42 protein-coding genes, 1 tRNA gene and 1 pseudogene are annotated in these 45,922 nt (G+C 38.0%); 18 read left to right on the top strand and 26 right to left on the bottom strand.

Features of this window, described 5'->3' with window-relative positions; all coding sequences use genetic code 11:
* The 3 genes from ACINWC141_RS12245 to ACINWC141_RS12240 all read right to left on the bottom strand — a co-directional run.
* A partial coding sequence (locus ACINWC141_RS12245; RefSeq protein ID WP_009391566.1) for an IS3 family transposase occupies positions 1-118 on the bottom strand: 118 nt, incomplete at its 3' end.
* Positions 119-171: 53 nt separating this feature from the next.
* Positions 172-339, bottom strand: coding sequence for a hypothetical protein (locus tag ACINWC141_RS20110; RefSeq protein WP_009391630.1), 168 nt, complete (start codon positions 337-339; stop codon positions 172-174).
* A gap of 280 nt (positions 340-619) precedes the next feature.
* Entirely contained in the window at positions 620-1,168 is a 549-nt protein-coding gene (locus tag ACINWC141_RS12240) for a TetR/AcrR family transcriptional regulator (RefSeq protein ID WP_009391588.1), read from the bottom strand.
* 1,125 nt (positions 1,169-2,293) lie between these two features.
* On the opposite strand from ACINWC141_RS12240, the gene ACINWC141_RS12235 reads away from it, so the two are divergent.
* Entirely contained in the window at positions 2,294-3,196 is a 903-nt protein-coding gene (locus ACINWC141_RS12235; RefSeq protein WP_009391601.1) for a helix-turn-helix domain-containing protein, read from the top strand.
* 110 nt (positions 3,197-3,306) lie between these two features.
* Positions 3,307-4,308 carry an aldo/keto reductase gene (locus ACINWC141_RS12230; RefSeq protein ID WP_009391556.1) on the top strand — a complete coding sequence of 334 codons (1,002 nt, stop codon included), beginning with the start codon at positions 3,307-3,309 and terminating at the stop codon, positions 4,306-4,308.
* A 45-nt stretch (positions 4,309-4,353) separates the two neighbouring features.
* Here ACINWC141_RS12230 and ACINWC141_RS12225 read toward each other — a convergent pair whose 3' ends face one another.
* Complete coding sequence (locus ACINWC141_RS12225; protein ID WP_009391549.1) at positions 4,354-4,746, bottom strand: hypothetical protein; 393 nt, start codon at positions 4,744-4,746, stop codon at positions 4,354-4,356.
* A 20-nt stretch (positions 4,747-4,766) separates the two neighbouring features.
* A complete protein-coding gene (locus ACINWC141_RS12220) occupies positions 4,767-5,510 on the bottom strand; it encodes a hypothetical protein (RefSeq protein ID WP_009391559.1) in 744 nt (247 codons plus the stop codon).
* A gap of 232 nt (positions 5,511-5,742) precedes the next feature.
* On the opposite strand from ACINWC141_RS12220, the gene ACINWC141_RS12215 reads away from it, so the two are divergent.
* A complete protein-coding gene (locus tag ACINWC141_RS12215) occupies positions 5,743-6,366 on the top strand; it encodes an EamA family transporter (RefSeq protein WP_009391590.1) in 624 nt (207 codons plus the stop codon).
* A 148-nt stretch (positions 6,367-6,514) separates the two neighbouring features.
* Here the strand turns inward: ACINWC141_RS12215 and ACINWC141_RS12210 are convergent, their stop codons facing one another.
* Positions 6,515-7,132: a TetR/AcrR family transcriptional regulator gene (locus tag ACINWC141_RS12210; RefSeq protein WP_009391597.1), complete on the bottom strand. Its 618-nt coding sequence runs from the start codon at positions 7,130-7,132 to the stop codon at positions 6,515-6,517.
* A 132-nt stretch (positions 7,133-7,264) separates the two neighbouring features.
* On the opposite strand from ACINWC141_RS12210, the gene ACINWC141_RS12205 reads away from it, so the two are divergent.
* Positions 7,265-8,392 carry an efflux RND transporter periplasmic adaptor subunit gene (locus ACINWC141_RS12205; RefSeq protein ID WP_009391599.1) on the top strand — a complete coding sequence of 376 codons (1,128 nt, stop codon included), beginning with the start codon at positions 7,265-7,267 and terminating at the stop codon, positions 8,390-8,392.
* Positions 8,389-11,433 (top strand): efflux RND transporter permease subunit, encoded by a 3,045-nt coding sequence (locus tag ACINWC141_RS12200; protein WP_009391587.1) that lies wholly within the window; start codon positions 8,389-8,391, stop codon positions 11,431-11,433. The genes ACINWC141_RS12205 and ACINWC141_RS12200 overlap by 4 nt, the downstream gene beginning before the upstream one ends.
* Before the next feature lie 454 nt (positions 11,434-11,887).
* On the opposite strand, the gene ACINWC141_RS12195 is transcribed toward ACINWC141_RS12200, so the two are convergent.
* From ACINWC141_RS12195 to sxtR, 3 genes are all read right to left on the bottom strand, one after another.
* Positions 11,888-12,682: a TauD/TfdA family dioxygenase gene (locus ACINWC141_RS12195; protein WP_009391613.1), complete on the bottom strand. Its 795-nt coding sequence runs from the start codon at positions 12,680-12,682 to the stop codon at positions 11,888-11,890.
* Between the two features lie 33 nt (positions 12,683-12,715).
* The gene (locus tag ACINWC141_RS12190; RefSeq protein WP_009391551.1) at positions 12,716-13,678 is read right to left on the bottom strand and encodes an isocyanide synthase family protein; all 963 of its coding nucleotides are present in this window, start codon (positions 13,676-13,678) and stop codon (positions 12,716-12,718) included.
* Positions 13,679-14,691: 1,013 nt separating this feature from the next.
* Positions 14,692-15,591 (bottom strand): multidrug efflux pump transcriptional activator SxtR, encoded by a 900-nt coding sequence (sxtR, locus tag ACINWC141_RS12185; protein WP_009391553.1) that lies wholly within the window; start codon positions 15,589-15,591, stop codon positions 14,692-14,694.
* 140 nt (positions 15,592-15,731) lie between these two features.
* Between sxtR and sxtP the strand changes: the two genes are divergently transcribed.
* The 4 genes from sxtP (at position 15,732) to ACINWC141_RS12165 (ending at position 18,206) form a co-directional block, all read left to right on the top strand.
* Positions 15,732-16,976, top strand: a complete 1,245-nt coding sequence (sxtP, locus tag ACINWC141_RS12180) for a multidrug efflux MFS transporter SxtP (protein ID WP_009391544.1) — start codon at positions 15,732-15,734, stop codon at positions 16,974-16,976.
* Between the two features lie 23 nt (positions 16,977-16,999).
* On the top strand, positions 17,000-17,326 hold the full coding sequence (locus tag ACINWC141_RS12175; protein WP_009391554.1) for a gamma-glutamylcyclotransferase family protein: 327 nt from the start codon (positions 17,000-17,002) through the stop codon (positions 17,324-17,326).
* A 111-nt stretch (positions 17,327-17,437) separates the two neighbouring features.
* A tRNA-Thr gene (locus tag ACINWC141_RS12170) sits at positions 17,438-17,513 on the top strand.
* A gap of 309 nt (positions 17,514-17,822) precedes the next feature.
* The gene (locus ACINWC141_RS12165) at positions 17,823-18,206 is read left to right on the top strand and encodes a hypothetical protein (RefSeq protein ID WP_009391636.1); all 384 of its coding nucleotides are present in this window, start codon (positions 17,823-17,825) and stop codon (positions 18,204-18,206) included.
* A 544-nt stretch (positions 18,207-18,750) separates the two neighbouring features.
* Here the strand turns inward: ACINWC141_RS12165 and ACINWC141_RS12160 are convergent.
* From ACINWC141_RS12160 to ACINWC141_RS12145, 4 genes are all read right to left on the bottom strand, one after another.
* On the bottom strand, positions 18,751-19,173 hold the full coding sequence (locus tag ACINWC141_RS12160; protein ID WP_009391634.1) for a GFA family protein: 423 nt from the start codon (positions 19,171-19,173) through the stop codon (positions 18,751-18,753).
* A 10-nt stretch (positions 19,174-19,183) separates the two neighbouring features.
* On the bottom strand, positions 19,184-20,011 hold the full coding sequence (locus ACINWC141_RS12155; protein WP_009391558.1) for an SAM-dependent methyltransferase: 828 nt from the start codon (positions 20,009-20,011) through the stop codon (positions 19,184-19,186).
* Between the two features lie 4 nt (positions 20,012-20,015).
* The gene (locus ACINWC141_RS12150) at positions 20,016-21,314 is read right to left on the bottom strand and encodes an FAD-dependent oxidoreductase (RefSeq protein ID WP_052018275.1); all 1,299 of its coding nucleotides are present in this window, start codon (positions 21,312-21,314) and stop codon (positions 20,016-20,018) included.
* Between the two features lie 440 nt (positions 21,315-21,754).
* On the bottom strand, positions 21,755-22,627 hold the full coding sequence (locus tag ACINWC141_RS12145) for a pirin family protein (protein WP_009391545.1): 873 nt from the start codon (positions 22,625-22,627) through the stop codon (positions 21,755-21,757).
* Between the two features lie 277 nt (positions 22,628-22,904).
* Between ACINWC141_RS12145 and ycaC the strand changes: the two genes are divergently transcribed.
* Both ycaC and ACINWC141_RS12135 read left to right on the top strand, forming a co-directional pair.
* Positions 22,905-23,531, top strand: a complete 627-nt coding sequence (gene ycaC, locus ACINWC141_RS12140; protein ID WP_002052204.1) for an isochorismate family cysteine hydrolase YcaC — start codon at positions 22,905-22,907, stop codon at positions 23,529-23,531.
* 20 nt (positions 23,532-23,551) lie between these two features.
* Complete coding sequence (locus tag ACINWC141_RS12135) at positions 23,552-24,526, top strand: LysR substrate-binding domain-containing protein (RefSeq protein WP_034678511.1); 975 nt, start codon at positions 23,552-23,554, stop codon at positions 24,524-24,526.
* A gap of 103 nt (positions 24,527-24,629) precedes the next feature.
* On the opposite strand, the gene ACINWC141_RS12130 is transcribed toward ACINWC141_RS12135, so the two are convergent.
* Positions 24,630-26,078 (bottom strand): NAD-dependent succinate-semialdehyde dehydrogenase, encoded by a 1,449-nt coding sequence (locus ACINWC141_RS12130; protein WP_009391626.1) that lies wholly within the window; start codon positions 26,076-26,078, stop codon positions 24,630-24,632.
* Positions 26,075-27,367: a 4-aminobutyrate--2-oxoglutarate transaminase gene (gabT, locus tag ACINWC141_RS12125; protein ID WP_009391550.1), complete on the bottom strand. Its 1,293-nt coding sequence runs from the start codon at positions 27,365-27,367 to the stop codon at positions 26,075-26,077. Before gabT ends, ACINWC141_RS12130 begins: the two co-directional genes overlap by 4 nt.
* Before the next feature lie 155 nt (positions 27,368-27,522).
* On the opposite strand from gabT, the gene pdxR reads away from it, so the two are divergent.
* On the top strand, positions 27,523-29,022 hold the full coding sequence (pdxR, locus tag ACINWC141_RS12120) for a MocR-like pyridoxine biosynthesis transcription factor PdxR (protein WP_009391561.1): 1,500 nt from the start codon (positions 27,523-27,525) through the stop codon (positions 29,020-29,022).
* 64 nt (positions 29,023-29,086) lie between these two features.
* Here the strand turns inward: pdxR and ACINWC141_RS12115 are convergent, their stop codons facing one another.
* Both ACINWC141_RS12115 and ACINWC141_RS12110 read right to left on the bottom strand, forming a co-directional pair.
* Entirely contained in the window at positions 29,087-30,529 is a 1,443-nt protein-coding gene (locus ACINWC141_RS12115; protein ID WP_009391557.1) for an amino acid permease, read from the bottom strand.
* A gap of 327 nt (positions 30,530-30,856) precedes the next feature.
* Positions 30,857-31,405, bottom strand: coding sequence for a helix-turn-helix domain-containing protein (locus ACINWC141_RS12110; protein ID WP_009391629.1), 549 nt, complete (start codon positions 31,403-31,405; stop codon positions 30,857-30,859).
* 68 nt (positions 31,406-31,473) lie between these two features.
* On the opposite strand from ACINWC141_RS12110, the gene ACINWC141_RS12105 reads away from it, so the two are divergent.
* Complete coding sequence (locus ACINWC141_RS12105; protein WP_034678508.1) at positions 31,474-32,169, top strand: AzlC family ABC transporter permease; 696 nt, start codon at positions 31,474-31,476, stop codon at positions 32,167-32,169.
* Positions 32,166-32,489 (top strand): AzlD domain-containing protein, encoded by a 324-nt coding sequence (locus tag ACINWC141_RS12100; protein WP_009391541.1) that lies wholly within the window; start codon positions 32,166-32,168, stop codon positions 32,487-32,489. Before ACINWC141_RS12105 ends, ACINWC141_RS12100 begins: the two co-directional genes overlap by 4 nt.
* Positions 32,490-32,529: 40 nt before the next feature.
* Here the strand turns inward: ACINWC141_RS12100 and ssb are convergent, their stop codons facing one another.
* Positions 32,530-33,117: a single-stranded DNA-binding protein gene (gene ssb / locus ACINWC141_RS12095; protein ID WP_034678506.1), complete on the bottom strand. Its 588-nt coding sequence runs from the start codon at positions 33,115-33,117 to the stop codon at positions 32,530-32,532.
* Positions 33,118-33,501: 384 nt separating this feature from the next.
* On the bottom strand, positions 33,502-34,092 hold the full coding sequence (locus ACINWC141_RS12090) for a TetR/AcrR family transcriptional regulator (RefSeq protein WP_009391568.1): 591 nt from the start codon (positions 34,090-34,092) through the stop codon (positions 33,502-33,504).
* Positions 34,093-34,184: 92 nt separating this feature from the next.
* Between ACINWC141_RS12090 and ACINWC141_RS12085 the strand changes: the two genes are divergently transcribed.
* Both ACINWC141_RS12085 and ACINWC141_RS12080 read left to right on the top strand, forming a co-directional pair.
* Entirely contained in the window at positions 34,185-35,024 is an 840-nt protein-coding gene (locus ACINWC141_RS12085) for an alpha/beta hydrolase family protein (RefSeq protein ID WP_009391605.1), read from the top strand.
* Positions 35,025-35,048: 24 nt separating this feature from the next.
* Positions 35,049-35,588, top strand: a complete 540-nt coding sequence (locus tag ACINWC141_RS12080; RefSeq protein WP_009391563.1) for a hypothetical protein — start codon at positions 35,049-35,051, stop codon at positions 35,586-35,588.
* Between the two features lie 151 nt (positions 35,589-35,739).
* On the opposite strand, the gene ACINWC141_RS19670 is transcribed toward ACINWC141_RS12080, so the two are convergent.
* Together ACINWC141_RS19670 and ACINWC141_RS12065 are read right to left on the bottom strand one after the other, a co-directional pair.
* Positions 35,740-36,562, bottom strand: a protein-coding gene (locus ACINWC141_RS19670) for an IS5 family transposase (RefSeq protein ID WP_119048166.1) whose coding sequence is annotated in 2 segments (ribosomal slippage) — positions 35,740-36,180 and positions 36,182-36,562 — 822 coding nt in all. Because the reading frame shifts where the segments join, the coding sequence is not laid out codon by codon here.
* A 98-nt stretch (positions 36,563-36,660) separates the two neighbouring features.
* A complete protein-coding gene (locus ACINWC141_RS12065; protein ID WP_034678504.1) occupies positions 36,661-37,143 on the bottom strand; it encodes a hypothetical protein in 483 nt (160 codons plus the stop codon).
* 74 nt (positions 37,144-37,217) lie between these two features.
* On the opposite strand from ACINWC141_RS12065, the gene ACINWC141_RS12060 reads away from it, so the two are divergent.
* Positions 37,218-37,436 carry a helix-turn-helix domain-containing protein gene (locus ACINWC141_RS12060; RefSeq protein WP_002059957.1) on the top strand — a complete coding sequence of 73 codons (219 nt, stop codon included), beginning with the start codon at positions 37,218-37,220 and terminating at the stop codon, positions 37,434-37,436.
* Positions 37,437-37,481: 45 nt separating this feature from the next.
* Here the strand turns inward: ACINWC141_RS12060 and ACINWC141_RS12055 are convergent, their stop codons facing one another.
* From ACINWC141_RS12055 to ACINWC141_RS12035, 5 genes are all read right to left on the bottom strand, one after another.
* Entirely contained in the window at positions 37,482-38,222 is a 741-nt protein-coding gene (locus tag ACINWC141_RS12055) for a M48 family metallopeptidase (RefSeq protein WP_009391564.1), read from the bottom strand.
* A 1-nt stretch (position 38,223) separates the two neighbouring features.
* Positions 38,224-41,508, bottom strand: a complete 3,285-nt coding sequence (locus tag ACINWC141_RS12050; RefSeq protein ID WP_009391594.1) for a type I restriction endonuclease subunit R — start codon at positions 41,506-41,508, stop codon at positions 38,224-38,226.
* 65 nt (positions 41,509-41,573) lie between these two features.
* Positions 41,574-42,923 carry an anti-phage deoxyguanosine triphosphatase gene (locus ACINWC141_RS12045; protein ID WP_009391543.1) on the bottom strand — a complete coding sequence of 450 codons (1,350 nt, stop codon included), beginning with the start codon at positions 42,921-42,923 and terminating at the stop codon, positions 41,574-41,576.
* Between the two features lie 92 nt (positions 42,924-43,015).
* Positions 43,016-43,969, bottom strand: coding sequence for an endonuclease NucS domain-containing protein (locus ACINWC141_RS12040; protein ID WP_009391627.1), 954 nt, complete (start codon positions 43,967-43,969; stop codon positions 43,016-43,018).
* The gene (locus ACINWC141_RS12035; RefSeq protein ID WP_009391615.1) at positions 43,969-45,267 is read right to left on the bottom strand and encodes a restriction endonuclease subunit S; all 1,299 of its coding nucleotides are present in this window, start codon (positions 45,265-45,267) and stop codon (positions 43,969-43,971) included. The genes ACINWC141_RS12040 and ACINWC141_RS12035 overlap by 1 nt, the downstream gene beginning before the upstream one ends.
* A 100-nt stretch (positions 45,268-45,367) precedes the next feature.
* Here ACINWC141_RS12035 and ACINWC141_RS20105 point away from each other — a divergent pair.
* Positions 45,368-45,922, top strand: a pseudogene (locus ACINWC141_RS20105) (IS3-like element ISAba22 family transposase); the annotation flags it as partial.

Here is a 45,922-nt window from a genome sequence, read left to right as displayed (position 1 = left end):
TTTGCATTGAAATGCTAAGTTGTCTGGCTGTTTCCGAGACATTGCCTTGATTGGCTTCAATTAATTTGATGGCTTCAGCTTTAAATTCTGTGGTGTAAGTCTTGTGTTTCTTGCTCATGGTAAACTCCTGATGAGTGTGTTTAGTTTACCAAGTTAAAACCTCCTGTTTTTTCAGCACACATCATATTTTTCATGTATTGCATCGATTAAACGTTGAGCTGAATCATTTACAGCTAATGGACTATTTCTTAAAGTTAAAGTAGTTTCACCAGTAGTATTAACTTCTTTTTCTAACTTATGGACAATGTATTCATTAATTTCACATATTGCTTGAACCATAAAAAATTAATCCTAAAAAAATTAAAGATAGTTTATACATTAAATTATCTTTAAGTCTTTATAAATATTTTATATTTTTAATTTTACTATTACTATAGTAGATTAGAGCCGCACGACATAAACTGTCGCCGCAAGAAGTTATAATATTTTTCTAACTAAATTTTAAATATTTCTGATATACAATATTTTTAGTTACTATATTTTTAATCTTAAATTCATTTTTATTTAATTTAATCCTAATATAATTATAAAAGCCCAACTCCCGTCAGGCCTTCCCCGATCAAACCCGACTTAAAAAATAGTCGAGCAACGCATCCCTTTCGTCGGTGTTATTGGTCCCCACAAGCTGAACCATCGCGCCATCAATCACAAATAAAAACATGTGCGCATCTTCAACTGTAGCAGTCTCTTTTACAGTTAAAAGGAGTTTATGAATTTCTTTAATGAACCAGTTCCGATAGTCAATCACGAGTTTATATGCTGCTGGATAGATCTTTTCAATTTCAAAAATGGCTTTAAATGGCAACCGATAAAAGCCCTCTAAATTTGCATGCAAGAGGTAAATTTTCTTGAGTTTATCGAATGCCATGAGTTCGCGGTACGAATGAATAATTGAAAACACCTCATGTTTTAATGCATCTAGTTGAAAAGTTAAGCTCATCTGAATGAGCCTTTCTTTGGAGTGAAAATAGTTATAAAAAGTGGCTTTGGGAATTTTAGCTTCCTCAATAATTCGATCTATACCGATATGAAACCCATGTTGTTTAAATAAACCTTTTGCCGTGTGGAGCACGCTTAATGCTCTAAATGAAGCTTCTAAATTTGGCATTTTTATACCGATTAAAATAATTTTTTGTTGTATGTAAAAGAGATAGAAATGCCGTCGCTCTTAAATTGAGCGCTAAAAACAGGCATGCAAAAGCCGCACAAAAATGGTGTGCTCGCCTATCTCAGGTTTTATTGTTGCTATGATTTTTAGTCGTAATGACCTATGTCTTAAAACCTAGAGTCGGTTAAACCGTTTTAAAGACCAGTGCGATATAGAGGTAAAGATTTTGGCGAAGGTTGCCAATGAAAGAGATGAAATAGTGCGCATAACGGCGAACTCCTTTTGATTTAGAAGAGTCTTACTAATTACTGCTAAATAATGGTGGCAAGACTAGAAGGGTTAGCAGACTGGTACAAAAGGAAACCAGCACACCCGAAGGTGTCCCTCCTAGCCTCACCATAAAGGCGTGACTTAAGAGAACGCACAAAAACCAAAACAGCATTGTTGTGCGCCTTTTGTAGACGGTCTGCTAAAACCGGCTGGCAATGTAGGCCAGCAGGCAAAGGATAATCCGCGTGTTTTTGAGTGTCAATGTAAGGTTGAATAGAAATTGGTTAAATAATTTTTGTTTTCATTCAATTAGATATTTAAGCTAAAAAGACCTTCAACTTAAATTTAAAAATATCATGGTAATAATAAAAATGGTGGCAGAACGAAAAGAGATTAGCAGACTGGACACACAGAACCAGCACACTCGAAAGTGTCCCCTTATCGCTCTACCATAGAATGGTGGTAAAACGAAAAGAGGTTAGCAGACTGATTTACCCAAAAATCAGCACACCCGAAAGTGTCCCCTTATCGCTCTACCGTAAATGGTGGCAAAACGAAAAGAGGTTAGCAGGCTGGGTACAGCACCAGCACACCCAAAGGTGTCCCCTTTTCGTTCTACCCTAAAGTAGTTTGCAGGCAAAGAATAATTCTCAAGATTTTAAGTGTCAATGCTCATATATTATTAATTTATAAAATATTTTTATTTCTAACGGCTCATTTTTTCATTGTTAATTTATCATTCATTTTCAAACCTGTTTAAATGAACAGATTGATCGCGCTATAAATAAAAGCTACAGTAAATAAAGTTTGAATTTTATAACTTTAAATAAATTGATAACGCATGCAGGCAAAAACATGGAAACCATACATGATTTTTATCGCCGCTTTTCTTTAACCAGAGATAGCGATTACTCGGTTCCATCAACTTCGTTTGGACATTTCAACGTGTTCCAACGCGATGCCTGCTCGTTTTTAACGCCTTATAGCCGCCGTGATTATTATAAAATTTCATTGGTTTTAGGCACAGGCGAACTTCACTACGCCAACCGCTGGATACGAGTCGACCGCCCTGCTTTACTGTTTTCAAACCCAATGGTGCCCTATGCATGGGAAATTAATTCGCCTGAACAGGCAGGTTGGTTTTGTCTATTTACCGAAGAGTTTGTAAACCAAGAATCAAGACAAAGCTTTTTAAAAGACTCACCGCTGTTTAAAGTTGACGGCGACCCGCTATATTTTTTAAACGACCAACAGGTTGAGGAAATTTCATTTATTTTCAAAAAGATGATGAGTGAAATAAATTCAGACTATATTCATAAATACAACGTTTTAAGAAACTATTTGCACCTGATTGTGCATGAAGCCATGAAAATGCAACCGACCCAACAGTTTGAAAAACATAGTAATGCTGCGGTTCGGATTTGCCATTTGTTCTTTGAATTATTAGAGCGCCAGTTCCCAATCGACTCGCCCCATTTTCAGCTTAAACTCAAAACTGCAAATGACTATGCCTATGGCTTGTCGGTGCATGTAAACCATTTAAACCGAGCTGTAAAAGAAGCTACAGGCAAAACCACGTCTGAACATATTAGCTCGCGCATTACGCAAGAAGCTAAAGCGCTGCTACAACACACCAGTTGGAATATTTCCGAAATTGCCTATAGCTTAGGCTTTGAATATTCAGCGTATTTCACCAATTTCTTTAAGAAAAATACTGGCTTTTCGCCTAAAAAATTCCGCGAAGACTGTGTAGCCTAAAACAGATTGTTTGAATTTTATAATTATTGGTTTGAATGTTATACGTCAGTTTGAGCCAAAGCATTTTATAGTTTTTCTACTCAAGTGATTTTGCAAAAAGAGTGTGAAAAATGAAATATAGAACTTTAGGACAAACAGGCGAAAAAGTATCAGCACTTGGTTTAGGTTGCATGGGAATGAGCTTTGCCTATGGTGCCTCAGACGACACACAAAGCATTGCCACTCTAGAAAAGGCATTAGACCTCGGCATTAACTTTTGGGACACCGCCGACATGTACGGCAACGGCGCAAACGAAGTTTTACTCTCAAAAGTTTTAGAAAAACATCGCGACAAAGTGTTCTTGGCGACCAAATTTGGCTTTCGTTATAAAGAAGACAACCTTAACCCACAAAACTCGTTAGAGTCTTATATCGATGGTTCTCCAGAATGGATTAAAGTTGCGGTCGAAAATAGTTTAAGACGCTTAAATACAGACGTGATTGATTTGTATTATGCACACCGTATTGACCCAAACATTCCAGTTGAAGACACGATTGGCGCAATGGCTGACTTGGTAAAACAAGGTAAAGTTCGTTATTTAGGACTCAGTGAAGCTTCGGCTGAAACTATTCGTAAAGCGCATGCAATTCACCCGATTGCAGCGGTTCAACATGAATATTCATTGCTTACTCGTGAACTGGAAGATACGCACTTTCAAACTATTCGTGAGTTAGGTATTAGCCTTGTGCCGTATTCACCGTTATCGCGTGGTTTAATCACCAATACGCTTGATGTGAGCAGCCTAGACGAAAGTGATTTCCGTCGCCAGTTACCACGCTATCAAGGCGACAACTGGAAAAATAACCAAAGCTTAGCGCAAGCATTTAGTGACTTTGCTCAAAGCAAAAACGCGACAGCAGCTCAACTGGCTTTGGCTTGGATTTTGGCGCAAGGTGACGACATTATTCCAATTCCGGGTACGCGTAAAATCGAACGTCTTGTAGAAAATGCGGGTGCTGTAGACCTTCATTTAACAGCAGCAGATTTGGCAGAAATCGACGCGATTATTGCCAGATATCCAAACATGGGCGCACGCTATAACGCTCAGCAACTTGCCGCGGTGAACCACTAATATCTAAGCCATAAAAAAGTCCGACTCAGTGTCGGACTTTTTTATTTAGTTTTTGCTATAACTGCCTTGCTGGCGCCCACCTTCCCAAATCGCGTCTAAGGACTTGTCAGAAATCGATAGGCTTTCAGGAAATATACTTAAATCCTTTTTAAATTTAGCCTCGGGTTTTAAACCAATACAGTCACCGTTTTTCCACCATGTACCTTCGGCATATTGATCTAAAGCGCCATAAGCCAACATCCATTTAAACTTACCATCTGGCTGAAGTAAAAGCTCGGAACCGACTTCCATCACACCATGTAAATAATAGTGCCCGCTCCAAGCTTGGTCAGCCTGCTGAAATTTCACCTCTTTGCATGTGCTGGTTGGCTCTGCATAAATTTGAGCAGAAATCGCAATCGTAGAAACGAGTAGCAACCGTGCAAATCTATTTATCATTATTGTGTTCCTATCGTTTTTTATTTTCCGGACTCAACTTTTAAATACGTTCCATCTGCATAAACATTATGTCCAAAGCCACACCCCGAGTTACCCTCGTTTTGTTTAACTTGAATATAGTTTCCTAATTTCGCGTTAGATTTAAAATCGAGCTGAATGCGGCAGTCTTCATTTTTATAGATTGTTTGCTTTTTATTAGTCGGCATTTTGGTGTCGAACTCGCCCATGTTTGGGCCGTAAATTAAGCTTCTAAGGCCCATATATAAACCCGCATAGCTAATTGCATATTGGCCCTGCTTACGACTTACCGTGATGTGGTCCCACTCACCAAAGCCAGAATAACGGACATATTCACCTGACAAATCATTTGAGGCTTTAGGTGCAGGTAATTGCTTAAGATTAAACTGGCTCGATTTTGATTTTTCATCAAGCATAAACCACGATCTTGCCCAAAGTGGCTGACCCAATTTTGCATAGGCTAAGCCCACATTATTGTTAGCAACTTCAATATCACGGTCGGTAAATTTAACTGTGGTTTCATCTGCATTGGCTTTACAAAATGCAGTCCAAGAGGCTTGGTTCTGGAAATTTTCTAGCGCCTTTTTATATTGTTTTTGGTCGTAGTTTTTCTTACCTAAGCTTGCGTATTGCTTCACTTTATTACAGCCTTGCTGTAACTCTTGTTCAAAAGAAAACTCTGCATGTGTGACAGCCAAAGCCGAAAGTGTGAGAACCGCGCAACCTGAAACAATAGATTTAATCATTTTTAAAATTCTTTAATAATTAACTAATTATATAATATGAGTTAGCTCTATAAATCACAATTCTCTGAAACAAAAGTCTATTACAATGCTTTTAGTCTTTAATAAAAATTCATTAAATTAATTTAGAATAAATCGATATAAATATTAAGCGTTAACTCATTATTTAAGTTGAATATTCACCAAAAAAATAATGTAGACTGCATGCGGTGAAAAATTGCGAAGAACTATAACAGTGAATAATTTAATTATTGGAACTTTATTTGCACTCTGTGCGGCTGCACTCAATGCCTCTATTGGTGTAATTAGCAAATTACTTATGCACAGTGGTTTAAACCCTCAAGATATTGCCTTTTTAAAAACAATCATCGCCTTTTTCTTTTTAAGTGTTTTTTTATTTAAAGTCCCTGTTAGCCAAAAAGTTGCTTTTATTAGCAGTACTCCAAGCAAACTCAGCGTTTTTACTCAAATTGCGATATGTGCTTTTTTAGGAATTTTTTCACTGTTCTTTTTCGAAACTATTGCCTACAACCATGGGGCCGCGGCCAATGTGGTGGTGGTACTCATGGCCTCAGCTGCTATTTCAGCTTTATTTTTTGGCCGATTAGTTTTAAAAGAAAGCATCTATATCCATTCTATTTTGGGAACATTATTAGCCATTTTGGGATTTTATTGCACCACCAAAGCTTTAACATATTTACCAGCAGCAAAAGTACAAGTGACTGAACTTTCAGAACCCATTTTTGCAGCACTGATGGCTTGGGTTTTCATTCATGAACAGCCGACCTTATCGTTCTTATATGGCGCAATTTTTATTATTTCAGGCATCTTTTTAATGAACAAAGCGCCTAGGCCATGACTCGAAAAAATTTATATCTTATTGAAAATATAGAATCTATTTAATTAACATCCAATAGTATAGCGAGCTCTATTTAAGGCTCACTTTTTTAAGAAATATAATTAATAAAACTGTAGAGAGCTTTATTTAATTTAAATCCGATTTGTCTTTAAGCGGGACAAAGCATTTTAGATATAGAAAGCAATGATGCTTCAATCTGCTGTAAATTCAAACCCGCTCTAGCACGAATTCCAATACTATGCACCGCAGAAGTCATTAAGAAAGCTAATGCATCAATATCAATATCACGAGGCAATTCATGATTCTGCCTAGCCACCTCTAAGCAGCGATAAAGTTGTTCATCCATTTCCATTAAGACTTCTTTTAATACAGCCTGAATTTCATTATCAGCTAACGCCTCAGCCATAGCAGTGGATATGACAGCACATCCGCTTAAATTAATATCCTCGTGATATCCGTCCACTTCAATAGCTGTTTTCAAATATCTTAAAATTACATCTGCAAAGGATCTATCCGTATCTTTATGTTCCAATGCTTTACCAAATTCTGTTTGGGCATATTTCTGGAAATAACGCATAGCTTTTATATAAATTGTCCGCTTATCACCTAAACCTGCATAAAGACTGGGACGGTTTAAACCTGTAGCCAAAGCCAAAGTGTCGAGAGAAGTTCCCGAAAATCCACTTTTCCAAAATGCATGTAATGCGCGCTCTAAGACTTGTTCAGGGTCATAAGAACGGGGTCTTCCCCGAGATTTGCTTTCCATTTGATATCTCCTTAAAAAATTATTGACTATTTTATACAAAACAGTACAAAATTCAAATATTTTGCGAAACAGTACAAAAATACTTCTTTGAAAACTTTAGTTATTTAAAATCTCCTTTTAAGGATCCATGCAATGCCTCCAATAGAGTTTAAAAATCAATTGAAATCATTAGAACAAATTATCTATATGATTTTTATAATTTTAATTTTTATAAGTTTTCTCCCTCTAACCGGTTGTAGTAATAAATCCGAGGAAACAGAAAAGGTTATTGCTGTTCAACTCACCACAGCGCATCCTGCTAGTGAACTCGCTAATTTATCTTTTTCCGGAAATATTGTGCCTAGAGTTGAAAGCCAACTCTCTTTTCGAGTAGCAGGTCGAATCATCAAACGTTTAGTAGATACAGGAGCACTCATTACAAAAAATCAAGTCTTAGCCCAGTTAGACGATACCCCTTTTAGACTTAGCATTCAGGAAGCATCTGCTGAGCTGCATCAAGCACAAAGTACTCTCGCAAGAGTACAAAGAGATCTTCAACGTAATCGTAGTCTGGTTGAAATAGGTGCTATTTCACGAGCTGATCTCGACAATCTTGAAAACCTCTATCAGAACACTCGAGCACAGGTAAATGCAGCACAGAGCCGGCTTGACAGGGCAAAAAATGATTTAAGTTATACGATTTTACGCTCCCCAGCAGCAGGAACAATTGCAGAAGTTCAGGCAGAAAGTGGACAAGTTGTCTCGGCTGGCACCCCTATATTTAAACTGGCGCAAAACGGTGAAAATGAAGTACAGATTGATGTTCCAGAAAATCAGATTAATCAACTTAAAATAGGCCAACAGGCCAGCATCAAATTACTTAGCTTATCCGAGCATACTTTTACAGGACGTGTACGTGAAATCGCAACCGTTGCAGACCCTAACAGCCGAACTTATCGTGTGCGAATTTCCATAACCAATTTGCCCGATGTGGCTAAATTAGGTATGTCGGCAACAGTCCATTTTTTAAACAGCAATGTAAATCAGGAAATTATTTTACCTATTAGTGCCCTGTTTCAAAAAGGACAACAAACTGCTGTTTGGGTACTCCCTCCAGGTGCCAAAAATCTACAACTTCGACCGGTCGTACTGAGCAAAATTAATACTGAAAACATTACTGTAGCCAAAGGAATTCAGGCTGGTGAACGAATTGTTACGGCCGGAGTACACCGTTTGGATAGCAAGATATCTGTAAAAGCATGGGATGGTAGGTTGCCATGAAAGGATTTAACTTATCCAGTTGGGGACTCCAGCATCGAACATTAATTATCTTTGCAATGTTACTTTCTCTGCTTTTAGGTACTGTAGCTTATTTTAAATTAGGGCGTGCCGAAGATCCTAATTTAACCATAAAAGTCATGACAATAGATGTAAATTGGCCAGGCGCTACAACACGAGATTTAGAACAGCAGGTTGTCGAAAAAATTCAGCGCACGCTTCAGGAAGTACCTAATTACGATTATGTACAAAGTTATGTACGTCCAGGTCAGGCAACTATCTTTCTAGTTTTGAAAGACTGGACTCGTAAAAGCCAAATTGAAGAAAGCTGGTATCAAGCGCGTAAGCGAGTAAACGATATACGGCAAAATTTACCTAGCGATATTCAGGGTCCTTTTTTTAATGATGACTTTGGGGATACGTTTGGATCTATTTATGCTTTTCATGCTGATGGATATGATGATGTACAGATGAAGCAGGTACTTCTTTCTACAAGAGATCATCTTCTTGAAGTTCCTGATGTATCAAAAGTCATTTTGCTTGGGGTACAAGAACCACGCTTTTATATTGAATTCAATTATGCAAAGTTAGCTCAACTGAATATTTCACCCTTAGACTTGGTCAATGAATTGCAAAAACAAAATGCGGTTGAGCCAGCAGGAACTTTTGAAGGTCCTCATGCCCGTATATATGCTCGTGTTGATGGAGATGTAAAAACCGTACAAGACTTAAAAAATATCGTAGTTCAAGTCGGAACACACAATATTCATTTAGGGGATGTTGCTTATATTAATAAAGGATTTATCGATCCGCCACAAATGTCCATGAGACGAAATGGAAAACGTGTTACTGGCCTTGCTGTTTCAATGACAGAAAAAGGCGATATTCTTACTTTAGGCAAACATCTGGACCAAAGTATTAAAGAGGTTCAAGAGTCCTTACCTGCTGGTATGACTATTGAAAAAATAGTAGATCAACCCAGTCTTGTTGAGCATTCGGTTAACGAATTTCTTGGACATTTTATTCTGGCATTAGGCATTGTTTTAGCAGTCAGTTTATTTGCTTTAGGTGTACGGACGGGAATTGTTGTCGCTTTATCTGTGCCACTAGTTTTGGGGATAACCTTTTTCTTTATGTGGCGTTTAGATATTAATTTACAAAGGATTTCACTAGGGGCGCTTATTATTGCCTTGGGCTTGTTAGTCGATGACGCGATTATTGCTGTTGAAATGATGCAAGTCAAAATGGAAGAAGGTCTGGACCGTTTTAAAGCTGCCAGTTTCGCCTGGAGTAGTACAGCTTTTCCAATGCTAACAGGTACTTTAATTACAGCAGCTGGCTTTGTCCCAGTTGGCTTTGCGTTATCTTCAACAAGTGAATTTACCGGATCAATTTTTTGGGTCGTTGGGATTTCCTTAATTGTTTCATGGTTGGTAGCAGTTTTATTTACACCCTTTTTAGGCACAATTTTACTTCCCAAGGTAAAACCCCATGAGTCCCACTCCACACAAAATTCCTATAGAGATAAATATTCACAATGGTTTAGTCGTAAAATTGCATGGTGCGTCAAAAAAAGAAAATGGGTTTTACTGGCCACTGTTCTCAGCTTTGTTTTATCTTTAGTTGCTTTTCAATTCGTTCCTAAACAATTTTTTCCCGATTCACCGCGTGAAGAAATTTTAATTGATGTACAGCTCGAAGAAGGAGCTAGCTATACGGCAACTTTAAATGCAACGAAACAGGTTGAAGAATTACTTTCCAGCGATCAACGAGTCCGGGATTACACAGCTTATGTGGGAAGTGGCTCTCCCCGTTTTTATTTATCTCTTGATCCGGAAACACCTAAAAATAATTATGCCCAGCTAATTGCTTATCCAAAAGACATTAAACAAGTGAGTCAGTTAACTTCTGATTTGCATAATCGTCTTACTCAACAATTTCCGCATATTCGCACACGAGTTTACCGCTTAGAGTTAGGCCCTACTGTTGGTTACCCAGTACAATTTAGGGTTCGCGGTAAAGACCCAGAAAAAGTTCGCGAAATTGCTGCCGAGGTTCGTGACATTATGCGTCAGCATCCAAATGTACGCGATGTCAATTTTCAATGGAATGAACGCAGTAAAGCGATCAGATTTATTATTGATCAGGAACGTGCCCGTAGTTTGGGAATCAGTTCGCAAGATATTTCCCGTACCTTACAAATGTTATTAAGTGGCTATACGGTCACCCAAGTTCGGGAAGGCATAGAGTTAATTGATGTTGTAGCAAGAGCAAAAGCAGATAATCGGCTTGATACAGCTCAAATGAGCCAAATTACGATTCGTGCATCAAATGGAAAAAATATTCCTCTCGATCAAGTTGCCGAACTTAGACCCGTATTAGAAGAAGGTGGAATCTGGATACGTAATCGCTTACCAACTCTCAGTGTTCGTGCCGATGTAAATGATGCTCAAGCGCCAGATGTTTCAAAGCAAATTGAATCGAAGTTAAATGACCTGCGTCAAAAGTTACCTATTGGCTACAGTATTGAAACTGGTGGAACAATTGAAGAAAGTGCTAAAGCAGATGCAGCTATTCAATCTGTTATGCCTGTTATGTTCTTACTGTGGGTAATATTCCTGATGTTACAGCTACAAAGCTTTAGTCGCATGTTTATGGTGGTATTAACAGCACCACTTGGCATGATCGGAGTAAGCCTGGCCTTATTAATTACCCGTGCTCCTTTCGGTTTTGTTGCAACATTAGGGGTAATTGCCCTAGCGGGTATGATTATGCGTAATTCGGTGATTTTGGTTGATCAGATAGATAGAAATATTTCTACTGGTCAAACGCCAGAACAGGCGATTATTCAAGCTACTGTAGGACGTACTCGTCCTGTTCTATTAACAGCTTTGGCTGCAATTTTAGCAATGATTCCCCTGACACTTTCCACATTATGGGGTCCAATGGCAATTGCAATTATGGGTGGTTTAGCAGTCGCAACGATACTTACTCTATTCTTTGTTCCAGCACTCTATGCTGCTTGGTTTAGAGTGAAAAGCTAAATTTATTTAGATCGATAGAACTAAAAATTTATAGCTTAAAAGCACAAATAGATTTTTCTATTTGTGCTTTTTTATTCTTTATAAAATGATTTTTTTATCTATTAGGGGTGGTTCTGACAACAATTTTTTTATTTAAAATTACTCTTTATTCAAATTTTTATGAGAATAAAAGGATTCAGTTAAACTAGATAAGCAGCTAAGAAAATTTTTAGATTTTTTAACTCTACGTCACTTCAAAAATGAGACAAAAGCATTTAGGGAAAGAGTCCCAATATACTAGGCCCTCATGTAATTCTGGCTAGGATTCCACCTACGAATTTCATTTGAGCTAAAATATTTGAGCAATCTAGGCAATGATTCTGCTGATAAGCAGAATCACCACCCACTCAATGAAAAAAGTGTCGTAATAACTTCAGCTGAAGCACTTGATCCGTTAACACTTTCTATCGATTAGTTACAGGATATGGACACGTTTTAAATGTCGATTCACATTACCCTCAACTTTTGCACGGCCATGTAATACTGAATTGTTATCAATCAACATGTAATCGCCACTGACCCACTGATGTTGGTACATATATTTAGGGTCATATAAAATCTCTGTAATTGACTGAACAGTTTCTTGTGATTCTATTGGTTGATGATTTAGATCTTTAATGGAGAGTTGCACAGGATTCACTTCCTGATTATCTTCATTTTCGATTTCAATAAACCGGATAACTGAATGACCTTTATGAGGATGGTTTTCGATGAGGTTTACATCAATTGAGCCACCATAATGTGCTTTCTTTTCAGTCGAATAAGATAGCTTAATATTCTTCCAGTCTTCTAATTGGCTAGAAGGAATGTCCTTCAAAATACGTGTGGTATCAACAAAAAGTGTTTCTCCACCTCGCCCATCTTCTGAGGATACCGTACACTGAAAAGCATTAATTCTTGGAGTTTGTTTCGCAAAAGCTCCATCCCAATGCAATTCAACCCGACCTTTTGAGAAAATATGGTTTTTAGGATCTTGTTCCATTTTCACATTGAGTAAAGCACCAAACTCCCAATACATCAGCTTGCCCAATGACTCGCAAAAGTTAATATATTGTGGATCTGGTAATGCTTTAAATCCACGAAATACTAAAACTTTATATTGAGACAACAAGTTATTTAAAACGTCGGCACCGATCTCATTAATATTGTCATAATCACCCGATGCCGTTATTAATGCTCCAAATGGAGATAAATCTTTTATACTAAACATTATTCAAATCTCTAAATATAAAACTATATTTACTTACATTTCTTGTTGGTTATTACGCAAATAATGGCTAGCTTTTCCATCTTTAAAGATCAATAAAGCATTTTCTTCTTCTGCTTTGTGTCGTGGAACCAAAGTAAATCCATCATCATCTTGTATAACGACCGAATGCCAAGGTGTACGCCAATTGTCATCCGAGTCCATCAAAAATATTCCAATTTTTTCTGAAACTCGGGGTTGTGGATGAATACTAAGACGAACCGAATTGGGGAATTGCTCCTTCAATAAATTAGTCCATGCATTACTTCTTTGAATTACCCGGTAAGCATTCATACGAGCTACATTTAATATCTGGTTTTTTGACCAACCTTTGAATTCATTAAGACCTGAAAAATCCTCAGTCAAAAAGCGACAAATCCCACGATACATTTCAGCTGCTGGTTTTTCTTGCTTACATCGGTGTTTTAAGCTTAGTAATGACTCTCCATATTGAACCATCAACTCTTCACGCAGTGTGCTATATTCTGGTATATCTTGAAAAACATCATCTAAATCAAAGTAATCAATATTATCTGCATAAGGTTTTCCCACTCTCTCTATAAGATCATATTTATAAGAAGATATGGCCTCATCCGGGATTCGTACGAGTTCAGCAAAAACCCTTCCATCAGAACAAATCGTTAACTTTGCTCCAGGTGCATAAATATTTTTTATTTTTTCACATAATTTATTCAATGTTGCTAAAGCTAATTCCTCACCTTTATCAGGGAAAATATCTAAAGTTTTTTTCCTATTTGGTGATTTAGCTGGAAAAGCAGGTAAAATCATATGAATAGGTTGTTTATTTTTGACAAAATTCAATACTTTTTGAATATGTAAAAAAGCTTCTTCTTGAAAGTTCTCTTGCTCTGAGTCATTTGCTAATAAACGGCGCTTATGAAAAATTAATTTTACGATCTGCTCAGCTAACATTAAATCATTATTTAAAATTTGTTCCACAACAAAAACCCTTATTTCCTTTATACATTTATCAATTAGACTTATTTTTAAGCCTTGATTTAGATTTTCAATATTACTTTATAGATAAATTTAATTTAGTTCATTTAAATCTCTCTCCAACAATAACTTCTATAGCAATTACTCCTATTTCTATAATGACATCAATATTTTTATTCTATGCGACAAGACCTTAATGAAATTTAGACTAGTCAATCAGGTTTACAAGAATTTTATAATATTAAATATGGCCTACCTGCCTTAAATTGGGATTCAATATCTCTTCATCACATTTTTTCAAAAAATATAAACCATATTTACAATAATTTAACTCCAAATTTTTAGAGTTCCTAAATCGTTATAAATATAAATTTAAAATTCTATAACATTAACCAACCAATACATCAATTAAATAATTACCGGCTATTGAACCAACAATAACAACGTATTCATTAGATATGACTTTCATTATTTCATCCTGATTATAAAATTCTTATTTATATTAAGTTTCATTAATTATTCACAAGTGTAGCATTTACTCTAATTTAAATCCATGTACTCAAATTGAATAAACTTTATTTGTAATAATTATTACTATTCAGTTTAATTTAAAATTGAAAATAAGAAAAAATTAGTGCCGCAACAATTAATTAAAACATCGATAGAGGTATAAATACATTTTTCTTATTATTAAATTTTATAAAAAACACAGTAAGCCTTTGCTTAAATTTAAATTATAAAAAATTCCTAACAATTGATTAATTGTTCATAATTAAGAATAAATTTAAATTACCAATTAATTTATTACTAAAACTAATATAAAAATTTTACTGAATTTCCAACACTATTAAGTTTTTATAAATTCTATTAAAAAATAAAATAATAATTTTTATGATTTGTAGATAAAAATCTTTATTCATAAGCCTATTTTTCAGCCAAAATTAAAAAATTTTTATATAAGCCAAGAACTATAGGTAGTTATATAGTAAATAAGCTTTAGTCTCTTATTATAGTATTTAATTAAAATGGCGAATATCTTGTACCACACTGGCAAAATTAATCGCCATTTGTGAAGGGTTATGTTTTTTATAAGCTAGCCCTAAACCCACCGTAGGTACAGGTGCTTTCAAAGAACGATAAGCCACGCCCTGTATTTGCAATTGTTTGGTCGACTCGGGTACCAAAGACACCCCCAAATTTGCAGACACCAATGATAAAATCGACACAATTTGTGGGGCATTTTGTCCAATTTTAGGTTCAAAACCCCGCTCATGACAGGCTTGTTTAATCGCATCAAAAAGCCCTGCACTAATGGAAGGTGGCGAGACAATAAAATCAAGCTCTCGTAGCGCAGTTAAATCAATTTCTGATGATGTATCGTTGAGTTGAAAAGACTCGGAAGGCAAAGCTGCAATGAGTGGTTCCGCTAATAATTCTTGAATAATTAAACTGTCTGGAATGTGGCGAGGCGAGCGAATAATCGCGACATCTAAACAATCTTCAAGCAGCAAATCGATGAGAAGTAAGGTGTTGGCTTCTTCAAGTTTAAGATTCACTTTAGGATATTGCTGCTGGAAATAGCGAACGCATTTAGGAATTAGAGGGTTCAACATTGAAGTGCCTGTAAAGCCTAATCGTAATTGACCTACTTCACCATTTGCCACCTGTTTGACCAAGTTAGCGGCATCTTCTACCCGCTGCTGTACAGGCTGAATCGCATTTAAAAAGGCCAACCCTGCTTCAGTCAGTTCCACTCCATGCGGAGAACGAATAAATAAATCTGCGCCCAGCTCTTCTTCTAAGTCTCGTATTTGCATACTTAAAGGCGGCTGACTCATATTTAAACGATGCGCCGCTCTGGTAAAGTTTTTTTCTTCTGCTACCGCTAAAAAGTAGCGTATATGTCTTAGTTCCATCGTTATATATAAAACATATCATGACCCATTGTTAAATATATTAGAAAAATACCTCCTAAATTGCTAATTTTTATTTATCGAATTTTCTCGATGCAGCACCGCTCTATAGCACTGCACTTCTTTTCTGTCATGGTCATGATATGAGCTCTTCATCTACACCCAGTACCTTAAGCACTGAGGCAACTTCTGTTCTTTCCCGCGAATGGATTCACAAAGGGACCAAAGCCTATAAGCATGCAGGATTCGCTTTATTCCTCGTAGGCTTTGCCAGTTTCTCTCTGATTTATTGCGTACAACCGCTCCTGCCAGCTTTTAGCCAAAGCTTCCAGATTAGCCCTGCGAGCAGCTCCCTTGCCCTGTCTTTAACAACTGCCTTTTTAGCGATTTCAATTGTTCTATCTAGTGCTTTTTCACAGGCAATTGGTCGTCGTGGCGTGATCTTCAGCTCAATGCTGTGTGCAGCTATTCTTAATATTGTGGCCATGTTTACGCCTAACTGGCACAGCTTACTCATAGCTCGAGCACTAGAGGGTCTATTACTCGGCGGTGTACCAGCCGTAACCATGGCTTGGATTGCCGAAGAAATCGCACCTGAACACTTGGGTAAAACCATGGGTTTATACATTGCAGGTACAGCCTTTGGTGGCATGATGGGTCGTGTCGGCATGGGTATTTTGATTGAATATTTTTCATGGCGCACAGCCTTAGGCTTACTTGGGGCAATCTGTTTTATTTGCTCAATTGCCTTTTTAAATTTACTTCCTGCTTCGCGTAATTTCGTCCAGAAAAAAGGTTTGAATTTAGATTTTCACCTGCAAATGTGGCGGACCCATTTAAGTAATTTCAAATTACTACGCCTATTTGCCATTGGTTTCTTGCTCACGAGTGTGTTTGTTACCTTGTTTAACTACGCCACTTTCCGTTTAAGCGGAGCACCTTATTCACTGAGTCAGACTCAAATTAGCCTTATTTTCTTGTCGTATAGCTTCGGTATGGTGTCTTCATCGTTAGCAGGCAGCTTAGCTGATCGCTTCGGCAAAAAAACCATGATGATGAGTGGCTTTGCCTTAATGATTGTGGGTAGCCTTATGACACTGCTCACCTCTTTGTTCGGCATTATTATTGGTATTGCATTTATTACCACGGGTTTCTTTATTACTCACTCACTTACCAGTAGTTCCGTTGGTGCTGAAAGCAAACAAGCTAAAGCCCACGCCAGTTCACTCTACTTACTTTTTTACTATATGGGTTCGAGTATTGTTGGCTCAGCGGGCGGATGGTTCTGGTTACACGGCGGCTGGAGTGCGATTGTAGGTTTAACCGTTGGACTGTCGTTACTTGGAATATTTTTAGTCATTTACACATCACACGCAAAAGCTCATTAATTTTTTAATTAAAGGAAAATCACATGTCGAGTTTATTTGTTTATGGCACTTTAGGCCCAGGTCGTCCTAATGCACATATACTTGAAAATATTGGCGGACAATGGACAGAAGGTTGGGTAAACGGAACCTTGCGTAATGAAGGTTGGGGCGCGGATTTAGGCTATCCGGGAATCGTGCTCGACAATAAGGCCAATCAAGTTCAAGGTTTTGTTTTTAGCTCAGAGCATTTAAATGCAAACTGGAAATTACTAGATGACTTTGAAGGCGAACAATACGAAAGAGTACCTGTACAGGTCACTTTAAATAGTGGCGAACGTGTTGATTCTTTTATTTATGTATTGAAGTCTTAAATTATTTCTAGAGCTTAACCACACGAGCATTTAAAAATTGATAGAAAAAATTTAAGTGATCATTTTTTGGCTTGTAATTTTTTTAAGAAACTGTAAAATTCACTCCACGTTGCCGGCATAGCTCAGTTGGTAGAGCAACTGACTTGTAATCAGTAGGTCCACAGTTCGAATCCGTGTGCCGGCACCATCATTAAACCTCATGAATACTTGATTTATGGGGTTTTTTGTTGTCTATAATTTTAGGCATAGTATATTCATCATATTTTGTAGGAATATACTTACCTCAAAATTTATTATAAATATAAACTTAAAAATAATTTTCTAAAGCAAATTTATTATTTTAAAACTAAATATGATGCTGCTAATTTATTAAAAAATATAAGATTAAAATAAGAAATATTAAAAAGATACGATTATAATGCGCCACCAAATAAGGTCATATGAATAAGACCTATTTTATAAACTTTAATTCATTAAGATACCAACAAGGAAAAATATGAAACTTCATTTTATTTTACCTGCTTTATTTCTAACATTACCTTTAACAACATATGCTCAGGACACTAAATCTCAAGCTCAGATGCAAACTACTGCAAATCCACCAATTTGCTTAATTGAGGGGACTCCTTCAGCAGAGCACTATAAATCTATTAAACGTATTAAAGCCGCAAAAGGAACCTATGGTGGTTTTGAAGAAGTAAAACCTAAATTAGCTAACGTTGCCCGTAAATATGGTGCAGATGTGGTGATTAATTACCATCAAAGCCAAAGATTTGGTTTCTGGCCGTGGCGTATTGTTCGCCCAGTACTCACAGGAACAGCCGTAAAGTGGAATACGCCAGTTGATTGTGCAGCCTTAGGTGGAAAAGAAATTCGTTAATAGAAAATGAAAAAAGCCCAGCATCCTGTTGGGCTTTTTTCGTATTTCGTTACTAGGTACACTTCCTGTAATACCTCACGTCCTGATGCTTAAACTTATTATTGTTGTTTTACGTTTCGGAACTTCCTGTTCCTGATGAGTTCATCATAGGCAATTCGTGAGGTCATAAAAAGAAGTCATTTCCCTGAATATATGTAAGAAAAAGCGTACATAGTGCTTTCAAATTTAAGACTTGATTTGCCTATATCTGAAAATAAAAAACGAAAATATGAATTCATGAAGAAGTTCAATTCATCAATTAAATAAGAACACGCTATAATGAATTTATTACTTTATTTCTAAAATATATTTAAAAATAACAAGGAACGAGATGTTTACTTTGCCATCAAATATTTTCCAGCCTTTAGTGATCATACTGGCATGCCTAATTATTGTTGTAAGTAAAATGCCTCAGCTAAAATTTAGAAAAACTATATTATTCTTAGCCCATGGCAGTCTTACTTTAATCTGTGCTTTGGCAATATTTGGCTTCTTTAATTAAGCCTTATTTCTTGCTCTTCTCTATCATTTTTTCAAAGTGTCTAAGGTTTGGGTTCAGCGTATCCCAAGCATAGGCTTGGCTCACAAACACCTCTGCTCTAGGCTGATAGAGACTTGGGTCATCAAGCGTACCTGCACGTATTGAAATCATTTCAGGGGCAATTTCAGGTAAGCCAAAAAGCTGAGAACCACAAGTCGGGCAAAATGCCCGTTTAATAGGTCGGCCAGAAGATCCTAAAGTCTCAAAATATTTAAGTTCACCATTCACTTTCAATTCAGATTGGTGAAAAAAAGCAATTGGTGCATATGCTGAACCTGTTGCCTTCTGGCAATCTCGACAATGGCAATTAAAGCTATAACGTGGCTCCGCTTCGCTTTGATAGCTCACAGCTCCACATAAACACGATCCTTGATATTTGGCTGACATGGCTCATCCTCTATTTTTTTATTGCTATGATTTGAATATAACGTACATATCCATTTTGGTAGAGTTGTTGGCATAACTTTGCAGTCATTTGAATTTTAAAATTTGCCAATCCTCGGCTTTGCTTTTGTCCTTGTTGATTTTGAATATATTGCGAAAAACCGAGTAATACTTGCTCAGATAAATCTTCAATTTGAATATCTATAAAACCCTGTTGTTCCAAAGTCGTTCTTAATATTTTTTCAGTCGGTACTGCATCCCAAGCGACATCCGCTGCTTTGAGTAAATAACGATGCTTTTGTTCTTGTAAGACGGTCATGTTTTGACATGAGTCGGCACGCATGAGGTAATGAAAACCTAATCGACCTTTTGAATTTAAAACTGGCGTAACTGAATCTAGAAATGAATTTAAATGGCTGTGATAAGCGGCATCGATACACAGCACGACATCGAAGTATTGTTTAAATTCAAATTGTTTTAAATTTAAAAATGAACTGCAGAAAACTTGATTGATTTCTGGGATAAATTTTTGAATTTTATTAACACATTGGGCTTGTAATTCAACTGCACTGAGGCTTTTAGGCTGATAATACTGTAACCAATGCAATAAACTTGCGCCCTGTCCGCAGCCTAAATCTAAGAGATGATCTTTTGAATTTAAATTAACAGCTTGTGCCAAATGGTCAGCCAATTGGCAACAAGCTTCACGGTAATTTTGGGTATTTTGCCAAAAACCCAAATTTGTCCAAGCAAGCTCTTTATCATCCCCCAAGCTTGATGCATCAATTGCATATTTATGAGGAATAAGTCGAGAGAGAGCTGCTCGAACTTTTGTTTTCACAATTTTAATAGCCGAGTTCTGGGGCAACTTCAACCTTAGGTTTTAAACCTACAAATGGTAAAGGCGCACCTAATATTTCAGCGATATGCATCGCAGAAGTGACTGCTGACTCTAAAATTGGTAAGCCATCGCATGACCATGAACCGCAGTAAAATACTTTACGGTTTAAGTCTAAATGGCGTTGTTGCAATTCTTTATTTAGAGCAACTGTTTGTGAGTCAACGACTGCACGCGTTAATGTCACTTTTGAAATGACTTTTTTAGGGTCAATATCAGTCACTGGACGCCAAGTCTGGAATACTGGATTTTTACCCACAAGCGTAGGTTCAACCGCATTCATCCATACTGTAAATTGTTGACGTGTGAACTTACGATCCATCATATAGCTCAGCACTGACCAGTCTTTACGACGTGGCGGCATGACTGTTGCATCTGTATGAATAACAAGATCACCTTGCTCAAAACGGAATTGCTTAAGCAGATTCATATCTTCAGCAAATTGTTCAGGGTTTAAAAACTCATCAATCTTAGAGGTTGGTGTTGCAACAATCACTCGATCAAATAAGTTCTGTTCACCTTGGCTGTTTTCAACCAGTACCTTTTCGCCTTGTAATTCAACTTTTTTAATCGCTGACCCGCTATGGATGTCGATATCTTTAATTAAGCTGTCTACAAATGCAGGTGTACCGCCTTTCATACGTAATAGCATATCGCCATCAGTTAAGTGACGTAAAAACTCAAGTAGATTTTTTGCAGGCCACTCGCCAATTGTTTTTGGGTTACACGTACAAATGGTATATAGCACTGGCATTACTACACCATGCCAGAATACTTCTTCTATATCGTTCTGATTAATAAATTCAGCGAGAGTAATGTCTTGATTTTTAGATTTGAAAAACTGGTGGATTGCAGTTTTTAATTGCAACATCCCTTTTACAAGACGCCAGCCATATTGCTGAATGCCTTTACGGTTATTGATAATCGGGAAATTACCAATACGGCTACGAGATGTGGTTAACCATGTTTCAGTACGGTCTTCAAATAACCAGCTACATGACATATAAGTACGAACCGGAAAGGTTTTAATACCTAAATGAGCAGCAAGGCTGAGTGTATTTTTCCACAAATGTGGATTCATCACACGCAATGGCGCATCAATAATTCCACCGTCGAACTCAATACTATGGCTATCCATTCCTCGGCCAGGAAGTGCTTCAAATATCGTGATCGTATGTCCTGCATCTTTCAGAATTCTTGCTGCCGCAAGACCTGCCATTCCACTGCCAATAATTGCGATATTCAAAATGATGTCCCATTTTTCGAGAATTTTTTTGATTATCACTCATACCCTAAAAAAACACCGTATTAAAAACTACCAGATTTTTATTTTTTGCATCAATTTATATTGAAAATATTTAACTGCCCCATAAGCTGTTTTTTTATATTTTTTTACAAAAATAGACAACCATATAAAAACTTATATTTTTTATAAATTTAAAAAAAATCTTTTAAATAAAATGAGATAATTTAACTGCATTTATATCATTTGTTTTACAACTATCTTTTTTTGAGATATTATGGAACCACAATAATGAGAACCAAATCACACAAAACAATGCCGAAACAACAATGAGAGCCATCATAAAAACAGAACCTTTACAGCGAAAAAGCCCGCTATTCACACTTGATAGCGGGCTTTTTATTACTTTGCTTTAGGAGGTTAATTAAATGCTATTCAGCAATTTATCCTTCTTGCATGATCGAACCGAATTTTCCACGATTAAAATCATTAATCGCTTCCATAATTTCAGTTTTGGTATTCATCACGAATGGACCATAACCTTCAATTGGCTCATTAAGCGGTTGACCAGTTAACACCAAGAATTTAGTGTCTTCTTCGGCATTTAAACTAAACTCAACACCCTCTCGAGATAAAATCGCAACGGTTTTACCTTCAAGACGGTTTGAGTCATTAACCACAACTGCACCATCTAATACCACCACAAGCGTGGTGTGACCTTCAGGTACATAAAGGGTATGTTTTTGGCCTTTAACCAATTTGCCATCCCATACATTTAATGGACTAAATGTCGTTGCTGCACCTTGTGCTTCTGCATATTCACCTGCAATAACGCGCAAATGACTACCATGCTCGTCTAATACAATGTCTGGAATATCTTTCGCTTCAATCGCTTGGTATTTTCCAGGCGTCATTTTTGAATGAGCGGGTAAATTTACCCACAATTGCACCATTTCAAAAAGACCACCATGCTCTGCAAATTCAGGCGAATGGAACTCTTCATGTAACACGCCTGCGCCCGCAGTCATCCATTGCACGTCACCAGTTTTAATGGTTCCGCCGCCACCGCTTGAGTCTTTATGAGTTACTTCACCTTGGTAGGCGATGGTCACTGTCTCAAAGCCACGGTGTGGATGTGAGCCTACACCTTGCTGCTCGGTTGTTGGTGAGAAGGTATAAGGCGCTGCATAATCCAGTAGCAAAAATGGGCTTAGGGTTTGGCCTAAACGGTCATAAGAGAACAGGTTATATACAGGGAAACCATCACCCACCCAATGCATGTGGTTATTTTGATATGCACCAAGAAATTTCTTCATCTGATCTCTCCTATATATGTAGGATTTTCTTGAACTGAGATTGATTTTACGCCTCAATAATTGCAGTTTATAGATCAGGATTAGCAACACATTATTTCATCTATGAGACAATCTTAGAATTTGATGTGTTGTCTGAAAGATCGTCCTATTTTTAAAATTCTTAATCCTATTTTTTAGACTTAATCACGATATAAAACTCAATTAGCATAATTTTAGGCAATAACGACCTACTCAATAATTTTTGATTATTTATTTTGATAACATGAGGAAATAAAAAATGGCTCAAGATTACGTGCGTTTAGACAAGGATAATGCTGCGGTTCTTTTAGTTGACCATCAAGCAGGTTTACTTTCTTTAGTTCGAGATATCGACCCAGATAAATTTAAAAACAATGTATTAGCACTTGCTGATGCTGCCAAATATTTCAATTTACCGACTATTCTTACGACAAGTTTTGAAAACGGTCCAAATGGTCCTTTAGTTCCAGAATTAAAAGAACTTTTCCCAGATGCACCATTTATTCCACGTCCTGGTCAAATCAACGCTTGGGACAATGAAGACTTCGTAAAAGCTGTAAAAGCGACAGGTAAAAAACAACTGATTATTGCAGGTGTAGTGACTGAGGTTTGTGTGGCATTCCCAGCTTTATCTGCCCTCGCAGAAGGTTTTGAAGTGTTTGTGATTACTGATGCTTCTGGTACTTTCAATGAATTAACGCGTGATGCTGCTTGGGACCGTATGTCTAAAGCAGGTGCTCAGCTGATGACTTGGTTTGGGATGGCGTGTGAGTTACACCGTGACTGGCGTAATGATGTGGAAGGTCTAGGTGCACTCTTCTCAAATCATATTCCTGATTATCGCAACCTGATGACCAGCTATAGTTTTAATACATCGCAAAAATAAGCTGAATTGCTAAGATTAGAGTGCTTAAGCGCTCTAATCTTAAATTTAAATGGATTGATCTGACATTGATAAGTTCTTTTGATGACTTTTATTATTTCTATTTAGTCGTAAAACACGGCGGCTTTAGTGCGGCCAGTGATGCTGAAAATATTAGTAAATCTAAGCTCAGTCGACGCATTATTGACCTTGAAAATAAATTTAACGTGAGCCTGATTCAAAGAACAACCCGCCATTTTAAAGTGACCGATTTGGGCCAAGAGTTTTATGAAGAATGCTGCAAAGTTATTGCGCAAGTTGAATGCGCAGAAAACGTGTTATTAAAACAAAAAAGTGAGCCTCAAGGATTAGTCAAAATTAGTTGCCCGCCTCTGATGATGCATTTTCAAATTAGAAAAATCTTAAATCAGTTTTTAAAAACCTATCCTAAAGTTGAAATCGCACTTGAGCTTACAAGCCGTCGGGTGGATATTTTGCATGATGACATCGATCTCGCGATTCGGACTAACTTTGAACCGAATGAAGATTCGAATTTAATTGTTCGTGATGTGATTAAAACCGACCACTGTCTAGTGGCTTCACCTGAATTATTACAAGGCCGAGTAATCCAAAATTACTCCGAACTACAAGATTTCCCAAGTATTAGTTTAGGCACTCAAAAGCAAAATCCTATTTGGCATTTATGCAATATTCGTAATGGTGAAACAGTCGATGTACCTTATCAACCACGAATAAAAAGTAATGACTTGGCAGGCGTTTACTATGCTGTCATGGATGGTTTAGGCATTGCCGATCTTCCTTTTTTAACTGTCGAATCTGAAATTCGTAAAGGTACACTCGTTCATATTCTTCCTGACTGGAAATCGAATATTGGTACGTTGCAATTGGTGTATGTTTCGAGAAAAGGCCAACGGCTGGTGGTCGAAAAACTCATTGAAACACTGATTAATGAGTTAAGACGTTTACCCGAAAGTCACGATGGATATCTATCGCCTTAAAATAAAAAACCGGTCATGAATGGGCATGACCGGTTTTTGTGAAACATCACATACAGCATGACTGCATGTTTTCGTTCAGAACAAAACGTACTCGCTTTATTCCTTACTCAGATAAGTCTACGCAGAGGTATTTCATTTCGACATATTCTTCGATGCCGAATTTTGATCCTTCACGACCTAGACCTGACTGTTTTACGCCACCAAACGGAGCAACTTCGTTTGAAATCGCGCCCGTGTTAATGCCGACCATACCGTACTCAAGTGCTTCACCCACTCGCCATTGACGAGCTGTGCTTTGAGTAAACAAATAAGCAGCTAAACCGAACTCTGTATCGTTCGCCATCGCCACTGCTTCATCTTCAGTTTTAAAGCGGAACAGTGGTGCAAGCGGACCAAAAGTTTCTTCTTTAGATACTTTCATGTCTTGCGTTACGCCAGTTAGCACAGTCGGTTCAAAGAATGTACCGCCAAGTGCCGAGCGTTGACCACCAATACGAACTGTCGCGCCTTTCTCGGTTGCATCTGCAATATGAGACTGAACTTTTGCAATCGCATCTTCATCAATTAAAGGCCCTTGAGTTGAACCTTCTTGACGTCCGTCACCCACTTTAAGCTTAGACACAGCTTCAACCAGACGCTCTGCCAATGCATCGTAAATTCCGTCTTGAACATAAATACGGTTAGCGCAAACACAGGTCTGACCGCTGTTGCGATATTTACTTGCCATAATGCCCTGAACTGCTTGTTCAAGATTAGCGTCGTCAAATACCACAACAGGTGCATTACCACCAAGTTCAAGTGAAAGCTTTTTAATAGTTGGCGCACATTGTTGCATCAAGATACGGCCAACTTGGGTTGAACCTGTAAAGCTGAGCTTACGAACAATATCGCTTTCGCATAGGGTTTTACCCACTTCAACCGCATCACCACTAATGTTAATTAAAACATCAGCTGGTAAGCCTGCCTGTAACGCCAATACTTCAAGTGCGTAAGCTGTTAACGGTGTTTGTTCTGCTGGTTTAACCAACATTGAACAACCCGCAGCAATCGCTGGACCTGCTTTACGCGTAATCATGGCAGCTGGGAAGTTCCACGGCGTAATCGCAGCAGTAACGCCAATCGCTTGTTTAATCACGAGCAAACGTTGATTTGGCAAAGTAGGTGTTAAGACTTCACCATCAACACGGCGGGCTTGCTCGGCAAACCAGCGAATAAATGATGCTGCATAACCAATTTCACCACGTGCTTCTGCTAATGGCTTACCTTGCTCAGCTGTTAAGATTTGAGCCAGATTTTCTTTGTGCTCAAGCATGAGGTTGTACCATGCCAATAACACATCAGCACGAGCCAAGGCAGTTTGCTTTTTCCAAGCAGCTTGCGCTTTTGCTGAACGATTAATTGCGGCTTCAACCCCTGCATGGTCATAGGTTTTTACCCATGCCAAAGTTTCACCCGTAGCAGCATCATTAACTTCGATATAGTCATTTGATGCAGGTGCTTCTAATGAAATATCAGGATGTTTTAATAAATACTGCAAATTATTTTGAATCATGCAGATTGCTCCATTGCTTTTGCACTACCGGCTTTGAGTGTCGCAAAACCTTGTTTCAAGATATCAAGACCTTGACGGAATTGCTCAGCAGGAATGGTTAATGGATATAAGAAACGAATTACATTACCGTATTTACCACAAGTAAGAAGTAACAACCCGTTTTCCATTGCATAGTTTTGTACAACTTTTGCTTGTTCAGCCGTTTCAAGCTCTACTGCAACCATTGAACCTAATGCACGAATATCAGTAACCACATTGCCTGTTGCTTGTTGAATATCTTTAAGGCTAGCAACCAACTCTGCACCTAGTTCATTTGCACGGTCGCATAAGTTTTCTTCTTCAATCGCATCAATAACCGCGTGTGCAGCAGCAACCGCAATTGGGCTACCTGCGTAAGTACCGCCTAGTCCACCTGGGTTTGGTGCATCCATCACTTCTGCACGGCCAACAACACCTGAAATTGGGAAGCCGCCGCCCAAGCTTTTCGCCATGGTGATGAGGTCTGCTTTAGTCTCGAAATGGTTCATTGCGAACAATTTACCAGTACGGGCAAAACCAGATTGCACTTCGTCAGCAACCAATAAAATACCGTGCTTGTCACAAATTGAACGTAAACGTTTTAAGAATTCAGCTGGTACAACATGAAAGCCACCCTCACCTTGTACTGGCTCAAGCACAATTGCTGCAACATCATGTGGTGCAATATCTTCACTAAAAATATCTTCAACGCTTTCAATTGCCGCATCTACTGAAATACCTTTAGCAGGCACAGGGTAACGTGCGTGGAACACACCAGCTGGCATAACACCGAAATCACGTTTGTAAGGCGCTGTTTTACCAGTCATTGCCATGGTCATGAAGGAACGACCGTGGAAACCATTACCAAAAGTGATAATGCCGTGACGACCCGTATAACAACGAGCAATCTTCACCGCATTTTCAACTGCTTCTGCACCTGTTGTGAAAAAAGCTGATTTCGCAGGACCTGCAATTGGCGCGCGCTCATTAATACGCTCGGCTAAAGCTACATAGCTTTCGTATGGTGTTACTTGATAGGCAGTATGAGTAAATTTAGTGAGTTGCTCAGTCACCGCTGCAATGACTTTAGGGTGGCGATGGCCTGTATTTAAAACCGCAATACCACCAGCAAAGTCGATAAATTGGTTGCCTTCCTTGTCCCAAAGCGTCGCGTTTTCAGCTTTTTCCGCATACCACTGACACATCACACCGACACCACGTGGAGTTGCTTGCTGTTTACGTGCGTTAAGTGCAGAATGTTGATTATCCATTTGATTCCCTCATATTTTCATCATCAGTTGCAGCTTTGGTTTTTGCATCCTGTGCTTAATTTTCAGGGTGCTTTACAACGACTGCCTATGCATGTAATTTCGCTCGTCTGATGGCAACTGACGAGAGCCACTTTTTAACTGTAGGAGAGAGCCAATTGCGTAGTTTACTTGGAGATCATTTGCTACAACGACTCCAACAGGACACTGAAGGGAAACTACATCAACGCCTTTTTCGTTGCCTGCGGGGTGCCATTATTGATGGAGTCATCCAGCCCAAGACTCGTCTACCTGCGTCACGCGACTTAGCCAGTGAAATTCATGTTTCAAGAAATACGGTGCTCACTGCCTATGAACAACTACAGGCTGAAGGTTATTTAGAGGCTCGTACAGGCCATGGCACATGGGTTGCCGAAAAATTACCAGAGAGTTTTTTAAATACACAAAACAAAAAAAAGACTGTTTCAAGTCCAAAAATTCAAAACTCTTATGCGCTCTCACAGCGTGGCTCAAACTTATTAGGCTATGCAGCAGCCTCGCCCCATCAATGGGGAGCTTTTGTACCGGGAGCACCCGATGTTACTGAGTTTCCACATCATATTTTTAGTCGTATTCAAGCACGCTTAAGCCGCGAACCCGACATTAACCGCCTTATTTACAGCAATGCGGGTGGCTGTATTGAACTCCGGAGTGCGTTGGCAGACTACTTACGTGTTGCACGATCAGTTCAGTGTGATGCTGACCAGATTATTATTACCGAAGGTATTCACCAGGCGATTGACTTAGTTTCGCGTGCGCTTAGTGATATTGGTGATCGTGTCTGGATTGAAGATCCAGGCTATTGGGGAATGCGCAACACTTTACGTATTAATGGCGTAGATATTCAACCCATGCCAGTCGATGCCGAAGGCATTATTCCCGAAGAAAATCCAGTTAAACCACCTAAACTCATTTTTGTCACGCCATCACACCAATATCCACTAGGTTCGCATTTAAGCCTAGATCGTCGACGCAAACTGATTGAGATTGCTCGCCAGCACAATAGCTGGATTGTAGAAGATGATTACGACAGTGAGTTCCGTTTCTCGGGCCAGCCGTATCCATCTTTACAAGGTCTAGAAAATGATGCGCCTGTGTTGTACATGGGTACATTTAGCAAAACCATTTATCCATCTTTAAGAATTGGTTATTTGGTGGTGCCTAAGCCGCTCTTTTCACCTCTACGTATTGTGTCGGCCGAACTCTATCGCGGTGGACATTTACTTGAACAAAAAGCCCTAGCTGAGTTTATTCGTGAAGGTCATTACGAAGCGCATATTCGTCGTATGCGTTTACTTTATGGTAAGAGACGCGATTACTTAGTCAGTCTGATTAAACGTTATCTTGGCCCCGAATTTATTCATGAATATGATGAAGCGGCAGGATTACACTTAGTTTTAAAACTACCGAACTCTTGCGACGATGTTGCGATTGCAGCCACAGCACTTGAACGAGGCGTTAAAGTTCGTCCACTTTCTCAGTACTACATGCAGTCACATGCACATGCAGAGCGCGGACTGCTGATGGGTTTTGCCTGCGTAAATGAAAAAGACATGGTGATGGCTTTTGGCGTCTTACTCCAGTGCTTACGTGAAGCAGGCGTACAAACGCTTAATTGATTTTTTTGTTGTTTTTAATCAAAAAAAGAGCCTCACAATGAGACTCTTTTTTATTCTAAAAATATTAAACTAACTTTTCTTCATGAGTATGAGTTAAATGGGCCGCTCTGCGATCTTTACCCCAGCCCAATTTTTCAGACAACAATCCGAAGAACACAATAATGCCGAACAGAGCTGTGGTGTAAATCACTTCTTTAAAATAAGTACCTTCAATCAGCATGGTAAGAATGGCGCCAATAATTGCAAAAATTACCACATAGGTTAAGTAAGGGAACATCCACATTTTAAAATCAATCTTCACGCCTTCAGCTTCTAGTTTTTTACGCATACGAAGCTGAGAATAAGCAATGGTCAGGTATACATAGAGTGTTGCTGCACCCGTCGTTAGCATGAAAAAGTCATAAACATCCATACTCTTGGTTGCCGTTAAAACTACCGCAATTACAGAGAAGAAGCATGACACAATCACGCCTACCCACGGACTGCTTTTACTGTTTACAGAGCCAAAACTTTTTGGTGCATCGCCACGTTTAGCTAAAGAGAACAACATACGTGAACACGTATAAAGTGCTGAGTTAAAGCAACTACATACCGACGTGAGAACCACAAAGTTTACGATATGGCGCGCCCCTGGAATCCCGAGTGCAGACAGAGTCACACTATAGGTTCCCCAAGTCGAATCTTTCAAAAGCTCATTGTTGTGAGGAATCAAACATACCGCAACGAACATTGAGCCTACATAGAATAAAATAATTCGCCAAACCACCGAGTTCGATGCTTTACGAATTTCTTTAGATGGGTTTGCCGACTCTGCTGCCGCTACAGTGACAATTTCAGCACCAATATAGGCAAACATCACCCCAAGCAAGGCAGTAATAACGGATGATCCTCCATTTGGCATAAAGCCTTGAGAGGTTAAATTACTCATACCTGAAGCAGCCGGATTGCCCCAAGGCCACAAATGCATGATCGCTAAACTACCAATCACCAAGAAGATAACAATCGCAATGACTTTGATGAGTGCAAACCAGAACTCAAACTCGCCATAGTTTTTCACGTTTTGTAAATTGACTGCGACCAATGCACCAATCACGACAACCATATAGGCCCAGATCGGTATAAAGGGGAACCAATTATTTAAAATTTTACCTGCCACATAGGCTTCCCAGCCCATGAGCATTGCAAGCGTACACCAATATAGCCAACCAATTGAAAAACCGGCCCAACGACCAATTGCACGGTCGGCATATGTTGAAAAAGAGCCACTATCAGGGTTTAAAACGGCCATCTCGCCTAACATACGCATGATGAACCAAACGAGTAGACCGCCCAAAGCATAGGTTAGAAAAACTACAGGCCCTGTATTGTAAATAATACTGCCCGAGCCCACGAATAGAGAACCACCAATAACCCCTGCAATTGAGATCATCGTCAAGTGGCGTGATTTGAGTCCATGTTTTAAACTTTGGGAGTGATTGGCTTCAGAACCATTTTGATGAGCTGCCATATCATTTTCCTTAATATATGGAGGATATCGGCTAGTCTCGGAAAACCTCCGAAGCCAAAAAATATCCCCTAAAAATTTAGCCGTTTTGCCCAATTTCTAAAACAGAAAAATCACTGAGCTTATCCGGCGCTTCCGTATGCATACTTCCAATGGCTTTAATTTGTCGTTTCGGCACTCAAGAAACGAGAGCCATTTTTGTAATAAAAGAGAGAGCCAATTGCAAAATTTATACGCAAAATTGGCTCTTTTTGTCTGAAATGCTGATAAATGGTTTTAAGTTTTTATTATGAATATAATTAAGTTTTACTTTAATAAGATTGGAATTCTTTAGTTTTGTTCAGAGATTAATAATGCTTTTGTACCTGTTTCCAAGGCTCTAAAGATATGTTTCTGGTCCGCAGGGTAACAAATATAGTCACCAACACCGAGCTCAACAGCTTCATCAATTAAACCAACCAGAGCTTTACCTTCAACCACAACAATATGTTCTACAGAACCAACCGGATGAGGTTCTGAAAGACGGTCTTCGCCTGGTTCCACAATCAATAAATAAACATCACGGCGCGCATGCGGTGGACAAGTCGCTAACAAAATTGCTTTGTAATTGGCAATCTCAGAACTCACCGTTGGCCCATCGCCACAGCGTATCACTTGTACCTGATTGCTGGGTTCTTCCATCAAACGTGCAAATGGAATATTCAGCGCAACACAAAGTGCCCATAGCGTTTCAATGCTTGGGTTACCTTGGCCAGCTTCTAGTTGAGAAAGTGTAGATTTTGCAACACCTGCACGGCGTGCAACCTCTGCCAAAGAAAGCCCTGCTCTTTGACGTTCACGATTTAAACCTTTGGCAATAATTTCAATTGGCTGAGACATTCACCACATCCGTTCTATAAAAAAAACGATCGTTCGTTTTGACAAAACAATCAGACTTATTCATTATAATGGAAAATCGTTCGTTATATCATGCTATGAACATATACTCTCTCATTAAGAAACTTAGTAAAGACACCACCCGCTCTATTTTCTTTGTGTGTCTAGCGACCAGTGTTGTTGGAATGTCTTTAGGTTCACTCGCCGCAAGTTATGGTTTAGCGCTCTGGATCCCACTTTGCCTATCCGTATTTGTGCTCGCAGGAACTGCTGAATTTATTTTTATTGGATTCTTGGCTGTAGGTGGTAGCCCAATTGCTGCTGCGATTGCAGGACTACTCGTCAATTTAAGACATTTGCCTTTTGGTATTGCGGTCAATGAATTAATCAGAGGTAAATTCTCTCGATATTTCGGTACTCATATCATGAACGATGAAAGCGTTTTGTTTGGCATGGCACAGCCTGATTTTGAGACTAAAAAAGCTGCTTACTGGTTATGTGGCATAGGCATCATGCTGACTTGGCCACTTGGTGTCACTTCGGGTTATTTTATTGGAAGCGCTATTCCAGACCCAAAAACATTTGGTCTAGATGCCATTTTCCCTGCCATTTTAATTGCACTTACTTTTAATGCTTTAAAGAATAAATCTACTCGAAAAGCTGCATTTGCCGGATCAACTTTGGCACTGATTACTACACCTTTTTTGGCCTCAGGACTTCCAATTCTGATTTCACTTTTTGGCTTAATATTTGGTAGAAAAAAATGAATCAACAATTACTTATTATTTTAGGCATAGCCTTGCTAGCACTTGGAACATATGGGATTCGTTTTGCTGGTTTTCACTTAGGGGCCAAATTTACTTTTTCTGAAAAATACCAAGTTTTACTCTCAAATGGTGCAACTGTTTTGCTGTGTGCGATCGCAGTCACGACTACATTTTTTGAAGGCCAAGATTTCGCAGGTTTCGCGCGTATATTCGGTGTTGGGCTAGCGCTTTTCTTGGTTTGGAAAAAAGTACCGCTTTTATTAGTGATTTGTTTAGCAGCGGCTGGCACGTCCCTGTTACGTTTACTCGGAATTGAGTAATAAAAAAGGCGAGATAAACTCGCCTTTTTTGAAACTTTGATTAGAACGGTAAATCGTCGTCTAAATCTGCTGGCGCAGACGCAGGCTGTTGTGGCGCTTTTGGAGCAAAACCACCAGATTGCGGGTTACTATTTCCGCCATTACCACCAAAACCAGCTGGATTACTGCCGTAACCGCCACCACTATTTTGGTTATAACCACCGCCTTGGTTATTATTTTGATAACCATTGCCACCTTGTTGAGGTGCATTAAAACGTGGTTGATTAAAATCATTACCGCCAGCGAAACCTTGTTCACTTTGTTGACGAGCATCTAACATTTGCATTTGGTCGCCACGGATTTCTGTAGTGTAACGTTCTTGACCATTTTGATCAGTCCACTGACGCGTACGTAATGAACCTTCAATATAAACCTTAGAACCTTTACGTAAAAACTGCTGAGCAATTTCCCCTAAACGGTTATGCAAAACAATACGGTGCCATTCAGTTTGTTCTTTACGCTCACCTGAAGTTTTATCGGTCCAAGCTTCACTTGTCGCGATAGAAAATTGAGTCAGCGAACCCCCATTTGGAAAAGTTTTTGTTTCAGGATCACGACCCAAAGTACCAACCAAAATGACATTACTCATATTAGTTTTACTATAAGGTGCAGTATCCATTTGTTTTTTAAATAAATTTCTGAATATTTAACAAATAATACTATAACAAAAAAAATTGCTTCCATCTACACTAAATTTAACCTATCTTTTTTAAAATTAAGGTGTTCATCATCTGTATAAGTTCATTCGAATTACTATTCCGCGATACTTATTTTATATACAGTTGAATTAGGATCAGATGTAAAGATATTTAAGGATATTATTAGACTTCTTGCGAAAGTAGTATTTTATGATTTTTATTTTTACAAGAAGTCTATTTAATAAATTAAAGACAATCTATTAATAAGTCCTCACATGGGCTATGAGTAAAAACAAATAGGAATAATTCAGCACATTAAACTATTTTAAACACAATTAAATCAAATTTTTAATCATTACATCTAATTGTGCAGTTACCGCTTGGAACGGGGTTAAATTTCCCCATGCTCGGCATAACAAAATCGCCCCCTCAAACGACGCAATAATGCTTAAGCTGACTTGTGTAGCCTGCTCAAATGAGATGCCGTCTTGTTCAAGTGCTTGTGTCAATCGTTGTTTCCATAAATTTAGCACTTGTTTGACTGTTTCAACATATTGTACTTTTTCATCGTCTTTTCCTATTTCCATCAATACCGACATTAAAGGACACCCTGCCTGAAAACTGGAATCCTGTACAATCCTCCCCCACCACGCAATAAATGCGGTAATACCCTTACGTGTCCCATGCTGATTCAATGCTTTATCCAGTTGTTCCAACGCGATATTTCCAGACAATAACAACGCCTCTTTGACCATTTGTGGCTTGCCATCAGGAAAATAATGATAAGTCGAACCCAATGGCGTTTGTGCATGTTTAGCCGCTTCTCGCACACTGGTTGCTGCTAACCCTTGGGTCCGCAATAAATCCAGTACCGCAAAAATAAGCCGCTGCCGTGTATTTAATTCACTCTCTGCTGCCAAACTCATCAGTCACATTCCCTTTAAAAAACATATTGCTATAACACTTGTTATAATTTAGCATAATTTTCACTATAACAACTGTTATAACCAGATTAAATATGAACACAAATTTCACCATTACCACCCAAGATGGCTACCCACTTGCAGCACGCCATTACAGTGCCGACAAGCCGAAAGCGAACATTATTCTGGCTGGTGCAACAGGCGTACCGCAAGCGTTCTATCGACGTTTTGCCGAGTATGCAGCGACATACGGTTACAATGTCATCACCTTTGATTATCGGGGAATTGGTCGTTCTAAACCTGCGGATTTTAAAAATTTTGATAGTAATTTTATTGAATGGGCAACACTTGATCTTGCTGCCGTAGTCGATACGATGGCAGATGATTTACCACTTTTTATAGTGGGTCATTCATTTGGTGGACATGCCTTTGGGTTATTACCCAATCATCAAAAAATCAAGTGTCTTTATACTTTTGCCACAGGTGCAGGCTGGTATGGCTATATGCCAAAAGCCGAAGCAATGAAAGTAAAATTACTGTGGGATTTGGTTTTACCCGCATTGGCACAATGGAAAGGCTATATTCCGATGTCATTATTAGGTATGGGTGAGGACTTACCCTATGGGGTATATCAACAATGGAAACGCTGGTGTAAATTCCCTCATTATTTCTTTGATGACCCTAAAGTCCCTGAAATTGCAGAACAATTTAGAAAAATTCATACGCCAATTATTGCTGCAAATGCTTTAGATGATTTATGGGCATTACCTAAATCACGTAACGCATTTATGCAAGGTTATCAAAATGCAGATGTCCAATTGATTGATATTCCATTAACCCAGTCATTACCGAAAATCGGTCATATGGGTTATTTTCGTAGTGAGGCAAAATCGCTGTGGGATAATGTTTTAACTGCCTTTGATCAAACACTTTAACAGCTCTCTATTGAGATATTGACTATGCAATCCGTGTTTGTCTTGCCTAATTTACTTAAAGTTTATAAAGCCCTGATTTGGGTTACACTCTACGCTGCTGCTTTGCATTTTTTTGATAATGTTTATTTTTTCTTCCAGTATCCAGAACCTGCCTGGCTAACACGAGAAATTGTTGCATTATTATGGATTCCGATTGCATTGATGGCACATCGTGCAGTGGATTTAATTTATATAGGTAAAATTAATCATAGTTTTACAGTGATTCATAGTTTTGTATTAGCGAACTGGATTTCTCTCGGTCATTATTTATTTGCTTGTCCACAAGAAGTCTCAACTCGGATAAACATTGCAATCTTTATCCAAACCAGTATGGCCTGTATTTTATTTATCATGACCCTATGGTTACAATTCACTCGTTACCCAAAGTCCTTAGCTTTTGCCAAAAAGGCTTGGTTTAAAAATATTGTTATGTATGTGGTGTTAATCATTATTTTAGAGTCAATTTTCCCGTCCAACTTTCATGACTGGTGGTATACGTGGTTAATACCATCAAATCCACATTAGTTCATACGCAGGTTATGGAATTTCTCCAACATCTGGATTGCTTCTTCATTGATATGGAAGCTGTTTTGAAGGATTCTTAACCATAAAAGTACTCTAGAAATATAAAGTATTTCATAAAAATATCTATATATAAGATCTCTTGCGAAAGTCATTATTGCAAGTTTATCCGGTTTACGAGTGCAGCAATTAAGTTAATGCGTAAGCCGAATTTTTTCCGTCTATTTCGATAGCGTTCACTTAATATTCTAAATGTTTTCAATTGACTATTAATGTGTTCGATCACAACTCGTATTTTTCCAATCATTTTATTGTACTTTTTCTCAACATCAAATAAAGGTAAATTCTTCTTTTTCTTTATTGGCATCAATAATTTAAAGCCATCTTGCTCTAATCCGTAGTACCCTAGATCAGTCATAACATATTCACAATGTTTGAATTTCTTAACCGTTTTTCTTGCCAATTTAATATCATGCTGACTGCCATTCGATATATCTAGCCCTATGATTTGTTTGCTGTTCGGATGATAGATCACTTGTGCTTTTAGCGTATGTTTCTTCTTTTTACCACTGTAGAACTGACTCTGATTTTTTTTTCGGACGTTCTATTGAACATTCTGTCGCATCAATAATTACCCAGTTAAAGTGTTCGTCTGCCGTGGTAATGCTTCGTTTTGGCAGAGTAAAACGTCTTGATTTCATCAATGCATCTTCAACCTTTTTAATGGTTCGATTCACATTACTTTCAGCGATATGGTAATTTGCCGCTAATTCCAGTTGAGTGCTGTAGCTCCGTAAGTAATTGAGAGTTAATAACAATTGATTCTCTATATTTAAAGTATGAGGACGACCTGATTTCTTTTTGAGTGATTCTGCTTTTTCTAAAACCTCTACCATTTCAGTAAAAACATGTCGAGGTACGCCAACCAAGCGTTTGAATTCAGAATCTGAAAAACGATTTAATTTCTGATATCTCATGAAATTTATATTGAGGTGGTTTTTACTTTCGCAAGAAGTCTATTGTTCTTGATTTATTCAGCCACAGTTCTATTGAAATTTATAAGGCTAGCCTGCTTCTATTGAGCTTCTAATAAATTCCTCAAAGCTTTTAGTTCATAACTTAAAAGGTGAATTTCTGATTCTTTTTGATCTATAAATCGATTAATCAGTTCAGAGCACTTAGGAAATTTTATAAGATACTTTTTATATATGCTTAACTCCTGAAATAAATCGGATATATTCTCATTTACACGTATATATTCCATTGAAAGGCAATTCTCAACCTCTAAAGATTTCAATTGGGTAATTAAATCGCAAATATCTTTTTTTGAATAATTAGATGAATATTTGTACGTACAATTACTAGTATCCATTAATATCAAGTTTTGACTTACTAATTCCCTAAAAATAATATAGATTTTTGAATAAAATCCTTTAGGTTCATATTCAGGAGAATATTTTATAAATTCTGCTCGAATCTTTTTAAACTCAGAGTTAAAGAATGTTTGATTTGATAAAAAGTCTAGGAAACTAAACTTAAGTTGATGATTTATATTCATATCTAAACAACATCTCCAAAACCTAAAATATCCCATTTTGGGATATTTAAAAGAATAGTACAACATGTCGAGCTATGAGCTCAATACATGATCCTCGCTATAAACAGCTAATTGATAAACTTATTCGAATACGTGAGTTAAAAGAAGTTACTCAGGTAGAGCTTGCCTCACGCTTAAAAAAGCCACAGTCATATGTAGCAAAAATAGAGAATTTGGATCGAAGAATCGATATTCTTGAATTAATGGATTGGCTAGAGTGCTTAAATTCTAATATTGATGAGTTCCTTAAATAAATTAGAGAACCTTTCTTAACTCTTGTCGAAAAACAAAAATCTTAATCAATTTATTAACTTATTCGCCATCATATCTAATTGATTTTTTATTTTCGCCCAATCAGGCATAACTTGATTCAATAGTTGGTAGAAACGCTCACTATGATTATGTTCAACCAAATGACAAAGTTCATGCAGAATCACATAATCAATGCAGATTGTAGGCGCTTTAACTAGATGAGGATTGAGCGTAAGTACACCTGATGGGGAGCAGTTTCCCCACTGTGTTCGCATGGTCATCAAACGAATATCAGGGTAATTTTCAACCCATAAAGCTTGTTCTAGAATATGTTGCAAACGTGCTTCGAATATGACTTTTGCTCGGGTTCTATACCATTCATTTAAATAAGATTTAATACTTTCAAGACCCATATCCAAGGTGTTTACTTCCAATCTTCCTCTCAGAAGTTTTGCACCTTTTGGCTTGGTATCATCATGAATCACTTTCAATTGATATTGTTTACCCAAATAAAAGTGGCTTTCACCACTTTTATATTTGCGAGGCGTGATAAATCTACTTTGTTCACGGAACTCTCGTAATTGTTTATAGATCCAACGACTACGCTGCTTTACCGCTTCAATGATTGTTTTATCATCTGCATTTAACGGTGTTGATACAACCACCCGACAATCAGCATAGACTTTAATCAGTATCTTTTGAGTACGCCTAGGACTTTCAAGCACACCAAAATCAATAACCTCATCACCATAAACAATGCTTAACTTTCTCTCTGGCAGCGTATTCATCCTAGAGCCCATTTAAACCGACCCGAGTAATTTGTACGATCATTTCCACGATTTTTTTGGCTTGATCCATACCACTACCAATTGATTTACATTCACGGAACATCTGAGGTAATAGTTTTTTACGGATATCCGCTTCAATATTTTGTGGATTAATTGAGTTTTCAGCTACAGAGCTCATGACAGAAGTATCAACCTCAAAAGCTAGTTGAATCCACTTATTTTGATTCTGTTGATCTGTTATCGAGAATGCATCAGGCAAGAGTTTTTTGAAGACACCATAATAAGCTTGAGCATGCTTATTACCACTGAACACATCAGGAATTTCATCTAAACGACGAGCTTCAACTTGTTCTTCAAATTCTCTAAAAAGCATGTGTTGCTTCAAAGGGTGATCGAACTCTTTCTCAGCTTCTTCGATGACTTGACGTAACAACTTAGAAAAAGCCTCCTGAGCATAGGGGTCATCACGTAACTCTTGCTCAATCATCTTCGTTACACGTGTTTTGATGATATCCGTTTCATTACGTGTTTTCTCTTCACTCCAATCTTCAGGCTGAGCTATTTTACCCATCTTGCCGACTTCATAGACTCCATCAGGGTCTTTTACCTCAATACCCACAACATGTTTATCAAGAAGTTTTTTGACTTGTTCAGCATACTGATCATAGTCAACTGTTTCTCCAGCATCTCGTTTCACAATCTGACGTAAGCTTGTAAATAGTTTGACTGTTTCCTTATAGTGCTGACGATCTGCATCAGTAAAGCTTTTATCTTCAAAGAAGGTTGCTGACTGCAACGCAACTTTTAAACAACTTGCGAATTCTGTGAGTGCTTCATAGAAATCATCACGAACTTTCAAGTGAATATCGACCAACTCACCCTCACGTTCTTCAATACGAGGGACTAAAATTTGACGCAACTGCTCTAGATCATTTTTATTTTTAACATCATCAAAAATTGCCCAAAGTGCTTTATACAAACGAGGTAGACGCTTATATTCGGAACTCATTTGCGTATATAAACCTGTAAGATCATTGATATCATAGCCACCTTGGGTACGGGCAGCGAGATCTTGATAATCAAGAATTGTGGCGTCCAATTCTTTTAAAATACCTCGATAGTCGATCAATAAACCAAACTTTTTCATTGGATGAAGTCGGTTTACACGAGCAATTGCTTGAATCAGGTTGTGCTGTTTTAAATTTTTATCAATATAAAGAACAGCATTTTTAGGTTCATCAAAACCTGTTAAGAGCTTATCCACTACAATCAGTAATTTGAGAGAATCATCTTTTTCGAAACGCTCAATCACTTTTTTAGTATAGGCTTGCTCATCCTGAGTTCCTACATTGTCCTTCCACCATTGAGTCACTTCTGGGGTAGTCGATTCATCGACATCAGTATTCCCTTCACGACTATCAGGTGGGCTCATCACCACAGCAGACTCAAACAAGCCAGCTTCATCCAAGTACTTTTTATACTTAATCGCTGAAGCCTTGCTATCGCAAGCAAGCTGTCCTTTTAAACCATCATCAATATTTTTAACAAAGTGATTAGCAATATCTAACGCAATCAGGCGAATACGATCATCCGCAGTATAAATCTCACCTTTTCTCGCAAACTTACGTTTTAAGTCTGCTTTTTGCTGATCGTTTAAACCTTCTGTAATCCGTTCAAACCACGTATCAATCGCACGTTCATTTACGTCTAAATCAGGGATTCGTTCTTCATAGAGCAAAGGTGTTACAGTTTTATCTTCTACCGCTCTCTGCATGGTATAAGCATGAACAATAGGTCCGAACTTGTTAATGGTCTTTTCATCTTTAAGCAATGGCGTACCTGTAAATGCTACGAATGCAGCATTTGGAAGTGCTAGTTTCATACGCACATGGTTTTCACCACCTTGACTTCGATGTCCCTCATCAATCAGGACAATGAAGTCTGAACTTGTATTAACACATTCAGGAAGTTTGGTTGCAGAGTTAAATTTCTGAATCAAAGAGAACATGATTCGCTCTGTACCTTTGCCAATTTGTTCAGCTAAGCGTTTACCTGAAGTCGCCATAGCATTTAGCTTATCTCTTTTTCCTGCCAGTTCACCACCTGATACAAAGGTTTTACTAAGTTGATCTTCCAAATCGACACGGTCTGTGACAACCAAGATACGGCATTGTTTTAAAGCTTCATGCAAGATCAAGGCTTTACTGAGAAAGACCATGGTAAAAGACTTACCTGAGCCCGTTGTATGCCAAATGACACCACCTTCACGACCACCTTTACTGTTCTTCGTACTAATACGCTCAATGAGTCGTTTGATACCAAAGATTTGCTGATAACGAGCAACAATTTTTCCTGCTTTCTTGTCGAAAAGTGTATATAGGCGAACTATTTCAAGTAGTCGTTCAGGCTTTAATAGACTGATCAGCAGTTGATCTTGACCTGTAACAGCTAAGTCTCCACCTGAAATTAAATTTTCATACCAAGTTAAGTCATCGACTGGACGATAAGAAAATAGGCTCTGTTTTTGTGAAGCACTTAATTTCTTATTCTTAAGTGCATACATTTCTGTATCAGAAATATCTTCTTCTCGCCATGCTGCCCAGAATTTTGCAGGCGTATTACATGTGCCGTAACGCCCTTCATGTCCATTGATTGAAAGAAGAAGTTGGCTATACGCAAACAGATGGGGAATTTCATCAGGACGCTGATTACGAAGAGACTGAGAAATTCCTTCATTAATCGTTGGACCTTTATTGGCTTGGCTATCAGGGCGTTTTGCTTCAATCACAACTAAGGGAATACCATTTACAAAACAAATGATATCGGGTCTACGTATGTCTACGCCACCTGAGCGTGTGACAGCAAATTCTTCAGTATATGAAAAGTCGTTATTATGGATGTTATACCAATCAATCAATGGGATCGTAGGACTGACTTTTTTTCCATTCACAAATTCAGTTACAGGAATGCCGTAGAATAAATGGTTATACATTTTTTCGTTGGCAGTTAGTAAGCCCTCATTCAAGGCAGGGCTACAGATTTCGGCAATTAAGTTATCAACTGATTTTGGCGATAGTGGATATTCTTTGCCTGCGAATGGAAAAGTACGCTTAGAGAGCTCTTTACGTAAAATTTGACGTAAGACAACTTGGTCTTGTTTTCCATCACGGGCAACGAGTGCCTGTGATGGGGATAAGAATGACCACCCCAAATTACTCAGTAGAGTCAAAGCTGGAAGCTTTGCACTGTATTCTTCTTGAAATTTTGGCGTGTAAAGTTGATTCATTCTTTTGCTCTTGCTTTAGTTTCACATGTACTGTGATAGTTAAATATGTTTCAAAACTCTAAAAATCAAAGTCTATCGAATATTGATCCTTTATATGGAGAATGTAACTTCTCATACAAACGAGTCGCATAATCATCTGTCATTCCAGAAACATAATCACAAATAACTCTCATTCTTTTAGAATCTGAATCTTGTCGCTCATAACGAGATAATGTTGAACTTGGCAGAAGTCTTTTGGGATCAGAAGCCAGTGTATCAAACAACTCCATAACTAATTTTTGCCCTTTAAACTCAAGCTGTTGAACATTGGTACTTTTAATTACTTTGTTTTCCACTAATTCAAAAATATGATCTAAAAGTAATCTGTGCTCTTTATTTAACACTGCATTCCATTTAATCAAATTACAAGATGCAGATGAAATAGCCGAAGTTTTCACCTCAATATTTGTAATAAAGAAATTGACTAAATCCCCGATTTGATCCTTACGTTGATAGCTTTCTTTTGAAAACAGCTTCTCGGCTATAGTAATGCTATTAAATCCACAACTATTAAAACGTTCTTCTTTAAGAACATTACTATCCTTTTCTTGAGCTTGATTATGATCTTCCCAATCTGTACGAGTGATCATTCCTAAAGAAATAGCATCTTCCAAGTCATGTAAGCTGTATGAAATATCATCAGCAAGCTCCATAATAGATGTATCCAAAGCTTTGTTGGCTGGTTTCAAATGACCTGATTTATGTGGTTCTAATTTAGTAAACTCAATTATGTTTGAATTTAGAGGTTCAAGAATCCAATCTACAACTTTATCTTCGGTATCTAAATAACATTTAGGAGGTTTCTGTTTTTTAGACTCAGATAACCAACGTGGAGATTTGAGCTCCCCATAGGCACTTTCTTGTACTGTTGCTGTATAAGAGGATGGATATTTTAGTACCCCTAATAGCAAACGACGGGTTGGATTTAAGCCATAATTCTCAGTGTACTTGTCTAATTGCGTGAGAATTCTTAATGTTTGCCCATTTCCTTCAAAACCACCATGTTCACGCATACGAATGTTTAGAGCGACTTCACCACCGTGACCAAAAGGTGGATGACCAATATCATGAGCTAAGCAAATCGCATTCATTAAAGCTTCATCTGGCAAAACATCATAAATTTCCTGATCTTGATTTTTATATTTTGCTTTTAAACTTCGCAAAATACCTGTTCCAATTTGAGCAACTTCCATTGAATGGGTCAGGCGGGTACGATAAAAGTCACTCTCTCCCAATCCTAGAACCTGAGTTTTTGATTGCAAGCGTCTAAAGGCTGCTGAATGAATTAAACGAGCATAATCTCGCTCCCACTCCGTACGCTTATCATTGTCTCTACGTTTATTTTCTTCACGACGACTTTCCCATACATCTAACATTAACAACCCTCTGATTTAATTAAAATTTAATATTACATATCCAGCATCTAACTACAGGTTTATTTATTTAATAAAATAATCAAGCACCTGATTTAATTATTAATATTTCCACCCTTGATCAGCTTAAAACTCAACTGATAACGATAAAACTCAATATTCTGAGCCACACTCAAAGCACGACGAATTCGTAAGTCATCTTCTAGTGCAATGATGACGCCTTTCACCTGTTGGTCCGCTTCAGCCAACTCATCCTTGACATAGCCCATATAGCGCTGGATTTGCCCCACCACTCGATCACTTGCACGACCACGCTTTAGCTCAACCACAAGTAAGGTCTTTTTATCCTTACTGATTGCCAAGATATCGATAGGACCTGTATCCGATGGATACTGCTGACCGACCAATTGACCTTCTTCGGTATAAATGTCGTATGTTGCACCCAACTCAGTTTTAGACCAATTTTCAACAAGAAAATGCTCCAAATGCTTTTCTAAAGCAAAAGCTGTCGGGTCTTCGACTACTTCATCAGGCTCGAGATGCTCAACCGTTTCTTTACCATCAATAAGCGTTTTAAGCTCTTCTGCATACTTCGTGATATTACAAACTGCACCTGCTGATCCTGATGAGTTTTTAAGCTCCTGAGACATCAGTTCTCTAGGCAAAGTCTGTTCAAACCATTCGACTTTTCTGCGATGGCTTAACTCACCTGAAGGCACGTAGTAATAGTCTGATATGACTTTACCCACGAGATAATGACCATCCCCACGAGGTGTAAGGATGATGTCTCCCTGTTTAATCCCTTTGCAGATGGTGTGTAACATGCCACAGGCTAAGCCTGCTGAAATTTTGGTTTTATCAGGTAAGGCTTCAAGATAGACAGGAATAAAACGATGATTAAACTCACGCCAATCATCAGGTAAGTCATGGGTTAAGTCTTGGTCAATGTTCCAGTTGGCGGCAATAAAGCCGCCCTCTAGAAACTCTTGAGCAAATACAGACTTCGCACCCGCCATAATGCGGTAATAGCTAGGCATCATTTGCATCATTAAGCAGCCACCTTGACACGTTTTTTACCTGTCAAAAGTTGTTGCATGAGTGCTTTTTTCTCTTGCTTTAACCGATCAAGTTTTTTCTGCAAGGTATCAATTTCTTGATCTGAAAGCGTTAGAATTTCGGCAATCTTTTTCTGCTCTGCAATCGTTGGCAATTTTAATATTAACTTCATTAATTGATTTTTCGACAAGTTGTAACGTGTTGCTCCTTGCCCAAGAATCGATATTTGCTTTCTAATATTGCTGCTACGCAGAATATAAGCTGCAAACTGAGGAAGTAAAATTTTAAAATTATTTAATCTAAAACCAAAACAAAAGGAATTAAGATATAGTCTTTCCACTTCTTCCAATAGAACTGATGACATACCAACTTCCTCAGCAGTTTCAGAAGATGTTGTAAAAAATATATCCCCATAGCGTACAGAGTTCTGATTTTCATCTTCTGTAACAATCACATAATCGACTTGATTAATATCAATTCGGTTGTTTTTAAAGATATTCATGTAAGTAATGTATGGAACACCACTTCCAAAATCCTCTTTAGTTTTACCCGTCAGCCCTGTAAAAGTATTACCTAGATTCCCCAGTGGATATTCTTTCCACTCTTCACTAAAACTCACTCCAGCTTCATCAAGCAAACGCTTCTTACCCGTCAGCAACTGTTGCATTAATGCTTTTTTCTGCTCTTGACTATTCTTAAGTAGTTTTTCAGTCGCTGAAATCGTTTGATCCCAAGTTGAAAGGATTTGGGCGATTTTCTTTTGCTCAACTAATGGTGGCAAAATAATTGGTAAATCTTTACATATCTCAATAGTTAAATTCTGCTGACCAGAAGTCTTTTTAGATCTAGACTGTAACCATTGTTGAGCTTTAAAACTATTTAAAAACTCTAGAAAATATTTACTATCAACAAGATTTTTTTGTAGCCGGTAAAATACAATCGCCTGATTCATATTATATTCAGGATAGCTGTCATCAAGTAGAGCTGTTTTCCCTAAAGGAGGACCTACGATATTCATCAAAATATCATTAGGAAATGCCATTGAACGCGATAGAAAATTTTCGTGAGACTGTTTTGATACAAATATGAAATCAGAATCTAGTGCTAAACGACCATAAAAAGTTAAATTATTAACTCGTAAAAAAGGAATTTTACCTTCATTAGAAATCTCTGATTTAGGCGGAGTAGTCCCTTTAGAAATTTTTGTGCAAATTTCATTGGCAGTTTTACAAGACCAATCATTTGGAATAATTCCAAAACCTGAAATGAAGTTAGATGTATCATTCACCACAACCCAACTCCTCTAAATACTTCGCCATCTGAACTGATGTGTGCTGAAAAAACAGGAGGTTTTAACTTGGTAAACTAAACACACTCATCAGGAGTTTACCATGAGCAAGAAACACAAGACTTACACCACAGAATTTAAAGCTGAAGCCATCAAATTAATTGAAGCCAATCAAGGCAATGTCTCGGAAACAGCCAGACAACTTAGCATTTCAATGCAAACTCTTTCAAATTGGAATACCAAAGCAAAGGCTGGAACTTTAGCAGGTACAAAACAGTAATCACCTGATCTAAACGCTCTACTCGAAGAAAATAAAAAACTCAAACAACAGCTCAAAATAGCTGAAATGGAACGTGAATTTTTAAAAAAGGCAGCAGCGTACTTTGCCAAAGAAAGTCAGTAAGGTACGCCTATATGAAACAAAAAAGATATTCTTTTCCAATTACCTTAATGGCTCGATTACTTCATGTTTCAGTTTCATGTTTTTATGATTGGCTCAAGAGAGGCGTGAGCAAAAGAACGATTCAACGAAATCAACAGACGATATTGGTGAAAATAGCCCATGAGGAGACAAAGCAGAGCTATGGTTATATTCGATTAACCAAATACTTACAAGCTCAGGGTATAAAAATGAGTATGTACGCTGTACGTCAGATAA

Source organism: Acinetobacter sp. WC-141, from assembly GCF_000313935.1.
Taxonomy (GTDB): domain Bacteria; phylum Pseudomonadota; class Gammaproteobacteria; order Pseudomonadales; family Moraxellaceae; genus Acinetobacter.
Note: the sequence above shows the minus strand (reverse complement) of the source record. Positions and strands in the feature narration are given on the sequence as shown.

Coding starts and splice junctions, on each gene's coding strand:
- ACINWC141_RS20110 (WP_009391630.1), bottom strand. CDS start 339: ATGGTTCAAGCAATATGTGAAATTAATGAATACATTGTCCATAAGTTA.
- ACINWC141_RS12240 (WP_009391588.1), bottom strand. CDS start 1,168: ATGCCAAATTTAGAAGCTTCATTTAGAGCATTAAGCGTGCTCCACACG.
- ACINWC141_RS12235 (WP_009391601.1), top strand. CDS start 2,294: ATGGAAACCATACATGATTTTTATCGCCGCTTTTCTTTAACCAGAGAT.
- ACINWC141_RS12230 (WP_009391556.1), top strand. CDS start 3,307: ATGAAATATAGAACTTTAGGACAAACAGGCGAAAAAGTATCAGCACTT.
- ACINWC141_RS12225 (WP_009391549.1), bottom strand. CDS start 4,746: ATGATAAATAGATTTGCACGGTTGCTACTCGTTTCTACGATTGCGATT.
- ACINWC141_RS12220 (WP_009391559.1), bottom strand. CDS start 5,510: ATGATTAAATCTATTGTTTCAGGTTGCGCGGTTCTCACACTTTCGGCT.
- ACINWC141_RS12210 (WP_009391597.1), bottom strand. CDS start 7,132: ATGGAAAGCAAATCTCGGGGAAGACCCCGTTCTTATGACCCTGAACAA.
- ACINWC141_RS12205 (WP_009391599.1), top strand. CDS start 7,265: ATGCCTCCAATAGAGTTTAAAAATCAATTGAAATCATTAGAACAAATT.
- ACINWC141_RS12200 (WP_009391587.1), top strand. CDS start 8,389: ATGAAAGGATTTAACTTATCCAGTTGGGGACTCCAGCATCGAACATTA.
- ACINWC141_RS12195 (WP_009391613.1), bottom strand. CDS start 12,682: ATGTTTAGTATAAAAGATTTATCTCCATTTGGAGCATTAATAACGGCA.
- sxtR (WP_009391553.1), bottom strand. CDS start 15,591: ATGGAACTAAGACATATACGCTACTTTTTAGCGGTAGCAGAAGAAAAA.
- sxtP (WP_009391544.1), top strand. CDS start 15,732: ATGAGCTCTTCATCTACACCCAGTACCTTAAGCACTGAGGCAACTTCT.
- ACINWC141_RS12175 (WP_009391554.1), top strand. CDS start 17,000: ATGTCGAGTTTATTTGTTTATGGCACTTTAGGCCCAGGTCGTCCTAAT.
- ACINWC141_RS12165 (WP_009391636.1), top strand. CDS start 17,823: ATGAAACTTCATTTTATTTTACCTGCTTTATTTCTAACATTACCTTTA.
- ACINWC141_RS12160 (WP_009391634.1), bottom strand. CDS start 19,173: ATGTCAGCCAAATATCAAGGATCGTGTTTATGTGGAGCTGTGAGCTAT.
- ACINWC141_RS12145 (WP_009391545.1), bottom strand. CDS start 22,627: ATGAAGAAATTTCTTGGTGCATATCAAAATAACCACATGCATTGGGTG.
- ycaC (WP_002052204.1), top strand. CDS start 22,905: ATGGCTCAAGATTACGTGCGTTTAGACAAGGATAATGCTGCGGTTCTT.
- ACINWC141_RS12130 (WP_009391626.1), bottom strand. CDS start 26,078: ATGATTCAAAATAATTTGCAGTATTTATTAAAACATCCTGATATTTCA.
- gabT (WP_009391550.1), bottom strand. CDS start 27,367: ATGGATAATCAACATTCTGCACTTAACGCACGTAAACAGCAAGCAACT.
- ACINWC141_RS12115 (WP_009391557.1), bottom strand. CDS start 30,529: ATGGCAGCTCATCAAAATGGTTCTGAAGCCAATCACTCCCAAAGTTTA.
- ACINWC141_RS12110 (WP_009391629.1), bottom strand. CDS start 31,405: ATGTCTCAGCCAATTGAAATTATTGCCAAAGGTTTAAATCGTGAACGT.
- ACINWC141_RS12105 (WP_034678508.1), top strand. CDS start 31,474: ATGGAAAATCGTTCGTTATATCATGCTATGAACATATACTCTCTCATT.
- ACINWC141_RS12100 (WP_009391541.1), top strand. CDS start 32,166: ATGAATCAACAATTACTTATTATTTTAGGCATAGCCTTGCTAGCACTT.
- ssb (WP_034678506.1), bottom strand. CDS start 33,117: ATGAGTAATGTCATTTTGGTTGGTACTTTGGGTCGTGATCCTGAAACA.
- ACINWC141_RS12090 (WP_009391568.1), bottom strand. CDS start 34,092: ATGAGTTTGGCAGCAGAGAGTGAATTAAATACACGGCAGCGGCTTATT.
- ACINWC141_RS12085 (WP_009391605.1), top strand. CDS start 34,185: ATGAACACAAATTTCACCATTACCACCCAAGATGGCTACCCACTTGCA.
- ACINWC141_RS12080 (WP_009391563.1), top strand. CDS start 35,049: ATGCAATCCGTGTTTGTCTTGCCTAATTTACTTAAAGTTTATAAAGCC.
- ACINWC141_RS12065 (WP_034678504.1), bottom strand. CDS start 37,143: ATGAATATAAATCATCAACTTAAGTTTAGTTTCCTAGACTTTTTATCA.
- ACINWC141_RS12060 (WP_002059957.1), top strand. CDS start 37,218: ATGAGCTCAATACATGATCCTCGCTATAAACAGCTAATTGATAAACTT.
- ACINWC141_RS12055 (WP_009391564.1), bottom strand. CDS start 38,222: ATGAATACGCTGCCAGAGAGAAAGTTAAGCATTGTTTATGGTGATGAG.
- ACINWC141_RS12050 (WP_009391594.1), bottom strand. CDS start 41,508: ATGAATCAACTTTACACGCCAAAATTTCAAGAAGAATACAGTGCAAAG.
- ACINWC141_RS12045 (WP_009391543.1), bottom strand. CDS start 42,923: ATGTTAGATGTATGGGAAAGTCGTCGTGAAGAAAATAAACGTAGAGAC.
- ACINWC141_RS12040 (WP_009391627.1), bottom strand. CDS start 43,969: ATGATGCAAATGATGCCTAGCTATTACCGCATTATGGCGGGTGCGAAG.